This window comes from Vibrio sp. RM-41-2B (assembly GCF_024744415.1).
GTDB classification, from domain to species: Bacteria; Pseudomonadota; Gammaproteobacteria; order Enterobacterales; family Vibrionaceae; genus Vibrio; species Vibrio diabolicus.
Genome location: NZ_JAMQWD010000047.1, coordinates 1 through 57,671, shown reverse-complemented (window position 1 = coordinate 57,671; position 57,671 = coordinate 1). Strand labels below are relative to the sequence as shown.

Sequence of the window (57,671 nt, the reverse complement as noted above, 5' to 3'; positions counted from 1 at the left end):
GATAAAGGACAAATAATAGGGACATTCAAATGATCAAAATTGACAAGCTAACCAAAATTTTTGAAACGCCTAATGGCCCGGTGACTGCCGCAGATCACATTGAGATGGAAGTTCCCAGTGGTGAAATTTGTGTGTTACTTGGCCCATCCGGTTGTGGCAAAACTACCACGCTGAAAATGGTCAACCGAATTATTCCCGCGACATCTGGCAAGATCTATCTTGGCGGTGAAGATACTTCAGGGATGGATACAGTCACTCTGCGCCGAAATATCGGTTATGTTATTCAGCAAATTGGCTTATTTCCCAACATGACGATCGGCGAAAACATCGCGGTGGTTCCCAAGTTATTAGGGTGGGATAAGGCAAGATACATGACGCGTGCAAAAGAGCTATTGGAGATGGTGGCTCTTGATCCTAGTGTCTTCCTTAATCGTTATCCAAATGAGTTGTCTGGCGGACAGCAGCAACGAATTGGTGTTGCCCGAGCGCTAGCTGCGGATCCTCCCGTCATGCTGATGGATGAACCTTTTGGCGCGATTGACCCGATCAACCGTGAAGTAATCCAGGATGAGTTCCTTAAAATGCAGCAAGAGCTCAACAAGACCATCATGTTTGTCAGTCATGACATTGATGAAGCGGTCAAAATGGCCGATAGAATTGCGATTTTCCGTGATGGTCACCTGGTTCAGTACGATACGCCTGACGATTTGCTCGCACACCCGAAAGATGATTTCGTGAAAAACTTTGTCGGAGATGATCGCGCACTTAAACGTCTTCGCTTAGTTACAGCTGAATCCGTCATGCAGACCACTTTTGCGTACGTGAAACCTAACGATACGCTTGCCGACGCTCTAACCAAAATTGACGCGTATGGGTATCGCGACGCCGTGATATTAGTGAATGACCAACACCAACCTATCGGTTATGTGCCCAAAGCTACCGCAATCAATATGAAGGGGTACTGCGGCGAACATTATGTCGGCCTGAAAACAATCGCCCGAACCACGGATGATCTGCGTAAAGTCGCGTCGAAGATGTTCACGCACGACATTGTTTGGATGCCGTGTGTTGACGAGAATGGCCGCTTAGTGGGCGAAGTCACACAGCGCGGCATTACCCATTATCTAGGCGCAACTTATCAGCGCGATACCTCTCCTAGTCAGCCGCAGCCATTGCATCAGGCTAAGGAGGCATCGTGACCAATCAGCTTAAACAAACCTACTATTTCATTTTATTGGCGTGTGTCTTTGCGTCGGGTATTTATTTACAAGGCGCGGGTACGATCGATGATTTTCTTTACTACCAAGAAGACATTGTTTATTTGACGTTTCAGCACATTGAACTGGTGCTGCTGTCTGGTGGGTTGGCGATCCTAATCGCGATTCCCGTCGGCGTATTGCTCAGCCGCCCTCGTTTTCAGAAAGTCGCAGAATCGGCGATGCAGGTTTTGAATGTGGGGACCACGATTCCTACTTTAGCCATTCTCGCGCTGGCAATGAGCTTTCTTGGCATTGGCACCGTGCCTGCGGTATTTGGGCTGACGATTGCCTCGTTGTTGCCGATTGTCAGAAACACCTACATCGGGCTGAAAGAAGTGCCCGCTCATTTAAAAGAAGCGGCGTCAGGCATTGGTATGACCGAGTTACAAATGTTGTTTCAGGTTGAAATTCCTAATGCACTGTTCGTCATTTTTGCCGGTATCCGCACGGCGTTAGCTGTCAACGTGGGTACCGTTCCGCTGGCCTTCTTAATTGGTGGCGGTGGGTTAGGGGAGCTCATTTTTACCGGTATTGATCTGGATGAACCCATCATGATGCTGGCAGGCGCTATTCCTACAGCGATGTTGGCTATCGCTATCGACAGTGTGGTAGGAGCCGTTTCCTATGTCACTGTACCTAAAAGGCTGTAACCCTATTAGAGCTAGACAATAACAATCCTAAAAATTGAACACAGACAGGAGTCAAACATGTTGAAGCAAATTACTCGCCGCTTGCTGGCCGTTGGTGTACTGCTTTCAAGTTTTCACGCATCTGCAGAAATCGTCGTAGGTGGTAAAAACTTTACAGAACAACAGCTTTTAACGGAAATTACGTCTCAATATTTAACCAGAAAAGGCTACGACGTTGATAAACGTTCGGGCATGGGCAGTGCGGTTTTGCGTAAAGCGCAAGAAAACGGTCAGATTGATCTTTATTGGGAGTACACGGGCACATCACTGATTATTTACAACAAAGTCAAAGATAAGCTCCCAGCAGAGCAAGTGTATCAACGCGTTAAGGAACTGGATGCCAAGAAAGGCCTAGTTTGGCTTAACCCTTCAAAAGCGAACAACACCTATGCGCTCGCTATGCGCAGTGACGATGCGAAACAACGTGGCATCTCAACGCTATCCGACTTTGCCGAGCAAATGCGCCAAGACCCGCCAATGACCATTGCTTTGAATGCGGAATTCTATGCACGAAAAGATGGCTTCCGACCTTTACAGAAAACCTACAAATTCAAAGCGTCACGAGACCAAGTGAAACGCATGGATACGGGGTTAACTTATGATGCGCTGAAAGGGAAAGAAGTCGATGCTGCGCTTGTATTTGCAACAGATGGTCGTATCAAAGCATTTGGTTTTACCGTTTTAACGGATGACAAACAGTTCTTCCCTGATTACGCGATCACTCCTGTGGTTCGCCAAGAAACGCTAGATGCGAACCCTCAGCTTGCCGAGCAAATGAACGCGCTTTCAGCGGCGATCGATGGCGATACGATGTCGACATTGAATCAACAAGTTGATGTGGAGCGACGTTCGATCTCAGAAGTCGCAAGCCAGTTCCTATCTGAGCATAACTTGGGGTAATACCATGACTATCCTGCAAGTCAGTGTGGCCCAAATCAACGCCCAGTTAGGCGATGTGAATGCCAATCTGAATACTCATCAGGATTACATAAAGCAAGCTGCGGCCTTGGGGTCGCAGCTATTGCTATTTCCTGAACTCTCCTTGACCGGATACCAGCTCCAATCCTCAGTGCGTGAAGTCGCCATGAAGCGTGATGATGCTCGGCTTAAAGAGCTTGCGCAACTTGCGCCGCACATGTCCGTAATTGTCGGCTTTGTGGAACAGGCCGCGCCGGGAGAGTACTACAACGCGATGGCTTGGTTGCTCGGTGGTACGGTGGTTGCTGTGCATCGCAAAATCAATTTACCAACCTATGGTGGGCTTGAAGAGGGCAAGTGGTTTCATTCGGGAGATGCCACCACCAGCGTTTGTCTTGATGAAAATTGGCGAGGCTCGGTTTTAATTTGTGCCGATTTATGGAACCCACCTTTGGTTCATTGCGCGCTACTCGATAAGCCTGAAATCTTGCTCGCGCCGATCAACTCGGCCAGCAGTATTGTCAGTAAAGACTTTTCCAACGAAGACAACTGGTTAGTTAACGTTAAATTCTATGCGGTGCTCTACGGAACCCCAGTTTTGATGGCCAATCGTTACGGGCCAGAGGGCGAAGCGTGGTTTTGGGGAGGAAGCTGTATTTTGTCTGCAACGGGTGAGCTATTGGCGCAGGCAGAAGACGGTGAAACCTTGATAACTGCAACCTTGTCATTGGACGATATTGACAAAGCCAGATTCGAGCTGCCTACCGTGCGAGACAGCAATACACCATTGATCACAACGCTATTGTCGAAGGCAAAACGCTAAAACTGGAGCAGTAGACGATGCAATCTATTCATCGATTTATTCACGAATTAACCTTTGAACAGCTTCCTGCTGACGTTATTGAACAAGCGAAATATTGCGTCTTGGATTTGTTAGGTGTCGCGGCAGCTGGTAAAGCGACGCAGCTGCAAAACATGGTAGCCAAACTCGCGCAGAAGCAGTTTGCCGGTGATACGCCAATGCTGTTTTCTGATCACACGGCCAGTGGTTGTGGGGCGACTCTATATGGCAGCATGTTGATTGACAGTATGGACGCGCACGACGGCCAAGTCCTGACGAAAGGCCATGTTGGCGTCGCTGTTTTGCCGGCGCTGCTCGCCAGTACGTATGAGTCAGCAGTTACGGGAGAAGAGTTATTAACGTCCCTCGTCATTGGCTACGAAATAGCAACTCGCGCCGGAATCGCGCTGCATCAAACCGCTTGTGATTATCATACTTCTGGTGCTTGGAATGCGTTGGGCGTCGCTGCGGTGTCTGCAAGAAGAAAAGGCTTAACGGAGGCACAAACAGAGCATGCGCTCGGCATTGCCGAGTTCTATGGCCCGCGCAGCCAAATGATGCGTTGTATTGAACATCCAACCATGCTCAAAGACGGCTCTGGCTGGGGAGCGATGGCGGGCTTCGCCAGTACTGAGCTAGCAGAAGAGGGCTTTACTGGCGCGCCAGCCGTGACTCTGCTGGACCAACAAACTCACGCTTTGTGGGCAGATTTAGGGCAGCGCTGGTATATCCTGGAGCAATACTTTAAACCGTATCCGGTTTGTCGTTGGGCTCAACCCGCGGTTGAAGCAGTGAGAGCGCTGCAACAAGAAAATAAACTAGAACCTGATGAGATTGAACTTATCGAAGTTCACAGCTTTCACCAGGCGGTGTGCCTGCATACCAAGCGCCCAGAGACAACCGAGCAGGCTCAGTACAGTTTGCCATTTTCAGTCGCGAGTGCGGTTATTGATAATACGGTCACGGTAGAAGCCGTCACCAAAGGGCTGAAAGATCCTGCTCGCTTGGCACTTACGGAGCGGATGAGGTTAATTGAAGAGCCCGCTTACAATGATAAGTTTCCAGCCGAACGCTGGGCGCATGTCGTGGTGACGTTGAAAAATGGCGACAAACTGACTTCGCCTCCCTGTATTGCGCGAGGTAATCCTGAAAATCCGCTCAGTCGAGACGAGATGCGAGGTAAGTTTCGCACTTTGGCAGAGAAAGAATTGTCCGCTTCACGCGTGTCAGCGATAGAAGAGGGCTGTTTGCAACTTGATAAAGCCAGCAAAGAGCAGGTACTTGCTTGGCTATCACTGCTTTACCAAGGTACTTTGTCTGACAAGCCGTCTGACAAGCCGTCTGACACGTCGCCTGGCTCGTCACTATGAGATCGAAGAGATCGAAGAGATCGAACTTCTCTTCTCTTACTCAATCTTAAGCTAAACGTCGCTCTTCACGCGGCGTTTTTTCATAGCGTTTTTTGTAGCAGCGCGCAAAATACGATGTAGAACTGAACCCACAAGCGGTGCTGATTTGGGTGATGGACAGCATGGTTTGCAACAACAAATGTTGAGCGCGCTCTAGGCGCAGTTGAAGGTAGTAATTGCCTGGTTTGTCTTGTAAGTATTGTAAAAATAACCTTTCCATCTGCCTGACCGATAATCCTACTTGTTCGCCAATTTCATAGCATTTTAGCGGCTCTTCCATGTTGGCCTCCATGATCTCTACAGCGTCGAGCAGGCGCGGGTGGCGGATGTTGTGTTTACGGATTAACGACATCCGCTGTTTATCATGCGCGGGTCGAATCGCAGGGTGAATGCATTGCTCTGCCACTTGATTCGCCAAGTCGCTCCCATGTTGGTTTGTAATTAAATGAAGCATCATATCCAAACCAGCTAAGCCGCCCGAACAAGTTGGTGTGCGTGGGTCGAATTCGTACAACTCACTGGTCACGTTAATGTTTGGAAACTCCTCTGCCAGGCTGTTGGCGGACTCCCAATGCACGGTACACGTTTTGTTTTTTAACAGGCCAGCTTTTGCTAACAACACGCTGCCTGTCGAAGTCGAGCCCACGGCGATACCTTGACGAAGCGCTTGCTTTAACCACTGATTCACCGAGCCACTCGCAGCAGCAACGTGGGCACCAATACCTGCTACAACCAGCAGCAAGTCTAAATGGGCAATGTTGTTGACTGACTGTGTTGGCGAGAATGAAACGCCATTACTGGCCGATACTTCTTTATCTTCGAATCCATAAATATCCCACTGATACAAATCGCAACCAGCGAGGCGGTTGGCCATTCGAAGAGGTTCGATAACCGCCGAAAAAGAGAGCATCGAAAAATCAGGAATAAGGAAAAAACCAATGCGATACGTGTGTGTCGTTTTCATTCTCTGTGGTCACCAAGTGGGCAGTTCATCTATGTCGTATTTCTGGATAAGAATGTCGCAATTGTTAAATTATTGCTATCAAAATTCGAACATGATGTGACTTAAGACAAGGAGTTCTTTGTCGAGCATACACATTCATTTGGACGAGATAATTATGATTGAACAAAAAGCCCCAGTAATTAGTGATGGTCTACGCCTTGATGGCGCTTTCTTTACTGACGAGAACGTTAACAACCCAGACTTACCGATCGTTATTGTCTGCTCAGGCTTTACTGGGCAAAAAAATATTCACCCAGAGCGTTACGCGAGAGCCTTAACTGCAAAGGGCTTCACAGTATTCGGATTTGACTACCGTGGCTTTGGTGAATCTGAAGGCATTCGTGAGCGAGTTATTCTGGATGAACAAGTACGCGACATCGCTAATGCGGTTGCGGTTGTGAAACAGCGCGCTAACGAGGAAGGCCGCAAAGTCGTACTGGCTGGCTGGGGCATGGCGGGGGGATTAATTCTTGATGCTTACCGAGTTTGCCAAGATGCGATTGATGGCCTTATCTCCATGAACGGCTTTTATGATGCGGTACGTGTTCAGGTTGCTCAACGTGGCGAGCACGGTTGGAAAGCGTTCCGTCAATTTATGTTAGAAGAGCGTACACGCCTTGCTCTTGGTGGAGAAAAGCAGGGGATTGATCCATTTGAAATCTACCCGCTTGACCCAGTAAGCCGCGAATATGTATTCACTGAACTGGTCAAAGCGCCGGGTTACGGCGTGACATCTGATCTGGATTTTGCGGATTCTCTCATCAATTTCAAACCGGAAGCTCTACTGGACGAGCGATTTGCAGACGCGCCAATCTTGATTGCGCACGGTGCAGAAAACGACCTTCACCCAGTGACCGAAGCAAAGTCGCTGTACGCGAAATACCCTGGGCCGAAATCTCTTTTCCTACTGCCTGAAGGCGGTCACACCGAATGGATGTTGGACGAAGATCCTAAGTTTATTCAGTTCTCTGGCGTGATCGCGAACTGGTTGAGTGAGAACTTTAGTTAAGTCTTCAAGAGGTGCTTTCGTTTATGGCACCTCTACCTTTCTGACAGGATGATTTTCGATGAGCATAATTCCATTTTGTGAAGCGGCGGACCCATTGGTACATAAACCAACAATCGCGATTCCTGAAGGCGCGGTTGATTGTCACGCCCACGTTTTTTCTTCACGTTATCCGTACTGTGAAACGCGAACCTACACGCCACCTGATGCCAGCATCGGCGCGTACCTGCATTTGCACCAGCAATTAGGCATCCGTCATGGCGTGCTGGTTCAGCCGAGTGTGTATGGCAATGACAACCAGTTGCATCTTGATACATTACGGTATTTGCGCCAGCAAGGTTACGATTACAAAGGCGTTGCGGTCGTGGATGCGGATGTGTCCGAGCAAACGCTGGATGAGCTACAAGAAGCCGGTTTTTGTGGTGTACGGATGAATTTGCTGTTTAAAGGCGGTATTGAGTGGCGTGATGTTGAACGTTTAGCGGCTCGCCTTGCAGAGCGACACTGGCACCTTCAATGCTTAATTGATGTTTCGCAGTTTGATGACTTATATCAGCGATTAAGGGCTTTACCAGTACCCGTAGTGATTGATCATCTTGGACATATGCCAACAAGCAAGCTTGTTTCTCATCCTGGCTTTCAAACCTTATTGAAGCTTAAGGCCGAAGGGAAAGTGTGGACAAAACTGTCGGCGCCGTATCGTTTGTCACCTCAATTGCCGCCTTATGATGACGTTTCTCCGTTTGCTCAAGCTTTGTTAGAAGCGAATGAAGAGCAATGCGTCTGGGGCTCGGATTGGCCTCACCCATGTTTTGCTGCTGAGATGCCAAATGATGGCCAGTTGTTAGATACCTTGTGGTACTGGACGCAAGATACGACACTGTTTGGCAAGATTCTGGTCGATAACCCCAAGCGCCTCTACCGCTTTTAACTCCGCATTCATGTTACCAACCTAAAAAAGACAACCGTAAGGCACTGATTCAAATTATGCTTCCTGCACTTCCGCTACAGGGTTCCTCTGATCCTGTGGTTATCAAGTTCTTTAACACCCTTAAACAGCTTGGTTTCAAGGGGGATACTGATGCCCGCTATACCACTCGATTGAGCATGGCGACTGATAACAGCGTCTACCAGCAACTTCCTTTGTCGGTCGTCTTTCCTGCCAACCATCATGATGTGGTAATACTTGGCAAGGTCAGTGCACATGATGAATTTAAGCACCTGACCTTTTCGCCCAGAGGAGGCGGAACGGGCACCAACGGACAATCATTGAACTCGGGGATCGTGGTTGATCTGTCTCGCTACATGAATCGAGTGTTAGAGATTAACGAGCAGGAAGGCTGGGTGAGAGTGGAAACTGGGATAGTCAAAGATCAACTCAACGACATCGTTCGCCCTCATGGTTATTTCTTCTCTCCAGATCTATCGACCAGCAACCGCGCAACATTAGGTGGGATGATTAATACCGATGCATCAGGCCAAGGCTCTTTGCAATATGGTAAAACCTCGGATCATGTGTTGGCGCTCAAAGCGGTATTGGCGGATGGTTCGGTGCTCGATACCGAAGCTATTCAACAAAACAAATGGTTAAACAGCGATGTAGTATCGCGAGCGTTAAAAATTACAGAGAAAGTTTGTCGAGACAAGCGTCAACAGATTCTGGATAAGTTTCCTCCTCTGAATCGATTTCTTACTGGTTATGACCTAAAAAATGCCATCAACGACAAGAGTGAAGAGTTTGACGTCACGAGAATATTATGTGGCTCTGAAGGTACGTTAGCTTTTATCACTGAAGCCAAGCTCAATCTTACGCGAATACCTACCACGCGACGGTTAGTGAACGTTAAATACGATAGCTTTGATTCTGCATTGCGAAATGCTCCCTTGATGGTCGAAGCAGAGGCGCTATCGGTAGAGACGGTTGATGCAAAGGTGCTCAATCTTGCAAGAGAAGACATTGTCTGGCACTCGGTAAAACATGCGATCTCAGATGTGCGGGGCAAAGAGATGCAAGGGATTAACTTTGTCGAGTTCGCAGGCAGTCACGACGATGATATTGAGGATAAAGTTGAACGCTTACTTTCAATTCTCGATAAAGAAATGGCTCACCGACGCAGTGGTATCATAGGTTATCAAGTCTGTCGTGAACCCCAAGACATCCAAGCCATTTATGGTATGCGCAAGAAAGCGGTTGGGCTGCTTGGCGCGACCAAAGGTCAGGCAAAGCCGATTGCATTCGCGGAAGATACCTGTGTGCCGCCTGAAAATTTAGCGGACTTTATCGCGGAATTTCGTACGTTGCTAGACCGCAATAACCTGCATTATGGCATGTTTGGGCATGTAGATGCTGGCGTCCTTCACGTGCGTCCGGCGCTCGATATGTGTGACCCCGAACAAGAAGCGTTGATGCATCAACTGTCCGATGATGTGGTCGCGCTGGTGGCAAAATACAATGGTTTAATGTGGGGAGAGCACGGTAAAGGATATCGCTCAGAATATGGACCTGCCTTCTTTGGTGATGAGCTCTTTACTGAATTAAGGCGTATTAAAGCGGCGTTTGACCCCGACAATAAAATGAACCCGGGCAAGATTTGCACGCCACTGAATAGCGACGCTGAAATGGTAAAAGTCACAGCGACCAAGCGTGGCTACTATGATCGTCAGATCCCCGTAGAGGTCCGAGAGTCGCTTAAGCCCGTGCTGTCTTGCAATGGCAATGGGCTGTGTTTTAATTACGATGCTGATAGCCCAATGTGTCCATCATTTAAAGTAACAGCCGATCGTCGCCACTCTCCGAAAGGGAGGGCAGGGATAATGCGTGAATGGCTGCGTCGCCTTAATGATAGTGGCTTCGATTTGCTCGCTAACGAACAACAGCTTCTCAATCAAACATTATCGGTTAAGCTTTTGACTCAGAAGCTGAGTAAGTTGATATCTCGCCCCGCATTTGATGATTTATCGCATGAAGTTTATGAGGTGATGAACGGTTGTCTAGCGTGCAAAGCATGTGCGAGTCAGTGTCCTGTAAAAGTTGATGTGCCTGATTTTAGAGCACGTTTTTTACACCTCTATCACTCGCGTTATCGCAGACCTCTGCGCGACTATCTGGTGTCGAATATTGAGCAACTGCTGCCGATTATGGCAAAAGCTCCCAAGCTGGTTAATCAAATTGCATCTAGTAGGCCTGTTACGCAAGTATTAGAGACATCCATCGGTTTTGTTGATTCGCCAGTGCTATCTATCCCTACGTTGCAAAGTCGATGTCAGGCACTTGGCGTGAGCCCGTTCGACTTTGCGTATCTAGAATCGCTTTCCCCAGAAGTGAAGCAAAATTACGTCTTGATTGTTCAAGATCCATTTACCAGCTTTTATGAAGCCGAGTTGGTTTCGGACTTTATTCAGTTATTGCAGCGGTTAGGGAAACACCCTGTTGTTCTGCCTTTCAAACCTAATGGGAAAGCTCAACATGTAAAAGGTTTCTTTAAGGCATTCGCCAGAAATGCACAAAACACCTCGGATTTTCTCAACCAAGTTGCTGAGCTTGAAATTCCTATGATCGGTATCGATGCAGCCTTAGTACTCTGTTATCGCGATGAATACCGTCAGGCTCTAAAAGAAAAGCGGGGCGAGTTTACAGTTTATACGGCTCATGAGTGGCTGGTGGATACACTCAATGAATGGCTGCCAGTAAGTGTATCAGACGAAGAACCTTGGTATTTGATGGCGCATTGCACAGAAAAGACCAAAATACCGCAGACTGAGAAATCTTGGCAGTCTATTTTTCATCACTTTGGCTTAAAGCTGCAGGTGATACCTACGGGATGTTGCGGTATGGCGGGGACATTCGGCCATGAAGTGGATAAGAAAAGTACGTCTAAAGCTATTTATCAGCTGAGTTGGAAACCGAATATAAAGAACCTGCCCACTGAGCGTGTGTTAGCCACGGGGTACTCCTGCCGCAGTCAAGTTAAGCGTTTTGAAGGGGAGATCGTTCGACATCCGGTCCAAGTTTTAGCCAGTTTGTTTAGTGCATAAGATGCTTAGGCAATTTAGTATACGAAAACGCTTGCCTTAAGACTTTACCTGCCTTTAATGTATCCGACCGCAGAACTTCAATCTGCTTAACAACATAGGAGAGAGTCGGGCTTTCACTTCCGCTCGACAGAAACTCCTTTCAAATTGATACAACAGCGCAGCAAACTTCCCTTGCTGCGATACTGTGTTCCATATTTTGTGAGTACTTATGTTTAACTCAGAACGCAAAGCGACGGTTATTCTGGTTGCGACAACGATGATCGCGGCACTTGGTTGGATCTTTTCTAAGGAAACAATACAGGGTTTACCACCTTTCGGCTTTATCGGGGCGCGATTTACTATTGCATCGCTCTGTCTGCTGCCGTTGTGCTATCGACCTTTGTTGAAAGCGAATTTGAGAGATGTGCTTTCTGCTGGTGGTGTCGGGCTACTGTTAGGTAGTGCCGTTATGACATGGATTTACGCCATCTCCATCAGCGACACGCTTGGGGAAGGCGCATTTATCATGAGTCTCTCCATGCTATTTGTGCCTATTGTTGCGTGGGTTATGTTTCGTCAACGACCACAACGAATTTTCTGGCTTTCTTTGCCTATCGCGGTATTAGGGCTCGCCTGTCTCTCTTTAGTTGGTGGCTGGAAACAATCGGCCAGTCAATTTTGGTTTCTTGGTGCAGCACTGGTTTTGGCGCTTCATTTTAATGTGAACAGCAAATACTCTCAAAAACTACCTGTGTTGCTGCTTACTTGCGTGCAGCTTTTTTCTGCTGGTTGTTTAGGTTTGTTGGTTTCTTTCTTTATGGAGTCTTTTCCGGCAGAGGTTGACTCCTCCATTTGGTGGTGGTTCGCGTTGAGCACCTTGCTAGCGACGAGCTTGCGTTACGTAATGCAAACCATGGGGCAAAAATTTGTTCAGGCAGGTAATGCTGCCTTGATCATGATATTAGAGCCAGTTTGGACCGTCATTCTAAGCGTGCTGTGGTATGGCGAAGTGCTAACGGCAAATAAGCTAGTAGGCTGTGTGCTTATCTTATTCTCTCTTATTATTTATCGTACTGGCGGTCGATTTCGTTTGTCTATCCCTAGGTAGCTTCAAGAGGTTTGGGTAGGGAACAATTTAGGAGTGAAGCATGGCCAATACTGAGTATCAGGAATCACTAGACTTTTTAGATATTTTAAGTGTCTGTTTATACCGTTTAGGAATTAGCGTATTTGCCTTTGGACTTATCGCGATGACGATATCGGGTTTGCACCTTATTGAAGGTTCGGCATTTTATGATCGAAATGTGTTGCTGATCATCGCCATTGCAGGTGTATTAACTGCAGCAAATATCCATGTCTACAGTAAAACTGTGCGTACTGTCATCAGCTGGTCAACTTGGGTGGGACTGCTCTTCATGGTGAGCGATCCAGACTTATCCCGCGTGTGGCTTTCTCTTGGTTTTGTCTTTGTCACTTTTTCCGGTGTGGCGCTGAAAGAGTCCTTTTGTTTTAAAGTTCCAGGCTTGAAAGCGGTGCCAGTGCTACTTGCCATCGCAACCTTTGCGTTTTGTTTCGAAATACTGACGGTAGCGAATATTGCAACAGGGTTGTCTGGCTTAATTATGGGTTTCCTGTCTATATCAAAGTGGCGGATGCCACTTCATTTTGATATTGGTATTAAAGCAAACTACGAGGTTTAATAAACGTCTTATGTTAGAGATGTCATACGGTTACGCAAAGCTAGCGATACTTTTGACGTAGGTTCTCGATTAAGCTCTTCGCTGATCATCCAGCCAGCTTTTGCTAACAGCTCCAAGTCGATCCCCGTTTCGATCCCTAATCCTTGGCATAAATACAGTACATCCTCCGTCGCGACATTCCCCGAGGCCCCATGAGCGTATGGGCATCCACCTAGCCCAGCTACACTACTGTCGATGGTATTGATGCCCATACTTAATGCTTGATGAATATTGGCGAGCGCTTGTCCCCATGTATCGTGGAAATGGACAGCAAGTTGGGGGAGAGGTGTAACCAACATGACGGCTTCCAGCATGGCTGCAATTCGATTTGGCGTGCCTGTGCCGATGGTATCGCCTAGGGATACTTCATAGCACCCTAAATCGATGAGTGACTTGACCACGCTCGCTACCTGTTTAGGGTCTGTCGGACCGTCGTAAGGGCAATCGGCAACGCAGGATAGATAACCTCGAACAGGGATGCCGTGTTTGGTGGCTAATCGCATTACAGGCTCGAAGCGAGTTAAACTTTCTGCAATCGAGCAATTGATATTGTGTTGGCAGAATCCTTCTGATGATGAAGTGAAAATTGCGACCTGATTGGCACCAGCCTCCAAGGCTTGTTCGAAGCCTTTTAGGTTTGGTGTCAGGGCAGAATAAGTAACATGATTTCGCCTTGTTATTGCTTTCATGACCTCTGTTGAGTCCGCCATTTGTGGCACCCATTTGGGCGAAACAAAAGAGCCCGCCTCAATATGCGTTAGCCCAGTATCAGAGAGTAAGTTGATCAACCGGATTTTAGTCTGGGTCGCAACAGGAGACTCATTTTGCAACCCATCTCGTGGACCTACTTCGACAATATTTACTTTGGAAGGCAGCATTACTTGTCCTGTGATTTGGTTACCCAACTTGGGCTTCGTTTTTCAAGAAACGCTTGCAAGCCATCTTGGCCTTGTGGCGATACCCTAATGTCCGCAATGAGCTTGCTGGTATAGTGAATCAGTTGTTGATCGATCGGGTTTTGATGACATTGGTGACAGAGCGTTTTTGCTTTACGCATCGCATCTGGGCTATTAAGTAGTAACGTCTTGATCACGCTATCGACCGCACTTTCAAGTTGTTTGGCTTCTTTCACTTCATGCACAATACCAAACCGTTCGGCATCCTCGGCTGAAATGACTTCACCACTTAAGATATAGCGTCTAGCTTGTCGATTCCCCATCGCGCGCATGACGTAGGGTGCAATGGTTGCCGGAACTAAACCAAGCTTAACTTCACTTAAGCAAAAGTTGGCACATTGGCTCGCGATGGCGATATCACTGCAACAAATCAATCCCAGCGCGCCGCCATAAGCGGAGCCTTGTACAACCGCGATGGTGGGTTGAGGGAACGAATCTAGTGTTTCCATGAGTCTTGCCAAGTTTTGGGCATCAACGAAATTATCTTGCCTCGTGCTGTCGGCCATCGACTGCATCCAATTCAGGTCGGCCCCGGATGAAAAGTGCTTGCCGTTACTTTTTAATACCAAGCATCGCACATCCGTTCGTAAAGCGAGATAATCTAGGCGGTGGATCAGCAAGTCGATCGTACAAGCATCAAAAGCATTGTGCTTGGCTGTTCTGTTTAGAGTGATGGTCGCTACGCCATTGTCATCGACATGCCAAAGAACATCATCTTGTCTTTGGGCGTTGGGAATAATGCTTGGTTGCATTTCCTGCATACTTACTTCCTTAATTTATCTCTGGATATTTACATTCTGAAGACGCCAAACTCGCTATCAGGAATGGGGGCATTTAATGCTGCCGTTAGCGCTTGACTCAACACCTGACGCGTTTGTTTGGGGTCAATAATTCCGTCATCCCATAGCCGAGCGCTCGCAAAATAGGGATGTCCTTGTGTTTCATACAAGTCTATGATTGATTCTCTAAAAGTGTGTTCTTCTTGCTCTGACCACGCTTCTCCCTGGCGTTCCTTCGCGTCTTTTCGAACTTGTGTTAAGACGCCTGCCGCTTGTTCTCCGCCCATCACAGAAATACGAGCGTTCGGCCACATCCACATCATGGTTGGATCATAAGCTCGGCCGCACATGCCATAATTGCCAGCGCCGTACGACCCACCGATGATTACGGTAAACTTTGGTACGTCAGCACAAGCGACGGCCATCACCAGCTTGGCGCCATGTTTTGCGATGCCTTCTTCTTCCACCTTTTTCCCAACCATAAATCCGGTAATGTTTTGGAGAAAGAGAAGCGGTGTTTTCCGTTTGGCGCAAAGTTCAATAAAGTGCGCGCCTTTTTGTGCCGATTCAGAAAACAAGATGCCGTTGTTTGCCACAATGCCGATCAAGTGTCCGTGAACGCGAGCAAAGCCACACACTAACGTTCTGCCGTACAAGGCTTTGAATTCGTCGAAATCAGAATCATCGACGATGCGGGCGATGATTTCTCGGACGTCGAATGATAGTCGTAAGTTGGCATTCACGATTCCGTAGATTTCTTCAGCATCGTAGCGGGGAGGTAGCACGGTGTTTTCCGGCTTAATCGGTTTCGCTCTATTGGCATTGGCATTGGCAATGGCTTCTCGGGCAAGCATTAGGGCATGCTCATCATTTTCAGCGTAATAATCAGCAACACCAGATTTACGACAATGCACGTCTGCACCGCCGAGCTCTTCACCCGTCACGACTTCGCCAGTGGCCGCTTTCACCAGAGGCGGTCCCGCCAAAAATATGGTGCCTTGCTCTTTGACCATAATGGACACATCCGCCATGGCAGGAACATATGCGCCCCCAGCAGTGCAAAGCCCCATCACAACAGCAACCTGAGGGATGCCTTTTGCTGACATCCTCGCTTGGTTAAAGAAAATGCGACCAAAGTGTTCTTTGTCGGGGAAGACGTCGGACTGATGAGGGAGATTTGCGCCACCGGAGTCCACCAAGTATATGCAGGGGAGTTGGCAACGTTGGGCTATCTCTTGCGCTCTAAGGTGTTTTTTTACCGTGAGTGGGTAGTAGGTTCCGCCTTTTACCGAAGCATCGTTGGCGATGACCATACATTGAATCCCCGCTATGAAACCAATGCCGGCGATAACGCCAGCGCAGGGGATGGATTCGTCATACACTTGCCAGGCGGCAAACTGGCTAATTTCAAGAAAATCAGTGTTGTCATCAAGCAAGCGCGCGATGCGTTCTCGTGCGGGGAGTTTTCCTTTTTGCCTCTGGTGCTGAATGGCTTTTTCACCGCCTCCTTGTTTGATGGTCTCGATATGTTGATTCAGTTGAGTGACCAACGTTTCCATCGCAGCTTTATTGGAAAGAAATAACTCGTCAGTTGGCTTAGTTTTACTTTTGATAATGGCCATAATGACTTCCTTGTCGTATGTTCCTTTAGCGAGATTCTTCGAACAGTTCTCGGCCTATTAACATGCGGCGAATCTCTGAGGTACCCGCGCCGATTTCATAAAGCTTTGCATCACGTAGCAAACGACCGGCAGGGTATTCATTGATGTAGCCATTCCCACCGAGCAACTGTATTGCATCAAGTGCCATTTGTGTGGCGAGTTCTGCACTGTACAGAATCGCTCCTGCGGCATCTTTGCGTGTTGCGTTACCTCGATCACAAGCCGCTGCGACGGTATATACATACGCTTTTGCTGCACTCATTCGAGAGTACATATCGGCGATCTTGCCCTGAACTAACTGAAACTCGCCAATGGATTTTCCAAACTGCTCTCGTTCATGTACGTACGGGACCACAATGTCCATGCAAGCTTGCATTATCCCGAGTGGTCCGGCAGCGAGGACGACGCGCTCGTAATCTAGTCCACTCATTAACACCTCGACGCCTTGATTCAGCTCGCCAAGAATATTCTCTTTCGGCACTACGCAATTGTTAAATACAAGTTCGCAAGTGTTCGAGCCTCTCATACCTAGTTTGTCCAGCTTTTGAGCATGGCTGAAACCTTCGACGTTGCGTTCAACAATGAATGCGGTAATACCTCGCGAACCTGCGCTGACATCCGTTTTAGCGTAAAGCACCACTATGTCAGCGTCGGGACCGTTGGTGATCCACATTTTGTTGCCATTCAGTACAAAATGGTCACCCTTGTTCTCCGCTTTCAGTTGCATGCTTATCACGTCTGAACCGGCATTGGGCTCACTCATAGCTAGGGCGCCAACGTGCGTACCATCAATGAGTTTGGGAAGGTATTTCTTGCGTTGAGAAGGCGTGCCATTGCGAAAGATCTGATTGACGCACAGGTTAGAATGAGCGCCGTAGCTTAAAGCGACAGATGCAGAGGCACGGCTGATTTCTTCCATTGCAACAACGTGAGCGAGGTATCCCATGCCTGCACCACCAAATTCTTCATCGACGGTGACACCGAGCAACCCCATATCTCCAAACAAAGGCCACAAATGGTTTGGAAACTGGTTATCGCGGTCTATATCTGCGGCGATGGGAGCAATATGTTCCGTAGAAAAGGCATTAACGTGGTCTCGGAGCATATCGATGGTATCACCAAGTCCGAAATTGAGTGGGGCGTAGGTGCTTTTCATAACGTCTCCCGATATCAGAGGTAAGGTGGAAAAGCCGATTGCAGCGTCGCTATTTGAGTATAGCGGTTATGTCTCTTTGCTTTTGAGTGTTTGAATACAGCGTTCTTTAGCGGCATTCAACTCTGCCATTACGACGCTGATGTCATTGAGTTGCTGTTGTAGGACGGCTTGTTTCTCTTCAATGATATTGAGCATTTTCAATAACTGTCCTTCGGTTTGTTGCATGTCATAGAGCTCGAAAAGTTCACGAATTTCTGCCAGTGAAAAACCGAGCCGTTTCCCTCTTAAAATCAGTTTGAGACGAATTTTATCTCTGCGTTGATAAACGCGCATGTTGCCTTTTCGCTCTGGTTCAATCAGACCTACGTCCTCATAAAACCGGATACTGCGAGTGGTAATATCAAACTCCTTGGCGAGGTCACTGATCTTGTATTTTTCCATAACATACTTACCTCGAATAAAAATCCAGTTTCTGGAAATCGAACCTTCAACGGAAAGGCCGAACGCAAATTTTGAAAGATAAACGCCTACTTGGTGTGTTTTTTCATCTCATTGTAAAGGCTAGTGCTATGCTTACGTAAACGTCAAGAAATCGCAGTATGAAAGTTTGTCAGTGAGAAAGGGCGACAAAGACTGGCGTAGCACTTGGTGAGTAATGTCATGCAGGGGCGTCATCAGTCAGTCTAGTGTTCACATATACCTCAAGGGAATGCGAATCATGGAAAAAGACATCTGGATTGTCAGCGCGAAAAGAACGCCGATCGGGCGCTTTCAAGGAAAGTTGCAAACTTACTCCGCTCCCCAATTAGGTGCACTAGCGATAAAGGCTGCGACGCATGAAGTGAATGTGACGTCTGTAGATGAAGTTTTCATGGGATGTGTGCTCCCTGCTGGTTGTGGGCAAGCCCCGGCGAGACAAGCGGCAATTGGTGCGGATTTACCCATGAGTGTAGGGTGCACGACTATCAATAAAGTGTGTGGTTCCGGCATGAAGAGCGTCATGTTGGCGCACGATCTTATCAAAGCTGGAACGATTCGAACGGCCATTGCTGGTGGTATGGAGAGTATGACCAATGCGCCGTATTTATTGAAAGAGGCGAGAAAGGGAATGCGCATGGGCCACCAGTCGACGTATGACCACATGTTTCTCGATGGATTGCAAGATGCGTACGAAGGGCACTTAATGGGTGTTTATGCTCAGCACGTCGCAGACAGGCTTAAGTTCACCAGAGAGCAAATGGACGAATGGGCAGTGATGTCGGCAAAACGTGCGTTGGAAGCTCAAGAGCGAGGCTTATTTGCAGACGAGCTGTCACCGATTGAATTCAACACCAAGTCTGAACAAGGAACGCTGGATTACGATGAGCACCCGCGCTCGGTTGATCTGGATAAAATCCCTCAACTCAAACCTGCATTTGATAAAAAAGGCACGGTGACCGCTGCTAATTCGAGTGCGATTTCCGATGGCGCTGCAGCGCTTGTTCTAATGGATGAAGAGACTGCGCTCCACCAAGGTCTTGAGCCACTCGCCGTTATCAAGTCTCACGCCACACACGCCAGAAAACCTGCTGAATATACTTTGGCTCCCGTTTATGCGATTGAACAGTTGTTGTCCCAGTTGGATTGGTCAATTGACGAAGTGGATCTGTGGGAAATCAATGAAGCCTTTGCTGTCGTGACACAAATCGCGGTAGTAGAACTTGGGCTTGATATGAGCAAAGTCAATATTAAAGGCGGAGCGTGTGCACTCGGGCATCCGATAGGCGCAAGTGGCGCACGAATTCTGGTGACATTGATTCATAGTTTGCGTCAGCTACAAGCTTTAGGTACCGACGGTGATCTAGACGCCAAAAAAGTGATGCGAGGCGTTGCGTCACTTTGTATCGGTGGTGGAGAGGCAACGGCGATAGGCATTGAAATACCGCTTTAATTGAAATCAGAAAGGAGTAAATGATGACTCGTTTGGTTCCCTTGTTTATTGGTGGAGAGTTTCGTGAATCTCAAACTTCGGATTGGGTTGAGGTGACCAATCCCGCCACTAATGATGTCATTGCGTACGTTCCCTGCTCAACGGATCACGAGATGGAAACCGCCATTGATAATGCGAAAGAGACATTCCAATCCTGGAAGAAAGTGGCAGTATCCGAGCGTGCTAGAGTCATGCTTCGTTATCAGCACCTTCTCAAAGAACATCATGATGAGCTTGCCACACTGCTTTCTCATGAAACGGGTAAGATTTTAGCGGATGCTAAAGGCGATGTGTGGCGAGGCATAGAGGTTGTTGAGCAGGCTGCAAACATTGCCAGCAATATGATGGGCGAAACCGTCGAAAACGTTGCCACGGATATTGATAGTTACTCAATGATTCAGCCCCTAGGTGTGTGTTGCGGCATTACGCCGTTTAACTTTCCTGCCATGATTCCGTTGTGGATGTTCCCAATCGCCATCGCGGCGGGCAATACGTTTGTGCTTAAACCCTCCGAACAAGTGCCGTTGACCTCTATTCGTTTAGCCGAACTATTTGAGCAAGCTGGCGCGCCGAAAGGAGTGTTGCAAATTGTTCATGGTCGCAAAGACCAAGTCGACTTTCTGCTGGCTCATCCTGACATTCGAGCGGTGTCATTTGTTGGCTCGGTTCCTGTTGCCCGTTATATCTACACCACGGGTACGAAACACTTTAAACGCGTTCAAGCTTTTGCTGGTGCTAAAAATCACATGGTGATCATGCCTGATGCGAACAAGGAACAAGTGGTGAATAACCTAGTGGGGTCCTCCGTTGGGGCGGCGGGGCAGCGTTGTATGGCAATTTCTGTTGCGGTATTTGTCGGCGATTCAAAACAATGGATTACAGACCTCAAACAGGCAATGGCGAAAGTACACCCAGGGCCTTGGGACGATGAGCTGGCTGCTTATGGTCCACTCATCAGTGAACAAGCCAAACAACGCGTATTAGACCTAATTGAAGATGGCAAGCAGCAGGGCGCAGTGTGTGAACTGGATGGCAGTCAGTGTGAAGTGGAAGGCTTTCCCGATGGAAACTGGATTGGCCCAACCTTGTTTAGCGGTGTAACAGCGAATATGTCGATTTACACCCAAGAGATATTTGGCCCCGTTTTGGTTTGCATGGAAGTGGATACGTTACAAGAAGCCATTGAGTTAGTGAATCGCAACCCATACGGGAACGGCACTTCCATATTTACCGCTAATGGCGCTGCTGCAAGAAAATATCAGCATGACATTCAAGTCGGTCAAGTGGGGATCAATGTGCCAATTCCAGTCCCTTTACCATTTTTCTCCTTTACTGGTTGGAGAGGCAGTTTCTATGGTGATTTACATGCGTATGGTAAACAAGCGGTACGTTTTTATACCGAGACTAAAACGGTGACGGCGCGTTGGTTTGATGACGATATTCCAACGGGGCCTAATTTGACCATCCAACTGCGCTGAGTGAATAGAAGGAGTTTTTATGGACTTTGAACTTAATGAAGATCAGCGTGCATTTGTCGATACCGCTCAGCAATTTGCCGATGAGCGTTTAGCGCCGATGGCGGCGGATTGGGATGAAAAACAGGTCTTCCCCAAAGACGTATTGAGAGAGGCGGGGGAACTGGGGTTTCTCAGTCTCTACACTCCAGAAGCGCAAGGTGGCCTAGGGCTGAGTCGCTTAGATACTTCAATTATCTTTGAACAACTGGCCATGGGATGTACGTCCACTACGGCGTTTATGACGATTCACAACATGGTCAGTTGGATGATAGCCAGTTTTGCTACCGATGAAGCCAAAACGCAGTTCTGCCCGAAGTTAGTTACGGGGGAATGGTTAGGCTCCTATTGCTTAACCGAGCCCAACGCAGGATCAGACGCCGCTGCACTGACCACTTCCGCTACAAAAAAGGGGGATAAGTATGTGCTCAACGGTGGCAAAACCTTTATCTCTGGCGCAGGAGAGACAGATGTTTTGGTCGTGATGGCGAGAACTGGAGAAGCGGGTGCCAAAGGCGTGTCTGCATTTGTCGTTCCTGCTCAAGCAGATGGCATCAGCTATGGGCGCAAAGAACCCAAAATGGGTTGGAACAGTCAACCAACACGAGCGGTTACTTTTGAGAATGTCGTTATTCCAGCTAGCCATTTACTGGGCGAAGAAGGGCAAGGTTTTGTCTTTGCGATGAAAGGGCTTGATGGAGGGCGTATAAATATTGCGACCTGCTCCGTCGGTACGGCTCAACAGGCCCTTGAACAGGCGACACAGTACATTCAGGAGCGTAAGCAGTTCGGCAAACCGCTTGCGCAGTTTCAAGCCTTACAATTCAAATTAGCAGACATGGCGACAGAGCTAGCGGCTGCGCGGCAGTTAGTGCGCTATGCCGCCAGCAAGCTCGACCGAAATGACCCAGATGCCACTGCTTATTGCGCGATGGCAAAACGGTTCGCAACCGATGTGGGCTTTCAGGTTTGCGACCAAGCGCTGCAGCTTTATGGCGGCTATGGTTACATCAAAGAGTATCCAATGGAGCGTCATTTCAGAGATGTGCGTGTGCATCAAATTCTGGAGGGAACGAACGAAATTATGCGTTTAATCATCGCGCGCCGTTTGCTCTCTGAGGAGTCGACCTTGCTGTAGCGAAGTATTGGATTTGCTCATTGAGAAAGGATTCAGATATGCCATTAACCCAAGAAGCCATTCAACATACGATCACTAATCACGTTGCGGTGGTGACAATGAACAACCCGCCAGCCAATACGTGGACAGCAGAGAGCCTCAAGGTACTGAAATCGCTGATACTCACACTTAACAATGATAAGCAGGTCTACGCACTGGTTTTAACCGGCAGTGGAGAAAAGTTTTTCTCTGCTGGTGCGGATCTCAAGCTATTTTCTGATGGTGACAAAGCGGTTGCGTTAGACATGGCGCGATGCTTTGGTGAAGCTTTTGAAACACTCTCGGAATTCCGTGGTGTTTCCATTGCCGCTATTAATGGTTACGCCATGGGCGGAGGTTTAGAAGTGGCATTAGCTTGTGATATTCGAGTAGTTGAAGAGCAAGCGGTACTTGCTTTACCTGAAGCCAAAGTCGGACTTTTGCCCTGCGCTGGCGGTACCCAAAACCTCACAGCGTTAGTAGGAGAAGGCTGGGCAAAGCGCATCATTTTATGTGGAGAACAAGTTAGCGCTGACAAAGCAAAAGAACTAGGCTTGGCTGAGGAGTTGGTTCCCAAAGGCGAAGCTTTAAGTAAAGCGTTGGAGCTTGCTGAATCTGTTGCGAACCAGTCACCATCTTCTGTCGCCGCATGTAAGGCGCTCATTCAAAATATGCGCTCTGCGCCACTTAAGCACGGCTTAATGAAAGAGCGAGAGTTGTTTCTGAATCTTTTTGATACGGAAGATCAAGTTGAGGGTGTTCGCGCCTTTTTAGAAAAACGCCCACCGCAATGGAAAAACCGATAGGAGGCCACATGGCAGGGATGGTAACCATCAGTGAAATAGAGTGCTTAGATGGCGTGCACCGCATTGGTATCGCAACGTTAGACAACACCGCTTCATTGAATGCATTGACGTATGACATGTTAGTCCAACTTAACGATCAGCTTATCAAGTGGCAAGACGATCCGCATGTGACTTGTGTGGTACTCACTGGCGCTGGTGAAAAAGCATTCTGCGCTGGTGGCGATGTTCGAGCTATGTATCACGTCATGCATAACGAGAGTAAAGAAAAAATCGTAGAGTTCTGTACGGACTATTTCGCGTTGGAGTATGAGTGTGACTATCTAATTCACACTTACAACAAGCCTATTATCGGTTGGGGAGAAGGTATTGTCATGGGCGGTGGAATGGGACTTTTTATGGGAACCAGCCATAAAGTTGTGACAACAACATCACGCCTTGCTATGCCAGAAATTAATATTGGACTGTATCCCGATGTGGGAGGTACATGGTTTTTAAGCCATATAGATCCGCAAGTGGGTTTATTCCTCGGATTGACAGGTTCAATGGTGAATTCAAGTGACGCTGTCACTATTGGTTTGGCCGATTGGTTACTGTTGGAAGAGCAGTATCCCACCTTACTGGATGAGCTAAAGCGGCTCCAGTGGGGCAAAGAAGATGCGAAAGAGTTGGTAACTGCGCTACTACAATTAATGGAAGAACAGGTTATTGATAGCAAACCAACCACGCAAATTTGTCCATACTTAGATCAGATAGAGGAAGCGTGCAAAGGCTTTGATCTTAATGCGATAGCACAGCGAGTCATGGCTATCGAAGGGAACAGTCAGTGGATAGAAAACGCGAAACAAACGTTCGCCGCGGGCAGTCCGATCACCGCGCATATTTGCTTCAGACAAGTGAAAGAATGCCACAGCTTACCACTTGCAGATTGCTTCCGCTTGGAGCTGAGTTTATCGGTTCGCAGCGCCTTATTAGGTGAGTTTAAAGAGGGCGTCCGTTCTCGGCTTATTGACCGGGATGGCGAACCTAACTGGATGTTTAACAGTGTCAGTGAAGTCGATGAAGATGTCATCGATACCTTGTTTACCTCACTTTGGCCGGATGACGAACATCCGCTTGCTGATTTGGGTGAACAAACACTTGGTCAATAAGGAGAATGATCATGAGTACCATCGCATTTATCGGTTTAGGAAGAATGGGGCATCCGATGGCGCAAAACTTATTAGCGTCTGGATTTAACGTGCAAGTATTTGATGTCGATAGCGAAGCGGCAAAGCAACTTGCACCTTTTGGTGCGGTGGTGGCGAGCTCTATTGAGGAAGTCGTGGATGGTGCAAGCACAGTCATCACGATGCTACCAGCAGGTTCTCACGTTCGTTCCGTGTATCTTGGTGACTTACACGGCGGCGTAGGTGTCCTCAATCTTGTCTCGCCAAGTACCTTGATGATTGATTGTTCAACCATTGATCCGGACTCTGCGCGATTAGTCGCCAATGAAGCGGCAAATAAACGCGTGCTGTTTGTCGACGCGCCCGTTTCGGGTGGTGTTGCCGGCGCTAAAGCGGCGACATTAACCTTTATTGTTGGTGGCTCGGATGAAGCATTTTCTAAAGCCAATGCCATTTTGCAGTACATGGGCAAAAATGTTTTCCATGCCGGTAAAGCGGGCGATGGTCAAATGGCGAAAATCTGTAATAACCTGATGCTCGGCATTTTAATGTCTGGTACGTGCGAGGCGCTAAATCTAGGTATCGATCATGGGCTCGATCCCAAAGTGTTATCAAACATCATGTTGCAAAGCTCTGGCCGAAATTGGGCATTGGAGCTTTACAACCCTTGCCCAGGCGTGATGGACAGTGCACCAGCCAGCAACGATTACCAACCGGGCTTTATGAGCAAACTCATGCTAAAAGATCTCGGCTTGGGGTTAGATGCGGCGTTACAAACACACTCTTCGGTTCCGATGGGCTCACTGGCGCGTAATTTATATTCTTTCCACAACGCGAGCGGCCACGGCGAGCTCGACTTCTCAAGCTTGTTTGAGTTTTACAAGAGTAAGAAAGGCTAGACTGAGTTTTGCTACAAAGCCGTCTGAAATGGTGAAGTAAAACTCATCATTTCGGACCACCGAAACAGGCTTGAAATAGGGAACATTATTAGCGATGGAGTGCAGTAACTATGGATATTAAAAATAGTGTCATTGCCATTACAGGTGCAGGGCAAGGACTTGGGCAAATGATGGCAATTACGCTTGCTCAAGCCGGTGCAGATTTAGCATTATTGGATGTAAACGCTAGTGGCTTAATGGAAACACAAGAGCAGTGCCGAATGCTGAGTGCAAAAGCGTTGACTTATCAAGTGGATGTAACGAGCGAAATCGACGTTGAAAACACGTTTGACGCGGTTATCCAAGATTTTGGCCAACTCAATGGGCTAGTCAATAATGCTGGCGTGCTAAGAGATGGGTTACTTGTAAAATCAAAAGACGGCGTGATCAGTAAGATGTCTTTGGATCAATTCAACTTGGTCATGAACGTCAACGTTACGGGGACATTTTTGTGTGGGCGTGAAGCTGCCGTCAAGATGATTGAGAGCGGTTCACAAGGCGTTATCATCAATATTTCTAGTGTCGCGAGAGCAGGGAATATCGGTCAAACCAATTATTCTGCATCTAAAGCGGCGGTCGCAACCATGGCGACAACGTGGGCCCGTGAGTTAGCAAGATACGGTATCCGCGCGGCGGCGATTGCACCAGGTGTGGTACATACCGCGATGGCAGAGCAAATGAAACCAGAAGCCATAGAACGGCTAGAAAAGATGATCCCAATTGGAAGGATGGGTGAAACAAGTGAAATCGCGCATGCAGTAAAATACATTCTTGAGAGTGATTACTTTACTGGCAGAGTTTTAGAAGTGGATGGCGGCATTCGTATGTAAAAGCTCTAGGGTTAGGTCCCACAGACCGGAATGACAAGCTTCTTTCCCTTTCAACATTTCCTATTTTTCCGAGAGCCAGTTCTGGGCAACGTAAGTGTTTATTACTCATATTTGGATTCGCCCTGCGAATGGTTTGCCAAAAGTAAATAATGAGAAGTAAATACCACTCAAATACTAAGTGAAATCATTAATTTGATATTGATCACAATTTTCCGCTTTTAATTTCCCCTTCGTACTCAAGCTATCTATGTAAATGCAGTTGATAGTCAGTCTCATCAAAATGAATTTGCAACTGTCTGTTTCAAAAGACATTAACTGTGAAGCACGTGAAGTTCGTGTTGAGGTTAATGTCCTATTGAAAGAGTGTGAGTTTCATTAATGGAAGGTTAGTTTCCAGTTGTGGCTAATGAGCTTTAACTTTTTACTCCTCATAATGCGCCAAATGTAACATTGTGTTTCAAAGTGTAACAATAAACTCACACTAATAGTGTGGTTTTGATCTCCACTCAATTCCGTTTTGTTTCGCTCTGATCCCGACGTTACTCATGCTCAACACATAAACATTCTAATGACTATAACAACTGGTTCTTAGCTTGATACCAATCGTAGCAAGTAATTGTTCATTCTAGCTGGTTAAGATGCTTGATAACGGCGCTGAAAAATTTGTAAGTAGAATAACTACTTATCAAAATTTTTGCCTTTTTATCAAACATTTCCCCTGCGCTGTTTCTGAGCCCTTATTTACTGTGATTGGCATTTGTTTTGAAACCAGACAACCATCGAGAAAGTTAATGGAAGCCTCAAGATATAAACGCATCTTGTCGAGGGGAAGTTTGGCGTCCGTCATACTTATGCTCTCAGGATGTAATTCAGCTTTACTTGACCCCAAAGGTGCCATTGGTGTGCAGGAAAAAGAGCTAATTATTACTGCTCTTTTGCTGATGTTGATCGTTGTAATCCCTGTGATTCTAATGACGATTTACTTTGCTTACCGATACCGCGCCTCTAACACTGAAGAAGAGTACGCACCCGAGTGGTCACACTCGACCAAAATCGAAGTGGTGGTATGGACAATTCCAATCATCATCATTGCGATTCTTGCGACGATCACATGGCGTTCGACTCATGAACTAGAGCCCTCCAAACCATTGGAAAGTGATGTTAAGCCAATGACCATCGAAGTGGTGTCACTCGATTGGAAATGGTTGTTCATCTATCCAGAAGAAAACATTGCGACGGTGAACTATGTGGCGTTCCCGAAAGATGTGCCAGTGCAGTTCAAACTGACTTCGGACAACATCATGAACGCGTTTTTCATCCCTCGCTTAGGTACACAGATCTACGCGATGCCAGGCATGGTTACCAAGCTTAACCTGATAGCGAACCACGAAGGTGACTACAAGGGTTTTGCATCGAACTACAGCGGCGAAGGCTTTTCGCAAATGAAGTTCACAGCTTCAGCAATGTCTGATCGTGCTGCGTTCCTAAATTGGGTGCAGAAAGTGAAGGCGAGCCCTGATCGTATTGAAGATTGGGAGCAATACAGCTCACTGGCAGCGCCAAGTATCGCAGAGCCAGTCACTTTGTTCTCTAGCGTTCCTCCGTTCTTGTTCACCGACGTTGTGACTCAGCATCCTGGTTCAATGAACTGTTTGCCTGAAAACCAAGGATAATCGTAATGTTTGGAAGATTAACTCTTGATTCAGTTCCATTCCACGAACCTATTATCGTCATCACCTTAGCGTTTGTGGCGCTGGTTGGTTTAGCCGTAGTTTACGCGGTAACTAAAGCCGGAAAGTGGCAATATTTGTGGAATGAATGGTTTACTTCAGTAGACCATAAAAAACTTGGCTTCATGTACATCGCAGTAGCGATGGTGATGCTTGTTCGTGGTTTTGCTGACGCAGTCATGATGCGTAGTCAGCAACTCCTTTCTTCTGCGGGTGAAGCAGGTTACTTGCCACCGCATCACTACGATCAAATTTTTACTGCCCATGGCGTGATCATGATCTTCTTCGTAGCGATGCCATTGGTTATTGGTCTGATGAACATCATCGTGCCATTACAGATTGGTGCGCGTGACGTAGCTTTCCCGTATCTGAATAACTTGAGCTTTTGGCTGTTTGTTGTTGGTGTCATTCTAACAAACATGTCTCTCGGCTTAGGTGAATTTGGTCGCACCGGCTGGCTAGCGTATCCGCCGCTTTCAGGTATTGAGGCCAGCCCAGGAGTCGGGGTCGACTATTGGATTTGGGCGCTGCAGATATCAGGTGTCGGTACGACGTTAACAGGCGTGAACTTCTTCGCGACCATTTTGCGTATGCGTACACCGTCTATGCCAATGATGAAGATGCCAGTTTTCACTTGGGCGTCTCTGTGTGCAAACATTTTGATCATCATTTCATTCCCAATCCTAACGGTGACTATCGCTCTGCTAACGCTGGATAGATACCTAGGCATGCACTTCTTTACCAATGATCTTGGCGGCAACGTAATGATGTACGTCAACCTGATTTGGGCTTGGGGCCACCCAGAAGTGTACATTTTGATCTTGCCAATTTTTGGTGTGTTCTCAGAGGTCACCGCAACCTTCTCACGTAAAAAGTTGTTCGGTTACACATCGCTAGTTTGGGCTACCGTAGTTATCACGATTCTTGCGTTTGTCGTTTGGCTACACCACTTCTTTACGATGGGATCTGGCGCGAACGTAAATGCCTTCTTCGGTATTGCCACGATGATTATTTCTATCCCAACAGGGGTGAAGATCTTCAACTGGCTATTCACCATGTACAAAGGCCGCATCCGCTTTACGACGCCAATGATGTGGACGGTGGGCTTCCTGATCACCTTTACTGTTGGTGGTATGACAGGCGTACTAATGGCTGTTCCGGGCGCAGATTTCGTTCTGCATAACTCAGTATTCCTGATTGCTCACTTCCACAACGTTATCATCGGTGGTGTGGTGTTTGGATGTTTCGCTGCGATCACTTACTGGTTCCCGAAAGCGACAGGTTTCACCATGAATGAAACTTGGGGCAAACGTGCGTTCTATCTTTGGATTATTGGTTTCTTAATGGCGTTCCTACCGCTTTACGCGCTGGGCTTTATGGGTATGACTCGTCGTTTAAGCCAAGACATCAACCCTGAATACTTCCCACTGTTATCGATTGCCGCAGCAGGTACGGTTGTGATTGCGCTGGGCGTATTGTCTCAGTTCATCCAAATTTACGTGAGTATCCGTGACCGCGAGCAAAACCGTGACCTAACTGGTGATCCGTGGGGTGGTCGTACTCTTGAGTGGGCAACATCGTCTCCACCGCCGTTCTACAACTTTGCACACCTGCCAAAAGGTGATGTGCTGGATGCCTTCTGGTACCAGAAACAAAGTGGCGAGTTCGATCCAACTAAAGAAGTGGAATACGAACGTATTCATATGCCAAAAAACACGGCAACAGGCATCTACGTGTCGGCTTGGTCGCTCCTATTTGGCTTCGGCATGATTTGGTACATCTGGTGGCTAGCGGCAGCAAGTTTGGTCGGTATTATCGTGACGTGTATTCAGCACAGTTACAACGATGACGTGGATTACTACGTGGAAGTTGAAGAGATCAAAGCAATTGAGGCCGAGCGTCGAGCTCAGCTTGAAGAAGCGAAGAAAAACTCAGTGAAAGACAGCGAAAGTAAAGATGATCTGGAGGTGACGTATGCAAACTAATATCGCAGCACATCACGACCATGATCACCACCATGACGCGAATGGCAACAAGCTATTTGGTTTCTGGGTTTACCTGATGAGTGACTGCGTACTGTTTGCGACCTTGTTCGCGACATACGCTGTGTTGTCGAGCAATTCAATTGCGGGCCCAACAGGTAAAGACATTTTCGAACTCCCATTCGTGTTTGTCGAAACCATGCTGCTGCTGTTTAGCAGTATCACATTTGGTTTTGGCATTATCGCGATGAAGCGCAACAACGTTGCTGGTCTCAAACGTTGGATGTTAGTAACGTTCGCGCTTGGTCTTGGCTTTATCTGTATGGAGGTCTATGAGTTCCATCACCTGATTGAAGAAGGCTATGGTCCACAAACAAGTGCATTCCTATCGGCATTCTTTACGTTGGTTGGTACGCACGGCCTGCACGTAACCTTTGGTCTGATTTGGTTAGCGGTAGCATATCACCAACTGTCGATGAAAGGTCTGAACGACAATATGGCAATGCGCTTTAACTGCCTAAGTCTATTCTGGCACTTTCTAGATATCGTCTGGATTTGTGTCTTTACCATCGTTTACTTACTGGGGGTAATGTAATGGATCAACATGTAGAAACCAGTGCATCAGATTACGTGAAAGGCTTCATTGCCTCACTGATTCTGACGGTAATTCCGTTCTACTTTGTTTGGACGAAATCATTACCAGATACAACAACCTATGCGATTCTATTTGGATGTGCATTAGTGCAGATACTTGTTCACTTCAAATACTTCTTGCATATGGAAACAAAAACATCCGACGGACGTTGGAACCTTGTATCACTGATGTTTACCGCCATTGTTGTACTTATCCTTATCGCTGGCTCGGTATGGATCATCTACAACATGAACGTCAACATGAAGTTGTAGGCCAAGGTATGCTGAAAAGTTATTTGTCTATTACTAAACCGGGCATTATTTTCGGCAACCTGATTTCTGTTGCGGCGGGGTTCTTCCTCGCCGCAAAAACAGAACCAGCCAGTCTAATGTTGTTCGTTACAACGTTAGTTGGTGTGGGGTTAGTCATCGCTTCAGGTTGTGTGGTAAATAATATTTTTGATCGTGATATCGACCAAAAGATGGCACGTACACAAAATCGTGAAACCGTGAAAGGCAACATCAATATCGATATTGCGTTTGTTTATGCGCTTGCTTTATTGCTGGTAGGCACCGCACTGTTATTTATCCGAGTGAACCCGCTATCCGCTGTCGTCGTTTTGCTTGGCTACGTGTATTACGTGTTCTTTTACACGATGTGGTACAAACGTAACTCGGTGTATGGAACCTTAGTGGGAAGTATTTCAGGCGCAGTCCCGCCATTGGTGGGTTACTTGGCGGTAACAAACTTCATTAGCTTGGAAGCGATTTTACTCTTTACCATGTTCTGTCTTTGGCAAATGCCGCACTCGTACGCGATTGCCATGTTCCGCATGCAAGACTACCGAGAAGCCGGGATTCCCGTATTGCCAGTTAAAGAAGGCATTCATAAAGCGCATCGACACATGAAAGCGTATGTCGTGGCGTTTGGGGCAGTATCGCTGGGATTATTTTTACTTGGTGAAGCTGGGTATGAATATTTAGCGGTTGCAGCGGTTGTTTGCTTTATGTGGACGAAAGTGACCTTTCGCAGCATTGATGACAGCAACTACATCGCTTGGTCAAAGTCGGTGTTTAAAGTCTCACTGCTAGTGGTGATGGGGATCAGTGGTGTACTAGGATTAGAGCTTATTCCGTTGCCATTTATTTATTGAGTTTGAAATTCTTTAATATCACTTCTATGTAGCTCCCATTCTGAGAGCTACATGCTTTGCTAGACTCGAATTCATGCCTAAAAGAGATAATATGATTATCCCTTCTAACTATGGTCTTGGTTCATGTTTCGTCGTTTTACTCTTCTTTCAATTGTTGCAATTTCTTCATACGTATTAGCCCAAGTTCCGTCCTCGGTTAGCTCCGTGGAAACTTATCGTATTGGAGATATTCTTGTCAGGCTTATTATCCACAACATGGAGGTTAATCCAGTGATTGAAGTCGATACAATTAATCGTTCAGATTATGAAATAAATGATGTATTTCGAGTTGCCTCCATTTCTCTAGATAATGAAAAACTGGATTTCAACCAGAGTGCTGGCGTTTTTGTAGAAGAGTATGGAGAGCGTGATAATAAAGTATTTTTCGTGCTTGATTACTTTTACCTACATGGGGGAGGAAGCGTTCTTGTGGATTGTGAAGTCTCATTCGAAAAAGAGAAGATCTTACCCCCAGAATGTAGAGTGAAGGTAAACTGAGAAATCGGCTGAGTTGCTTTGCTTACAAGCTTATCTCACTAAACCTTAATCCAGATTAAAGTTTTGCCGCCCACGAGGCATTAAGGTGCGCCTGTAGTTTGCAGGTCTCACGGATTCAGAGAAGGAACAGCCATACGTTGTGTATCGCTGTTCCTTTTTTGTTCTTGGTTACTTGGGAAAAGATAGAACCATAAAGACAACATTAAGAGGACTGGTTTTGAGCATTTTGTTTTCCGAAGCCCGCATTGGCAACATGACCCTAAAGAACCGTTTTGTGCGCAGCGCAACGTGGGAGAACATGGCGACCGAAGATGGCCACATGACGGATAAGCTTTACGATATTTACGAAGAGTTGGCGAAAGGTGAAGTGGGTCTAATTGTTACCGGTTATGCCAATATCGTGGAAGAAGAGAAACCCAACGCTGGGATGATGGGGATCTACAACGACTCTTTTATTGAAGAATACAAAAAGCTAACAGAGCTAGTACATCAACACGATTCTAAAATCGTAATGCAAATTGCTTACGGTGGAACCAAAACCACCTACAACGTAGGTGAGCGTGTCATCTTCGCTCCGAGTGACGTGCCTGAGCGTGGCACGAATACGCAAGGCAAAGCGATGACAAAAGACGAAATTGACTACATCGTAAAGGCATTCGCATTGGCGAGTAAACGTGCTCAAGACACTGGTTTTGACGGCGTAGAGATACATGCGGCACATACTTACTTAATTAACCAGTTTTTAAGCCCGTACTATAATCGTCGCGAAGACGAATACGGTGGTAGCTTAGAAAATCGCATGCGTTTCCTTTTAGAAATTTTTTCTGAAACCAGAAAGCTGGTTGGGAATACTTTCCCAATCCTTGTGAAGCTTACCGCGACAGAATTCTTTGACGGCGGTTTAACGTTCGATGAAACTCGCGTCGTTTGTAAGAAACTCGAAGAAGTGGGTGTTGATGCGATCATCGTGTCTGGCAATATTCACGGCAAAGCAAACGAGCTTGTTGGTGAAACGTTCGATGGTTACACACTACAAGAAGAAGGCTATTTTCACGAATATGGGCACGTGATCAGTCAGGACGTTGACATACCGGTGATTACTGTCGGCGGATTGAGTGGCATTGATGCGATTGAGAAAATTGCAGAAAACACAGATATCCAATTTTTCGCTGTGTCACGTCCTTTATTGGCTGAGCCTCAGTTAATAAAGCGCTGGAAAGAGGGTAACCGAGCGCCAGTGGATTGCGAGCGTTGCTCAAAATGCCGAACCAAACGTGGTAACTTTTGCGTGGTGTATAAGAACCGAAATCGTCGTAAATAACCCATCTTAAGTGGCGGTATGTCACTGATAAATAGCGCAATAGCCTTCTAAAACACTAAGAAGGCTATTCAATTTAATTCAATATCACTGCCTCTAACGGCTATTCACTATTCGCAGTCCGAAATATTTTTATAATCCTATTTAATTGATAAATAAAGGTAATATAATTAATTATTAAAAATGTTAATTATAAGACAAAGTTTCATATCTGAAACTAAATTGCATTCTAAACTTACAATGAACTTATTAATAATTAGGTGCGAGTGTCACACAGGGTAAAGAATACAGAAGGTGTTTTGAGGTGCGGTATCATTGCGATAACTATCTGATTTTTATAACTGTGTTTCAGCTTTATCGAACCCAAGAGAGTAAGGGAATTTGTGACCCTACGGTATCGTTACTGTGGGGCCTTGTTTATTTTCTGAAAATAGCTACTCAAACGTCACGTTTAATTGTGAGGGACTTGTATTAGCTTGTCGTTGCATTGTGCTTTGCAAGCCTCATGTAAAACGTGAGAGGCAACTAATATGAATAGTCTAGAAAATGCAACCATTGAACACTTTAAAAATCAATTTCAGGGTGATGTTGTTTTGCCCGGAGATCCTACGTACGACGAAGTTCGTCAAATCTGGAATGGCATGATAGATCGCAGTCCCGGTGTTATCGCTCGCTGCCAGTCTGCCGATGATGTCGTGATGGCGGTTAACTTTGCTCGGGATAACAATCAGCTACTTTCGGTCCGAGGTGGTGGGCATAATATTGCGGGCAATGCGGTTTGCGATCATGGTGTGATGATCGACTTGTCGCTTTTGAATCATGTTCAAGTGGATGAAAGCGAAAGAAGGGCTTTCGTTGAACCTGGCTGTACGTTGGCAGATGTCGATGAGGCCACACAAAAATATGGATTAGCAACGCCTGTCGGCATTAATTCAACCACGGGAATTGCGGGGTTAACGCTTGGTGGTGGTTTTGGTTGGTTGAGCCGAAAATATGGTATGACGATAGACAACTTGGTCTCTGCAAATGTCGTAACTGCAGATGGTCGTCAACTGCTCGCGAATGAGACAGAAAATGCCGATTTGTTCTGGGCGTTACGTGGGGGCGGCGGTAACTTTGGTATCGTTACGCGTTTTGAATTCCAGCTACATCCTGTCGGTCCAGAGGTGTTAAGTGGTCTCATTGTCTTTCCATTTGAGCAAGCGAAATCCATTATCACCCAGTTTGCGAAATTCACTGAGTCGGCCCCTGATGATCTAAGTGTCTGGATGGTGAGTCGGAAAGCGCCGCCACTCCCTTTCTTACCTGAAAGCGTTCACGGAAAAGAAGTGGTTGTACTCGCGATATGTTATGCGGGTGACCCGGCTGAAGGTGAGAAGTTAATTGCACCGTTGAGAGAGTTTGGTGATGCACATGGTGAGCATGTTGGTGTACAGCCATTTGTGGCGTGGCAGCAAGCGTTTGATCCATTGCTTACTCCGGGCGCACGTAACTATTGGAAATCGCACAATTTTAACTCGCTAAGCGAAGGTGTGATTGATGCAGCGATAGAATACGCAGGTAAGTTACCATCGCCTCAGTGTGAGATTTTTATCGCCTCTCTTGCCTGCGCTGCCTCTAGACCTGAGCCTGAGTCTATGGCTTATTCTAGCCGTGATGCAAACTATGTATTAAATGTGCATGGAAGATGGGATTTAGCAGAAGATGATGAAGCTTGCATCAGCTGGGCAAGGGAATTTTTTGCCAAGACTAAGCCCTATGCAAGTGGCGGAGCGTATATCAATTTCCTTACACAAGACGAAGCTGAACGTACAGAGTCGGCCTACGGTCCAACCTTTGCGCGTTTACAAGCAGTGAAGAAGAAGTTTGATCCAAATAACTTGTTCAGAATGAATCAGAATATCAAGCCAGAATAAGTGCAATAAGAGCGTCGTCATTTCATATGACCGGATCTGTCACTTAATATCAAATAACAGTGGCTCTAAAATCTAATGGAGCCACTGTTAGCTAAAACCTTCGAACTACGTTTCTTCATCTTGATAGTTTAGATAACGTACACACAAATCATGAAACGCTTTTGCTTGAGGCGAGATCGTGCGGTCGGTCAACGTAAAGATACCAATTTGCCTTTCAAGCGGTGGATCGATAAGTGGGATCCAAACCAAGCGTGTTTCATTGGTTGGGAAAGCAAGCTTCGGTAGGGTCGTGACACCAATCCCAAGTTCTAAGACAGAAAACAGCGAAGTGATATTCTCGACCGAATAGAGCGCTTGCTCACTCAGTGCTCTGGCTGGGGTTGGATCGAGAAGCGTACAGGTGCCGTTACGAATAAAAGGTTGTTCGAGCAAAGTTTGCCACTCGATTCCCTCTGTTTTATTGGCAATCGGGTTATCTTTTAAACACACCACGCCAATGGGGTCGGACAACAGCGGTGTAAAGTCAATGCCGCCCTCATCAAGGTGAGAGGGGTTACCGAGCGCCAAGTCGACTTCACCGGAGAGTAAGCGAGCCTCGACGCCCGCCGCGTTGTCATCGATCAAGCTTACTTCTACATTTGGATACTGCTCGCAAAAGGCACCCAACACGCTCGGGATGAGTTTCGCTGCAACAGAAGGAACGCTCGCAATTCGCACTCTCCCTTGCTGTCCGGCCGCGGCAGCTTTGAGATCGTTGTCCAGCGCACTGTAGATATTGAGAAACTGAACCACCTTGGGCAAACAAATTTCACCAAAAGGCGTTAATTTGGTTTTGTTGCCGGGTTCAAACAGAGTTTGCCCTAGCATTTTCTCAAGCTCTTTTATCGATGTGGAGAGTGCAGCCTGAGATCGATTTGCACGATGTGAAGCGGCTCGAAACCCACCTTCCTCGACTACCATCACAAAATGCATTAATTGTTGAAGCTTAATACTCATCCCTAATGCCTCTTAATCCCTTTATTTACGTTATTCTCAATGAGGTGATAAGTTTTATTTATCAAATGTAAAAAATTTACCGTTAGATTTATCGCCTGTCAATGTGCATCATTTAACCATATTGAAACAAAGCTGTTACAAAGGTTGAAAGGCACGTGAATACTCCTACTAAAAAACACCCAGTTAAAACCAGTCTATTTGCTTCTAAAGCGCCGCTTGAATGGGCGATTGTTAACAATGGAACTCTGTATACGGCTCAAATTCCTATTGATGACACAGGTGCGGTTGTGGAAGGCGGCATCGAAGCACAAACACGTCAAACCTTTAACAATCTCATTCACACCCTGGAGTGTGCAGGGGAGTCTTTGGACTCTGTATTGCAGGTCCTGATTTACGTGACCGACAGAGAATACTTAAAAACCGTTAACCAAGTGTACGCGGAATATTTTGAAGCGCCGTACCCAAATCGCGCCGCCATGGTGGTTGCAGGGTTAGCACGAGAAGAAATGTTGGTGGAGTTTGTCGTCTACGCGTCGGCAAGCCAACCAGAATAAATCCAACAAGAATAATTGAGATCAGTGAGTGGGTGGCTTGCCATCACAAATCGGAAGAACAAGGAAAGAACCATGACTTTTATTAACAATGTTCAAGCAGAAAAATCCCTCTATATAGCAGGTGAATGGCAATCGGGCATGGACACCATCGCCAATATTAACCCTTCTGATATCAGCGAAAACATTGGCGATTTCGCACAAGCGAGTGTGTCGCAAGTAGAGCAAGCGATTCAAGCGGCTAAATCAGCGCAGCCAGAGTGGGAAAAAACACCAATCGAGCGCAAACAAGCAGTGTTGCAAGCGATTGGTGATGAGCTCATTGCACGATGTGACGAATTGGGCACTTTGCTGTCGCGTGAAGAAGGTAAGCCATTTGCTGAAGGTCGAGGTGAGATTTACCGTGCTGGCCAATTCTTCCAATACTTTGCTGCTGAGGTACTGCGTCAAATTGGCGATAACGCTGCTTCCGTCCGTCCAGGTGTCTCCGTTGAAGTTACTCGCGAAGCCGTCGGCGTTATCGCCATTATCTCTCCTTGGAACTTCCCAACAGCAACAGCGGCTTGGAAAATCGCGCCAGCACTTGCGTTTGGCAACAGCGTCGTCTGGAAGCCTGCCAACCTAACCCCAGCAAGTGCCGTCGCGCTGACTGAGATTATCCATCGCCAAGGTTTACCTGCTGGCACGTTTAACCTCGTTTTGGGTAGCGGTTCGCAAGTAGGTAATACCCTTATCAATTCGAAAGATGTGAACGGCGTGAGCTTCACTGGGTCTGTGGACACTGGCCGTAAAGTTGCAGCGGCTACGGCACCAAACTTTGTGCGTTGTCAGCTAGAGATGGGCAGCAAAAACGCGCTCGTAGTGGCAGATGATGCAGACATTCAAATTGCCGTTGAAGCCACAATCGCAGGCTCATTCTCGGGTGCAGGTCAAAAATGTACCGCGTCTTCTCGTCTTGTGGTTATGGACGGAATTCACGACGCGTATGTTGAAGCGCTAATCAAACGCATGAGCGAATTAAAAGTGGGTCACGCACTAGAAGAGGGCGTATTTATGGGCCCTGTTGTTGATGGTAACCAGCTGAATGCGAACTTTGAGTGGATTGAAAACGCACGCCAAGCAGGCGCGGAGCTGGCTTTCGGTGGTGAGCGTCTGAGCCTAGAGCATGACGGTTACTACATGTCACCAACCCTGTTCTTGAACACACAAAACAACTGGGAAGTGAATCAAGAAGAAGTCTTTGCACCAATGGCAAGCGTGATTCGCGTGTCTGATCTGGATGAGGCGATTGCAGTCGCGAACGATACGCGCTTTGGCCTGACAGGCGGCATTATTACGCAAAGCCTGCGCAATAGCGCGATCTTCAAACAGCAAGTCCAAACGGGCTGCGTCATGGTTAACTTGCCAACTGCGGGTACAGATTATCACGTCCCATTTGGTGGCCGTAAAGAATCTAGCTTTGGTCCTCGTGAGCAAGGTCAGTACGCCAAAGAGTTCTACACCGTGGTGAAAACCGCTTATCAGCGCCCTTACTAAGAACAGCAGGGTAGCTGATGGTGTCAGCTACCCGCACTGAAAGGCTAAGAAATTGTTTAAGGAGTGGTTATGTACCAACAACGGATTGTGATTGACGGATTGCAGTACTGCAATTGGGATCGAGAGTACTTCCAAACACTCAAGGCGAGTGGCATTACCGCCGTTCATGCCACCATCGTCTACCACGAAACTGCGCGCGAAACCTTAACGCGTTTTGCTGAATGGAACTTGCGCTTCGAGCAAAATGCGGACCTCATCATGCCTATTTATTCAATGGCAGATGTAGAAAAAGCCAAAGCAGAAGGCAAAGTCGGCATCTTCTTCGGCGCGCAGAATTGCTCACCGATTGATGATGAAATTGGTCTGATTGAAGTGATGCGCCGCCAAGGTCTGCTGATCATGCAACTGACCTACAACAACCAAAGCTTACTGGCGACAGGTTGTTACGAACAAAACGATTCCGGCGTAACTCGCTTTGGTAAACAAGCGATTGAAGAGATGAACCGAGTCGGGATGATCATTGATATGTCCCACAGCGCAGAGCGTTCAACGTTGGAAGCTATCGAGCTCTCTTCGCGTCCAATTTGTATCAGCCATGCTAACCCGACATTTGCGCATGACGCACTGCGCAACAAGTCCAACACCGTGATCAAAGCATTGACGGAGCGCGGCGGTTTGATCGGATTCAGTTTATATCCGTTCCATTTACCAAATGGCAGCCAGTGCACGCTGGATGATTTCTGCCAGATGGTTGCGAAAACCGCAGACATGTTTGGCGTTGACCATTTAGGTATCGGTAGCGATCTGTGCCTAAACCAGCCGCAACAAGTGTTGGAGTGGATGCGCAACGGTCGTTGGTCAAAAGCGATGGATTACGGCGAAGGTTCAGCAAGTAACTCGGGATGGCCAGATGCGCTGCCATGGTTCTGCGGCAGTGCAGGGATGGAGAACATCTACAACGGATTAATGCGTCACGGATTCAGTGAATCTGAGGCAGGAAAAGTATTGGGTGAAAACTGGTTCAACTTCCTCAAAGAAGGATTAGAGCCTATTTCATAGTACTCCCAAAATTAGGAACCGCCTGCCTACATAACAACAATACGGCAGGCGTAAAACTCACATTTGTAGCCAGTCTTTGGCAGCTGCAAAGAACCTCTGGAGCCAGAGTATGTCTGATTTAACCAATAGCATGAAAGCTTCCACGATGAGCGTGTCATCGGGCAAGTCAAAAGCAACACACAACACATCAACAACAGAAAACACGACGGACAAATTAGGACTGAATAACCCGGCCTTTTGGTATAGCGGTGGTTTTATCGCGTTGTTCGTTGCTATTGCACTTTATGACGGCGAGTTGTTATCTACGATCGTTAACGCCGGCTTTGGCTGGGCAGTTCAGGTGTTTGGTCCTTACTGGCAGTTACTGCTGCTTCTCACTTTTCTTATTGGTCTTGGTTTAGCTGCAGGGCGAACAGGCAAGGTGATGTTGGGCGGGATTGCAAAACCAGAAATGGATTCTTTCCGCTGGATGGCGATTATTTTCTGTACCTTATTGGCTGGTGGTGGTGTTTTCTGGGCCGCGGCTGAGCCTATCGCGCATTATGTTAGCCCACCTCCTCTATACGGCGCGCAAGATAACCCGCAGCAAGGTGCGGTGAATGCGTTGTCGCAATCCTTTATGCACTGGGGCTTTCTAGCTTGGGCGATTGTAGGTAGCTTAACTTCCATCGTGGTGATGCACCTACATTACGACAAAGGTTTACCACTAAAACCCCGTATTTTGCTTTACCCAGTCTTGGGCGAACGAGCACTTAAAGGCCAACTCGGTGCATTGATTGACGCGTGCTGCATTATCGCGGTAGCCGCGGGCACCATCGGGCCAATTGGGTTTCTAGGCTTGCAGGTTAGCTACGCGTTAAATGCGCTTTTTGATATTCCTGATGGCTTTACGACTCAGCTTATCATCATTTTGTTTGCGATTGCGCTTTACACCTTGTCAGCACTCAGTGGATTAAGCCGAGGCATGCAACTGCTTAGTCGTTACAACGTGATTCTGGCAATGGCATTGATGGTTTACATCCTGTTTTTTGGCCCTACGAATTTTATCTTTAACGGATACATTCAAGGTGTAGGGAGCATGCTGGATAACTTTATCCCAATGGCGACCTATCGCGGTGACGAAGGTTGGCTAAGCTGGTGGACAGTATTTTTCTGGGGCTGGTTCCTTGGTTATGGTCCGATGATGGCAATCTTTATTGCGCGTATTTCTCGTGGTCGCACTATTCGCCAAGTTATTTCCACCATCAGCATTGTTGCTCCGCTCACCACCTGTTTTTGGTTCACGATTGTAGGCGGCTCTGGCCTTGCGTTTGAAATTGCTGAACCGGGTAGTGTGAGTGCGGCGTTTGAAGGCTTTAACTTGCCAGGTGCTTTGCTTGCGGTGACTCAGCAACTACCAATGCCAATGCTGACTTCAATTCTATTTCTGATTTTAACCACGATCTTCATCGTCACGACGGGCGACTCAATGACCTACACAATCAGTGTCGTGATCAGTGGTGAAACGGAGCCGAATGCGATCATCCGTACCTTCTGGGGCGTAATGATGGGTGTCACGGCACTGATCCTGATTTCGCTTGGCTCTGGCGGTATATCCGCTCTGCAATCTTTCATTGTGATTACCGCGGTTCCGGTTTCGCTGATTCTGTTGCCGTCACTTTGGAATGCACCGCAAATCGCAATCAAAATGGCGAAAGAGCAAGGGCTATAACAATTATCTAATTCAAACAACGTGGAGCTTGTGCGGGTGTTTTCCTCCTACATCCGCACAAACCCTAGTATTCTTACAATAACAAATAGGTGGTGAGCAAAATGGATGCACATCGTTCTACTTATACGGAAGCAACTATGCGCGACGCAGCGATTGTCATGGCAGCCGAAAGGCTTGGCGCAATGCACCAAAACCGAATCAGCTTTGTTCGTAGTCTGATTCGTAATATGGCAAGCCAAAACTGGCAAGTAACCAAGCATGAGTGGCAACTTTGTCCGCGTGGTTATGGTCACGTTATTTACAAGTTGACCACGCCAGAGCACGTTTATCATTTGGTGGTGTTCTGTGATGAAATTGCTGATGACGAGCGTAATGACCGCGTCATTGCTGAAAAGTGGGACGTCACATTCGCACTGGTTCAAGGCGATGTTGATGTTACTTTGTTGGAAAGATTGCGAGCAAATGTACCGCTGCAAGAAGCGGGACGCAATCCGAATAACGTGCTTGTTCTGGCTCGCGCAAACAAAAGCGTGCGTGTGTTTGAACATATTGTTAGCGCCCTTTCTCAAGGCAAGCAGCCCGAGCCAAAAGAGCTGGCGGAAGTGGGTTATATCCTGCGTACCACAGCTGTTTATGGGAACGGCAAGTTTGGCATCGCCGATTTCAAACTGCTAGAGAACAACTCAGATTTCAGCCTGTCTTTTAGTGCGCAAATGTGCGCAGTATATATGTTGCGTGAATTCAGCTTGGATTGGGTGCACTACCTAGCACTTCAGCAAGGTCACGACAACGCGGTGGCATTGCACCGTGGCTTGCAGCGCTACCTTGGTGTCGGAAATGCTACTGGTTTAGGCATGGCTCCATACTTGATTAATCACCCGTGCATCGTTGACCAATGGATGACCTCTCGCGAGCGTGCAGTAGCGCGAGTCTTTGCGATGCCGTGTGAAGCCTCACTCCATGCTCCTTTGCAAGGATTGCTGCAAAAAGCACAGCGTCATCTAGAGCAAGTCATAACCATCAATGAAAATCAAGACAGGCTCAATCATCAAGCGACAGCAGACATCAAACAACTGCTATCGGAGCTACCAACATTAATGGCATCACATCCGAACTGGGCGAGTTTGGTCGAGCAAAAGAAAACAATGAGAGTGGAAGCCCAAGAGATCCTCACCTCTTGCTTGATTGAACTCTACCCATCTTTAGTGGATGAATTTGCTAGCCAAATGAATACGGATGAAACGTTATCTATTCCGGGCGGGAAAAAGATCCAAGATTTACTGGAAGTGTTGCAAAGCAAATACCGCTGGGCGATTGATACGGATTACTCACTAGCCGAGAACAACTACTGGTTCTGGTATCGCTCACAAGACAAAGAAGAGCCAAGGCTTGGTGTTCGTGGCGAGGAAGCAGGAGAAGAAAAAGAGCTGCCGCTTGATATCGGCAGACAAGTGAATCGCTTGTACCACGCTTTGCTTGGTTGTGATGAAGAAATGTCCGTAGCAGAGTTTCTGTTGCAAAATCCGACTTACCGTTCGATCACACGTCGCGTATGGACGTTAGGCAACCGAGCAATGGGTGATATTCAAATGAACGTGCTACGCCAAGATGCACTGCCAATGCACTTATTGCGCTGTAAGTTGGCTATCTTTGGTGCGACTAAATTTGATCCACGCTCGGATCGTTGGGTTCGAGTAACTTTCTTCCAGGGCGCGCCGCTGTTAGATGAAATTCACGATCCTAAACTGGCAGACACATGGATTTTCCCAAGCATGCCGGAACGTGACGAAATTGCGCAAAGTGACAATCAAAAAATCAACGGAGGATTTGCATTATGATCGTCTCTCACAACGAATTGGTGGCCGCCGTTAATAAGGCATTTCTTGGCATGCGCCGTCACTGTGGTGAGGCGGATGTCATTGCGAACATGGTGGCGGACTTGCAAATGGTTGGCTTGCACGGGGTGCGTCACTTTAATAACGCCAGCCTGTTTCTTGGGTTAGATTCGGACTGCGCCGTATCGGTGACCAACAGCACGTCAGCGAGTATCGAGATGGATTTGCACAATGGCAGTGTGGCGTGCCACTTACCCGCCGTGTTGGATTTCGCACTTGAGAAAATGATTAACAGAAAGTCGATTACTATCACGTTGAAGCGGTGCCACAACCGTTGGCTAGGTTTTAGTGAGTTGTTGAAGCTCTCTGCAAAAGGCATTGCGTGCCGTGCACAATGGGTCAATGGCTCTAGTCCCAAGCGAACGCTTTATGTGTTAAACCGTGGACGAATCGCGCCAGAAGTCTTTTTCTCGGATCAGTTTAATGGGCATGATACGGATTTGCATAGTATGGTTATCGAACTCTCTGTGAACGATTTCGATATCGAGAAAAGCGCACAAGGATACACCATTCACATTGAAGGCGATGAGTTAAGCAACACGCAACAAGCCTCTTGGCAAAATGGTATTTTTGTCGAAGACCAAGAGTGGGAAACACTGAAACAAACCGCAACCGCGTTGCTAGTGGAGAACAGTGAGCGTTCCATGCAGGGCGCTGGTGGTGTGGTTTAAGCTCTGAAGGGACAGCGATTCCAAGTTTCAAGTGATGAAGGCTGCGGTTTAGCGGCCTTTTTTGTGCGCGATGTTCGGTCACTTCTTAGGTTCTAAGGCTATGATTATCGTTAAATACTAAGTAGAGCGGCATAGGGAAGAAAATGGACCTGCAAGAGAACAAAAGAAATGCCATTGCGTTTTACGAAACCGCCTATCGAGGTAACCCAAGAAAGGCGGTTGAAGACTACGTTGGCGATGAGTACATCCAGCACAATCCATTAGTTGGAAATGGCCCCGAGGCTTTTATCGAGTATTTTGAGCGGATGCAAAACGAGTATCCCAATAAAGACATTACGTTTGTGCGAGCCATTGCTGAGGGGAATTTGGTGGCACTACACACTCACCAAACATGGCCTAATGATATTGAATACGTGACGATGGATTTCTTTCGTTTTGATCATAATGGGAAAATAGTCGAACATTGGGACGCTCTGCAAGAGATTCCTAAAGAAACATTGAATGGTCACACCATGTATTAACGAATCGTTGATTAGCCTCCAATACTATTTATTCAAACGGTATGGGAGGCTAAAATATTTGGTACGAGTTAGACGTCAATCACTAGAGCGCTTTTTCGATCTTCATCGCTACGTCTTCAGATACCCAACCTTTCCATAAGTCAGGGTAGGTATTAAAGAAGTAAAACATCGCTTCTTCACCATCTGCGTAGTTATCTTCCATCCAGGCCAGCATTTCACTCATTTGCTCGTTGGTAAATCCGCGTTTCTGCAAGTACGCGAATGCTTGGGGTTCTTTGTTCGCAAATGCCTCAGTTGTTACTGTGCGAACTGGAGAAGGTGGGTACATTGTTACTTTGGGAGAAGTACAATCAGGCTGGGTGGTACAGTTGCGATACTCTTCCAAATCTGTTCCGCTACCAAAATCCACTTTGACCATATCATACTTGCCCAATACGGGTGTTGGTGACCAGTAGTAACCAAACCAAGGCATTTTGCGATCATAGGCTTTGGCGATGGTGCCAGCTAATGCTGCGCCAGAGCCTGGGTCAACCATCTCAAAGCCGTGCTCACTTAACCCTAATGCATTAAACAAGTGACCGGAGGTGATTTGGCATGTCCAACCAGCAGGGCAGCTATAAAAGGCGAACTTGTCATCATCCTCAGGGTGTTCAAACAACTTGGCGTGTTTAATGACGCCTTCTATCGTCGCGAGCTCTGGATACTGTTTTACCAGATAGGCGGGAACCCAAAAGCCTTCTTCACCGCCATTGACAAGCGACGCACCAGCGATGCGCAAGCGTTTATCAGCAATGCCTTTATCAAGCGCTTCTTTAATGCCGTTTGTCCATAACTCTGGCGCAACGTCAGGTTGTCCCTTTTCAATCATAGAGGTGCCCGTAGGAACGCTATCACCAGGGATCAATTCCGCATCGCACTGGTAGCCTTCATTTAAGACAAATTGGTCGATGTGCGCCATTAAGCTGGCCGAATTCCAATTCATATCCGCGATGGTTATTTTTCCACATTCATCCGCATTTGCATGAGTTGATAATGCTGATAGCAGCAGAACAGGGAGCATTGAAGGTGTCGTCTTCATGTGACTGAATTTCCTTGTCGTTGTCATTTACTTCAGTATATACATCGGTTTATAAAGATTCAGTGAACAAGGTTTTTTCAGTGACGTTAAGCATAAAAACGGCTATTTATGAAGCGTTTAGTGAGAGTGGTTGAAAGGGAGTTAATACAGCAAGAACACCCCTTCGTAGCCGCCGATCTCAATGTGAGAAACATAGTCGCCGATGTTACCGTCTTGATCTACAGGTCGCATAGGCTCTGGAAGTGCGATAGTTATCTTCGGTGAGGAGAAATAATCGATATTCTTGCCAAAGAAATCAGTCCGATACAGCACTCGGCCTTTGGTGAATTCGCGGGCTAACACCATCTCCGTAGGGCCATGCATCACTACCGTATCGTCTGAGCGATACGCAAAGTACGTATGGGTTGGTAACAAATCGATAGCGCCATTAGACAAGTCAGGATGAGCCACTTTGCTCATAGAAGCATCTCCAATCATCGTGTAATCGGCGGAATAGGGCGTGCTGGTGGACATCATTAGCGGAGTCGCCTGATACCCATCTGGGATTTGATTGGCAGGCGTACCTAAATCGATGGCAAGCAAGGTGCTAGGTTGATAAGCAATATTCTTTGGTACGCCTGCCTTCCAGAAGTTGTTAACGGTGGTGTTATTGCTTCCATATACGTAACCATTATTCCACTGACTAAAGTAACTGCGCTCAGGGTGATAGTTTAAGTAGAACACCGCTAGTGCAGAATATTGGTCCTGCTTCCAACTGTTTTCTGTGTTACCAAAGTATTGGACGCGACCATAACGCGTTGTTGCTTGATAAATCACGTTCTGGCCAACTTTGGCGAGAGCAGAGTTATCCCAAAACTTAGCCAAGCCAGCATAGCCACTAAAGCCAGTGGAAGGGAAAAGGTAGTGCTCGCGCAAATACAAGGAGCCAGCATCAACCAAGTGGTTTTGGCCGTTACGACCGAATAAGTTGGCCGTGCCTATGTTGAGGCCAATTAACGCATCCGCATCCAGCGTCGCCAATTTGTTTAAGAACGCCGAGAATTGCGCTTTGTATGCATCATCAGCGGCTTGGCTTCCCGCCACCAAACCAAGCTCATCCACCGTACCACCAGAATAAACGTAGAACTGATTTTCTCCGAGTAACTTATTCGTATCATCGTTGTACGCACCGTTTAAACCTTGTTTCGCCCATTCAGCTTGATAATAGTGGCGCATTGTATTGGCAAAATCGGGATTGCCGAGATTAGTCAATGCCCAAGAAGAGGTTTGATTCCACATGCGACCAAATGGAATAACGCGTGACTCCCAACGAAATCGTGCCGTTGCATTCTTATTTGAGCGGCTCTTGAACTCTTGCCAAGAAAGATAATTATCTTGGTTTCGATCAGCTGATTCGTCAAAACCTCGAATTTGTCGCCAGCGCTGAATGGTTTGACCTTCAGGTGTCTCCGTTGGTGCTCCTGAGACATTGACGACAGGGAAGCTATCTTTGAGTTGAATGTTTTCGAGGTGTGGGCGGTTTTCTATGTTGTCTTCATGCCAAGTAATTTTCGCAACGTAAAGGCGGCCGCCGTCGCGTAAAAAAGTGGACCCAAAATACTGACCGCCACCATAGGTTTGTCCGCTACCATCGTGTGTCGTAGCGCGAACCCAATCCGAAGGAACAGACCAGTTTACCGTTTGGTTTTTAGTCATGTTCTAAGTCTTGTCTTTTTTAATTGAGAAGTTTTTCCATTCTGTTACCAGACCGAATGAATCGATGGCAGAAGGGTATTCAATTATGAAGTTGCCACCTTGAGCAAACTGGGAAAACGTAAGGGTTAAGCGGTCGAACTTCTCTGAGTGATAAACATAGAGGGCACCACCATTATTCGCCTGACCGAATACATCAGCATCCCATGGCGGTGGTTGATATAGCCAAAAACCGGCGTGGTCAGCACTAGCCGTATAACCAACAATCATCGGTTTTCGATTGAGCAGAGTATTCTCGCCATGGCTTGAGTCAACCTCTGCGATGATAGTGTCTTCAGAAAAGTGGAGAAAGAAATCTTCGTAGTCAACTCCATTCAGTTCTGCTTGGTTACGTATATCGTTTTCCAGCCAACCTGAGTTAAGTTCCAGCTTTTGGTTGTACATGTAACCAAGCGCTTTTACACGCTCGTTATCACTCTTATTTTCGTAAGCTCCAAACACGATATCGGCATTATCCAACTCCCATTCAAGTGCAGCGGCAGCAGAGATAGGCTTATCTTGAAGATCAATACCCTGTTCATGCAACCCAGGTAACACGATTGCTGTTCTACTCCAAACGTTGGGTACAGAAAGCAAGCTCAAAGAAATGAGTGTAACGAGAGAAAAACAATGCGACTTCAACATGGAGTTATCCCATTAATACTTAGATGACTCAAATTAAGAGTCAGATACAAAAAGAAATTATAGTCCATTCGCGAAGTCGTAATCAGGACCCTGCCATAGAGGACTTTACAGGAAAACTAACAGGGGATGCTGTGCAAAAATGAGCGGCTGTACTTGGAATAGATCATCCTCATAGACTCAAAACTTCCTCTACACGTCAGCACAAAAATAACCACCATTTTAACCTTGTTTCGGTCGTCACCATGTTGTTGGATTTTTCTTCAACAAATTCAGTTAAAACTAACTCTTCAAACCAGTCAGATACTCTGTCTTGGTGGTTGCAGATCATACAAAAAATTAACAAATTAAATTTTTATACATTTTTATTGCATAAAAAGTCCAGTTTAGTAATATAAATACCAAGTGACAATTAATGCGGTATGTCAGCATGACTATTCAGGTAAGCGGAATCAATAAATCCTACGGTGAGACACAAGTGCTTCACGATGTCAGCTTTAAGTGTGAAAGCGGGGAAACACTGGTGTTACTTGGTCCAAGTGGCGCAGGTAAGAGCTCTCTACTGCGTGTTCTTAACCTTCTTGAAGGGGCGGATAACGGCAAGCTAAACATCGCAAATGATGTTTTTGATTTCTCTACTGAAATCAAAGAGAAACAAGGTTTAGCACTTCGTCGTAAAGTAGGCATGGTGTTCCAGCAGTACAACTTATGGCCGCATATGACAGTAATGGAGAACCTGATTGAGGCTCCGGTAAAAGTATCTGGCATGGATAAAGAAGAAGCGAAGAACCAAGCAATGCAAATTCTCGCAACACTGCATTTGGCAGACAAAGCGGATGCATGGCCGATGCAGCTTTCTGGTGGTCAGCAACAACGTGTGGCGATTGCTCGTGCATTGATGATGAAACCGGAAGTCTTGCTTTTTGATGAACCGACCGCAGCGCTTGATCCGGAAATTACTAACCAAGTCGTTAAGATTATTAAAGATTTAAGCGAAACTGGCATCACCCAAGTCGTAGTAACGCATGAGGTCGATTTTGCTAAGAAAATCGCTAGCCACGTACTGTATCTAGAAAAAGGACACATCGTCGAGCACGGCACAAATGATTCGTTTTCTAACCCGCAAACCGCCCAGTTTGCTGACTACCTAAATCACTAAATTACGTTTTTAAAGTTCAGTCTATTTAACAGATAAGCTCGGCTGTCATTGCGAGTGTCAGCCCACTAAGTACACACGGAGTATTGCAATGAAAAAGATTCTACTAGCTTCACTAATCGGCCTTTCTTCTGCAACTATGGCAGCAAACGCAGCAGCACAAGAAGAGATCAAATTCGCGATGGAAGCGACGTACGCACCATTCGAATACATGGATGAAAACAACCAAATCCAAGGTTTTGATGTGGATCTGGCGAACGCTCTATGTAAAGAAATCGAAGCAAAATGTACCTTCCATAACCAATCTTTTGACAGCCTGATCCCTGCATTAAAATTCAAACGTTACGATGCGGCGATCTCTGCAATGGATATTACTGAGGCGCGTTTGGAGCAAGTGAATTTCACGAATGCATACTATGAAAACTCAGCAGCGTTTGTTTCTATCAAAGAAAAAGTTGCTGATCAAAAAGCACTAGAAGGTAAGCGCGTTGGTGTTCAAAACGGTTCAACACACCAAAGTTACCTGATTGAGCAAATGCCGGGCGTAACAGCGGTTCCTTACTCTAGCTACCAAGACGCATTCATCGATATGAAGAACGGTCGTATTGATTCTGTATTCGGCGATACAGCTGTCGTAGCTGAATGGTTCAAGAAAGAAGACAATCTAGCATACGTGGGCGAGCACGTAACCAACCCTAAATATTTCGGTAACGGTTTCGGTATCGCAGTAAACAAAGGTAACGATGAGCTAGTGAACAAGCTGAACACGGCACTGAAAACAGTGAAAGCGAACGGCGAATACGACGTAATCTACAACAAGTACTTCGGTAAGTAATATGGCACTAACGGGTTACTCTTTATCGCTTGTTCAAGCTAGTTGGATGACTGTCCAGCTTGCCTTCACAAGCCTTTTAGTCGGTTTGATTCTGGCAGTGGTATTCGCCAGTGGTGAAATGTCTCGCCGCGTTTTCGTTAAATGGCCAATGACGGCATTTGTGACGATTGTGCGTGGCTTGCCAGAAATCCTTGTCGTGTTGTTCATCTATTTTGGTTCGACGCAGGTTCTGTTTTTAATCACCGGCAACTTTATTGAAGTTAGCCCGTTCTTGTCTGGGGTGGTGGCGTTGTCATTGATCTTCGCTTCTTATGCTTCTCAAACTCTACGTGGCGCGTTAAAAGCCGTTGGAAGAGGGCAGAGAGAAGCAGCAAGTGCACTCGGCATCAGTCAGGCACATGCTTTTGTTCGCATTGTTTTGCCACAAGCAGTAAGACACGCGCTACCAGGTTTAACTAACCAATGGTTGGTTCTGTTGAAAGATACCGCGCTTGTATCACTGATTGGCGTAACGGATTTGTTGAAGCAAGCGCAGCTAACGTCGGCAGCAACTCATGAAGCCTTTACATGGTACGCAACCGCTGCGGCGATTTATTTAGGCATTACTTTGATTACGCAACGTGCCGTCAAACTGATTGATAAGAAGTTCTCAATTCAAGGCATGAGCATGGGACAGGAGGCAACCGCATGAACGAACAACACGTTTGGCAAATGCTGAATGGCTTGGGCACTAGCCTTCAATTAACCGCCGCTTCCTTGGTTGTCGGCTGCCTCTTAGCTTTGATGATGACGCTGACTCTGATCCTACGTACTCCGGGTTTGCATTGGGTAAGCCGTGGCATCATCACCTTGTTTACTGGTACGCCTTTGTTGGTACAGATCTTCTTGGTTTACTACGGTCCGGGTCAGTTTGATGCAGTTAGAGAAAGTGTTTTTTGGACATGGTTCAGCCAACCTTGGTTCTGTGCGATGTTAGCGTTAGCGCTTAATACCGCGGCGTACAGCACTCAGCTGTTTAAAGGGGCGTTTAACGCGATTCCTTCTGGTCAATGGCAAGCGTGTCGTACTCTGGGGATGAACAAAACCGCAACGCTAAAAGTGCTGCTGCCATACGCCATTCGTCGTGCCGTTCCTGCTTACTCAAACGAAGTGATTTTGGTCTTCAAAGGGACGTCACTAGCAAGCACGATTACGATCATGGATCTGATGGGTTACGCGCAGCGCATTAACGCACAAACTTACGATACGTTGACGGTATTTGGTATTGCGGGCGCATTTTATTTAACGGTAAATGGTGTGCTCACTCTTATTTTTCGTCAGGTAGAGAAGAAAGCACTAGCCTTTGAAGCCGTTTAATTATTAGTAGCTAATTTGTAAATGCCTCTGTTCAAGCGTTGCCCTGAACAGAGGCATATTTGTTTTAGTGTGCTGCTATGCTGGAAAAATCATCAAGAATCACCAAACTTAAGTAAGGTAAACAATCACTGGTGATGATATGGAACGTCGACACTTCTTAGCTTTATGGTCGCTAATATTTGTGCCTTCGCTAAAATCCGCTAGCCCAATGAAGCCGACACCGCCTCAAACGGAAGGGCCATTTTATCCCGTGGTTCCAGTGCCACTTCGTCAAAATTTGATTTTGCAGTCGAAAGGTCTTATTGGTGAGCCCATTTTTCTTCAGGGTAAGGTAATGGATACAGCAGGAAACCCATTGTCTGGAATGAAAATAGAAATATGGCAATGTGATGGACAAGGCATCTATGAACACCCGAATCAACCTAACAATAATAAGTTTGATCCTCACTTTGCAGGCTTTGGTGCAGTTTTAACTGACGAAGATGGGAATTACCTTTTTCAAACGTTATTTCCGGTTCCATATAGCTCTCGACCTCCCCACATCCACGTCAAACTATGGCGTGGAGAGAAAGAGCTGTTAACGACTCAGCTTTATTTGAAAGGGCGAACTGGTAACGAGTGGTGGGGCGGAAAAGCCCGTAATTATTTGCAGTTTGAGCCTGTCAACATTGATGGTCGAGTCGTCGGTGAGTTCAATTTTGTGCTCGCTTAGTGTGATTAAGCATTATTTTGAAAACTCACATCGTAGATTACCAAAGTAATTAGCAAACAGAAGCTTCTAATAGATTAGTCTTGTCCGGCTCTGACTCTTAGTTTGTAGAAATCACTGTACCCAGATTTACGGAGTTGAACACCGCTTACACCTTTCGCTCTGGTGATTTTTTCTTGCCCCCAGAACAATGGTAAGATTGTTGTATCAGCTCTGAGCTCCGAGAGTATTCCCTCCAAACGTTTTTCAGGCGTGGGATCTGAGACTGCATCGTGTACGTGATTAACATGCTGTTCAAATTCATCAGAGTGAAGAGCAAATCGAATACCTGTACCTGTTAATAGCCACTCATAAATTCCATAGGTTAAAGGTGGCTCAATGACATCTTCGACAAAGAGCAAGTCGGCTTGTTCTTTTACAAGTTGAGGATTACTAGCGTCAGTTAGCTCCACAAATTCTACATGCAACCCAGTTTGACGGATTAAATCTACGATCCATTGGTTCGCTTTACTTAAATAATCAATCGTCCACTTTGGATGGGTTATGACCAACGTTCCCTCAAGCTGAGGAATATTCTCATTGTGAGAGCTGTCATCGAGAATTTGCATCGTTTCCAAGCTATTCGCTTTGGCAAATTCAAATCTACGACTCTCGATAAAAGAAAATAGGCGCTGCCAAGTTTGCTCGCTTAGTGAGCACTCGGCGCGACGATTACGTGCTAGAAAAGAAAATGCCTGAATCATATAACATTCGGTATCGTCAGTTTCCTGATTATAACTGATGTATTGAGCCAGCTCAGTCCCTTGATGAGAGAGCGTGATTTGCTCCAATAATGCCTTTTTTGCGAAATAGTTATGATGTTTCTTCAGTACTATTTTGTCGGTATCCCAATGCCTAAGTACAAATGGGCCAGTACCTATTGTGATACTGCGACCTTTAAAGCTCTTCTGACGTCGAGTAGTGATAGACGCATTTGCGGTTGCTAAGCAGTAAATGAATAAGTTATTAGGCTGCTTTAAGTCAATACGTATAGCTTGTTTGGCATTATCGAAGCTGATACGAGTGACTTGCTGAAGTAATTTTTGGACGGGGCCATCTGTTGTAACGAGCTTATTTAAAGAGTGTACGACATCTTCTGCTTGTAATGTTAGCCCATCGTGACAGTAGATATCAGGGCGGAGCCAAATATATATACAACTGCCTTCATTTTTGTACTCACAAGCGAGGTGATTTTTTAATTGACCGTAGTGATCAACGGTAAATAGGGTGTCATACAAGCTGCGTATTACCTGCAGTTCTGAAAAGCGATAAGTCAGTGAAGGGGTTAGCTCATCTACCCAAGGATACTGGCTGACGATGAGTGTATTTGAATCTTTGTTTTCTTCTGAAACTTCTGCGAGTGCTTGGCTAAGTGCGCTTACAGCAGTGCTACGGTAATGCTCAAGTAACCTCGAGATGACGTCAAAGCTACCATTGTTGATTTCATTACGAATCGTAAAGTAGAGGGCTTGATGTATTGTTACCGTCACTTTTAGTGTGCTGGCTTTCCCACGGCCACGACCTGGCTCCCAATGGATCCAATTGTAGCTGTCAAGTATTCTCAGTATATTAGATATGTTGCGTCTAGAAGTTGAAAAAACCAGTTCTAAATCGTCGAGGTTTACCTGATACGTTTGAGAGTGTTTGTAATGTTTTAATAACTGGCTCAATCTACGAAGACATGTTTCTGTCATGTTTTATTATGTTTCCTCAATAGATGATTGATTTATTAAAGCTATATAATAAATTGATTTCATATTGTGGTGAAGAAAGGTGATTGCTTAAACCCCTCAGTGTTATTGATTGGCTTATCTTCTTCCCATTTAAAAGTATTGGTGGTTTTCATTTTGACTCTAATATATTACTACTAATATAGAGTAAAGGCTCACTTTTTAATTTTTGCCATAATATTAGTGAGTTATGATTAATGTTAGTGTTTGTTTTATTAGTTGTGTCTAATTAGTTAGGCGTAATGACATGAAAATACCCCCACTCATCTATGCAAATAAGCAGGGGTATAAGTTTATTTTACTTCTGGGAAGGTAGTGAATATCGTCCACTCATCTTTAACCATTCCTTGCTGGCCGACAACAGTGGCAGTAACGCGGCGGTTTAATGCGTGGCTGACACGATCCATACCCGGCTCTGCTAACTGTGTGTCGCCAAAAGCAATAATGGCGAGGCGGTCACCCGGGATTCCCTTTTCTATCAATAGATTGCGTACATTCTCTGCACGATGGCGAGATAGGTTTAAATTATAGTCTGCGCGTCCTACCTTACTTGCGTATCCTTGTATCTCTATAGAAGTGGTTGGATACTTTTTAAGAAATGCAGCCAACTCATCTATCTTGTTTTTAAAAATTTGGTTAATAAGAGCAGAGTCATTATCAAACAAAATCTTAAGTTGGTATTGCTCTTCTTTATGCAAATAGGTTTCACAACCATCATTGTCCACTTCTGCCCCTATTGGAGTGCCTGCGCAAAGATCACGAGCGTTTATCACACCATCTTTGTCCAAGTCGTTTAGGTCAGCAATCTGATTCGCCTTTGGTATAGGAATGTACGTCAGCTCATCTTGTGCGTATGCACTATGATGACTCATTATGATTAAAGCCAGAGTGATTAGAAGGTTCTTTTTCATTGTATTTAGTACTCCACCGATTGAGTCCACGCTTCCGGTATGTCGACGCGCAATGCGTCTAAAAGCTGCCCGGTTGAAGTCAGGGTCCGATATTGTGCGTATTGCTGTGCAAATTGTGTTTCTAAGTAGTTTTTGCGTGATTCAAACAACTCGTTTTCAGTGTTCAGCAGATCAAGTAAGGTGCGCTTTCCAATACGATATTGTTTTTGGTATGCAATAACGGTGTTTGACATGGAATCAACGTGTTGTATTAAAAAAGACTTTTGTTGTTTAGTCAGTTCAAGAGCGCTCCACGAAAGGCGGAGCTCTTGCTCCACACTTCGGTATGCTCGTTCTCTGAGGTCTTTCGCTTTATTGAGTTGATAGGCCATACTGTCACTGTTTGCAGAGTCTCGGCCACCGTTGTAAAGGTTGTATCGGACACGAAGCATTGCTTGTGTTTCAGAGTTGAGACCATTTACTCCTCCTACATCATCGTTCCAGCTTTGTTTCGCTTCAAATGAGATGACTGGGAAATAGTTTGCATCCGCTTGTTTATATTGGAACCTTGCAGAATCGACATCTGCGAGTGCTATTTTTATGACAGGATGATTGTCAAAAGCCTGCGATTGGGCCTCGCCTAGAGAATTGGGGATAAAGTTCTGGTCTGCGTGCGGAAAAATAAGGTTAGTTGGTGCCTCACCAACTAAGCGAAAGAATGCTGTTTGAGCGTCTTTATGGTTATTTTGTGCAGCTAAAACATTACTTTGAGCTTTTGCTAAACGAGCTTTAACCTGGTTAAGGTCGGCAACTGAGCCAATTCCTGACTCTGTACGCTTTTTAATATCAGTATAAATTCGCTTATGTGTGTTTAGGTTGCTAGTGGAAAGCGCAGTCAGCTTTTGTGTTTTTACTACATCCAAATAAGCTTTGATGACTTCTAACGCAACATTTTGGGCATCTGCAAGCAACTGATAACGCACAGACTCTGCATCTGCAGAGGTACGATCAATGTCATATAGGGTTTTTGAACCATCCCAGATCAACTGGGTAAGAGTAATTGCCATATCTTTGCGGGTCATCTCGGTATCACTCTTACCAGTAGAGTCGGAAGGGTGAATGCTCTCGTAACCGATACCCGCGTCAATATCGAGACTAGGTTTATATGCGCCACGTGATTTATCGATAATATAACGACTACTCATATACTCGTTAAACGCACTTTTGATATCAGGGTTCGTTGCAAATGTTGTCGCTATTGCTTGTTCTAAAGTTTGTGCGCTAGAAACCAGTGGTATTAGCAAACCAAAACACGCGATACTAATATTACTTAGCTTCACTAAAATCTCCCCAAATAATTTAACGCCAGTTATTTTTCAAAAATAAATATTAAAGATTACTAATATTACCCAAGGCAAACGTTTTCTTTTGCTTGCTTTTTTGGAATGTAAGCTGCTATTTCAATGAAAATTTAATGGCAAGTTTAAAGAATATTAAAAATAGGTCGCATAACATATGTTTTTACGGTGCAAAATAAAACAAATTTAAAACATGAAAATTATTGATAGGATAATTGCGTGTTTTAGATGGGTTAATTGATGCTAGCTTACGCTCAATTGTGTATATCGCTTCTTGAAAATAAGTCTTATTACTTTCTTAGTTTTATGGACTTTGAGATTTTTGTATTTACTAAATGAGGTATAAGCTCTTGGTTGGACCATCAAAATTAACCGCACAAACCTATGTTGTAATCGGCCTAGATGGTCAAATTAAAGCTTTTGCGTCTAAAGAAAACTTGTTACCGGGAGAAGTGGTCGTTGAATTGGTAGAGGGGAAGATCCAACCTCAGCATGTATATATTGCTGACACAGGAGGTGAAGCTCAAACTGATTCTACCGACAAGTTAGCGAAAATATTAGAGGCCATCGAAAAAGGACAAGACCCGAGTGAACTAGGTGATGAATATGCTACTGAAGCTGGTGAAGTTACGGGTTCAAGTTTGACAGCCTCTGGTACTGTTGAACGAACGGGGGCAGAAGTACTAGCAAGTACTTTTTTTGAAACCGCCGGCGTGACGACAGAGCAAAGTACAACGCTATTCAATATTTCTCGATTCACAACCTCAGAGCTTGGTGAAACTGAAGCGGTGATTGATGGTGAAGATAGAGGTGCCGTTCAAGAAGACGTGACGCTTGGAACTTCTGGCAACCTCAGTGTTACTGATCCAAATACAGGTGAAGCGTTATTCCAATCACAGAGTGAGGTTCAAGATAGTTATTGGGGCGTCTTCTCAATTGATGCTTTCGGTAACTGGAATTATCAGCTGAATAATGAGCACGAAGAAGTGCAGGCTTTGGATCATGACAGTGACCCAGTCATCAGAAGTATTACCGTTTTATCTGTAGATGGCACTGAGCATGAAGTTGTGATCTCTATTACGGGCACTGAAGATGCGCCAGTCGTGACGGGCACGTTCACGGGCAAGGTGACTGAAGGCAATCTCGGTGATGTTGCGACCGCAACAGGCACCATTGCTATTACTGATGTCGATAATGGTGACGATCCGATTTTTGCAAACACCAACGTTACGGGCACCTACGGTGAGTTGGTATTGGTGGATGGTCAGTGGACGTATACGCTGGACCAAAGCCAGGTTCAACAGCTGGACGAGGGTGATCAGGTAAAAGACACCATCACTCTCACGGCAACCGATGGCACCCAACAAAACATCGTGATTGATATTACGGGCACCGAAGACGCGCCTATTGTTGACGGTACGTTCACCGGCAAGGTGACTGAAGGTAATCTCGGTGATGTTGCGACCGCAACAGGCACCATTGCTATTACTGATGTCGATAATGGCGATGAGCCAGTGTTTAGCAACACTACCGTTACGGGCACCTATGGTGAGCTAGCATTGGTGGACGGGCAGTGGACGTATACGCTGGACCAAAGCCAGGTTCAACAGCTAGACGAGGGTGATCAGGTACAAGACACCATCACCCTCACGGCGACCGATGGCACACAACAAAACATCGTCATTGATATTACGGGCACCGAAGACACGCCAGTCGTGACGGGTACGTTCACCGGCAAGGTGACCGAAGGCAATCTCGGTGATGTTGCGACCGCAACAGGCACCATTGCTATTACTGATGTTGATAATGGCGACGATCCGATTTTTGCAAACACCACCGTTACGGGCACCTATGGTGAGCTAGCATTGGTGGACGGGCAGTGGACGTATACGCTGGACCAAAGCCAGGTTCAACAGCTGGACGAGGGTGACCAGGTGCAAGACACCATCACTCTCACGGCAACCGATGGCACCCAACAGAACATCGTGATTGATATTACGGGCACCGAAGACACGCCAGTCGTGACGGGTACGTTCACCGGCAAGGTGAGCGAAGGCAATCTCGGTGATGTCGCGACCGCAACAGGTACCATTACTATTTCTGATGTTGATAATGGCGATGAGCCAGA

At 46.4% G+C, this 57,671-nt stretch carries 50 protein-coding genes and 1 pseudogene (1 of these 51 running past the window's edge); 39 read left to right on the top strand and 12 right to left on the bottom strand.

Annotated features, from left to right (window positions below):
- The 6 genes in view from NB463_RS19170 to NB463_RS19145 are tightly spaced (at most 57 nt apart) and all read left to right on the top strand, a layout consistent with a single transcriptional unit that may run on beyond the window.
- Positions 1-5, top strand: partial view of an ABC transporter permease gene (locus NB463_RS19170; RefSeq protein WP_005391019.1) — the end only. The gene continues 598 nt to the left of window position 1, outside the view; the window shows 5 of its 603 coding nt (coding positions 599-603); the start codon falls outside the window, past its left edge; its stop codon occupies positions 3-5.
- Between the two features lie 24 nt (positions 6-29).
- Positions 30-1,199 (top strand): ABC transporter ATP-binding protein, encoded by a 1,170-nt coding sequence (locus NB463_RS19165; RefSeq protein ID WP_046873661.1) that lies wholly within the window; start codon positions 30-32, stop codon positions 1,197-1,199.
- Positions 1,196-1,909 (top strand): ABC transporter permease, encoded by a 714-nt coding sequence (locus tag NB463_RS19160; protein WP_258430810.1) that lies wholly within the window; start codon positions 1,196-1,198, stop codon positions 1,907-1,909. The genes NB463_RS19165 and NB463_RS19160 overlap by 4 nt, the downstream gene beginning before the upstream one ends.
- A gap of 57 nt (positions 1,910-1,966) precedes the next feature.
- Positions 1,967-2,848, top strand: a complete 882-nt coding sequence (locus tag NB463_RS19155) for a glycine betaine ABC transporter substrate-binding protein (protein WP_258430809.1) — start codon at positions 1,967-1,969, stop codon at positions 2,846-2,848.
- Positions 2,849-2,852: 4 nt separating this feature from the next.
- Positions 2,853-3,689, top strand: a complete 837-nt coding sequence (locus NB463_RS19150; protein WP_258430808.1) for a nitrilase-related carbon-nitrogen hydrolase — start codon at positions 2,853-2,855, stop codon at positions 3,687-3,689.
- Between the two features lie 17 nt (positions 3,690-3,706).
- On the top strand, positions 3,707-5,077 hold the full coding sequence (locus tag NB463_RS19145) for an MmgE/PrpD family protein (protein ID WP_258430807.1): 1,371 nt from the start codon (positions 3,707-3,709) through the stop codon (positions 5,075-5,077).
- A 46-nt stretch (positions 5,078-5,123) separates the two neighbouring features.
- Here NB463_RS19145 and NB463_RS19140 read toward each other — a convergent pair whose 3' ends face one another.
- Positions 5,124-6,080 (bottom strand): GlxA family transcriptional regulator, encoded by a 957-nt coding sequence (locus NB463_RS19140; RefSeq protein ID WP_005375751.1) that lies wholly within the window; start codon positions 6,078-6,080, stop codon positions 5,124-5,126.
- A gap of 154 nt (positions 6,081-6,234) precedes the next feature.
- Here NB463_RS19140 and NB463_RS19135 point away from each other — a divergent pair, with 154 nt between their 5' ends.
- The 5 genes from NB463_RS19135 (at position 6,235) to NB463_RS19115 (ending at position 12,839) form a co-directional block, all read left to right on the top strand.
- On the top strand, positions 6,235-7,128 hold the full coding sequence (locus NB463_RS19135; RefSeq protein WP_258430806.1) for an alpha/beta hydrolase: 894 nt from the start codon (positions 6,235-6,237) through the stop codon (positions 7,126-7,128).
- Positions 7,129-7,186: 58 nt separating this feature from the next.
- Positions 7,187-8,056, top strand: a complete 870-nt coding sequence (locus tag NB463_RS19130; protein WP_258430805.1) for an amidohydrolase family protein — start codon at positions 7,187-7,189, stop codon at positions 8,054-8,056.
- A gap of 56 nt (positions 8,057-8,112) precedes the next feature.
- Positions 8,113-11,160: a D-2-hydroxyglutarate dehydrogenase YdiJ gene (gene ydiJ / locus NB463_RS19125; protein ID WP_258430804.1), complete on the top strand. Its 3,048-nt coding sequence runs from the start codon at positions 8,113-8,115 to the stop codon at positions 11,158-11,160.
- Between the two features lie 208 nt (positions 11,161-11,368).
- Entirely contained in the window at positions 11,369-12,247 is an 879-nt protein-coding gene (locus NB463_RS19120; protein ID WP_048625206.1) for a DMT family transporter, read from the top strand.
- Positions 12,248-12,287: 40 nt separating this feature from the next.
- Positions 12,288-12,839, top strand: coding sequence for a DUF2301 domain-containing membrane protein (locus NB463_RS19115; protein ID WP_258430803.1), 552 nt, complete (start codon positions 12,288-12,290; stop codon positions 12,837-12,839).
- 8 nt (positions 12,840-12,847) lie between these two features.
- On the opposite strand, the gene NB463_RS19110 is transcribed toward NB463_RS19115, so the two are convergent.
- The 5 genes from NB463_RS19110 to NB463_RS19090 form a co-directional block, all read right to left on the bottom strand.
- The gene (locus NB463_RS19110) at positions 12,848-13,756 is read right to left on the bottom strand and encodes a hydroxymethylglutaryl-CoA lyase (RefSeq protein WP_258430820.1); all 909 of its coding nucleotides are present in this window, start codon (positions 13,754-13,756) and stop codon (positions 12,848-12,850) included.
- Positions 13,756-14,595 carry an enoyl-CoA hydratase-related protein gene (locus NB463_RS19105; RefSeq protein ID WP_005390997.1) on the bottom strand — a complete coding sequence of 280 codons (840 nt, stop codon included), beginning with the start codon at positions 14,593-14,595 and terminating at the stop codon, positions 13,756-13,758. The genes NB463_RS19110 and NB463_RS19105 overlap by 1 nt, the downstream gene beginning before the upstream one ends.
- A gap of 29 nt (positions 14,596-14,624) precedes the next feature.
- Positions 14,625-16,235 (bottom strand): carboxyl transferase domain-containing protein, encoded by a 1,611-nt coding sequence (locus NB463_RS19100; protein WP_258430802.1) that lies wholly within the window; start codon positions 16,233-16,235, stop codon positions 14,625-14,627.
- Positions 16,236-16,260: 25 nt separating this feature from the next.
- Positions 16,261-17,430 (bottom strand): isovaleryl-CoA dehydrogenase, encoded by a 1,170-nt coding sequence (locus NB463_RS19095; RefSeq protein WP_053808035.1) that lies wholly within the window; start codon positions 17,428-17,430, stop codon positions 16,261-16,263.
- Positions 17,431-17,496: 66 nt separating this feature from the next.
- Positions 17,497-17,871, bottom strand: a complete 375-nt coding sequence (locus NB463_RS19090; protein WP_012842485.1) for a MerR family transcriptional regulator — start codon at positions 17,869-17,871, stop codon at positions 17,497-17,499.
- 277 nt (positions 17,872-18,148) lie between these two features.
- Here NB463_RS19090 and NB463_RS19085 point away from each other — a divergent pair, with 277 nt between their 5' ends.
- The 15 genes from NB463_RS19085 (at position 18,149) to NB463_RS19015 (ending at position 35,079) form a co-directional block, all read left to right on the top strand.
- The gene (locus tag NB463_RS19085) at positions 18,149-19,360 is read left to right on the top strand and encodes a thiolase family protein (protein WP_258430801.1); all 1,212 of its coding nucleotides are present in this window, start codon (positions 18,149-18,151) and stop codon (positions 19,358-19,360) included.
- A gap of 23 nt (positions 19,361-19,383) precedes the next feature.
- Positions 19,384-20,877 (top strand): CoA-acylating methylmalonate-semialdehyde dehydrogenase, encoded by a 1,494-nt coding sequence (locus tag NB463_RS19080; RefSeq protein ID WP_258430819.1) that lies wholly within the window; start codon positions 19,384-19,386, stop codon positions 20,875-20,877.
- A gap of 19 nt (positions 20,878-20,896) precedes the next feature.
- Entirely contained in the window at positions 20,897-22,051 is a 1,155-nt protein-coding gene (locus tag NB463_RS19075) for an acyl-CoA dehydrogenase family protein (protein ID WP_258430800.1), read from the top strand.
- A 38-nt stretch (positions 22,052-22,089) separates the two neighbouring features.
- Positions 22,090-22,875: an enoyl-CoA hydratase gene (locus NB463_RS19070; protein ID WP_005390981.1), complete on the top strand. Its 786-nt coding sequence runs from the start codon at positions 22,090-22,092 to the stop codon at positions 22,873-22,875.
- 8 nt (positions 22,876-22,883) lie between these two features.
- Entirely contained in the window at positions 22,884-24,023 is a 1,140-nt protein-coding gene (locus NB463_RS19065; RefSeq protein WP_170891838.1) for an enoyl-CoA hydratase/isomerase family protein, read from the top strand.
- Between the two features lie 11 nt (positions 24,024-24,034).
- The gene (mmsB, locus tag NB463_RS19060) at positions 24,035-24,940 is read left to right on the top strand and encodes a 3-hydroxyisobutyrate dehydrogenase (RefSeq protein WP_005390978.1); all 906 of its coding nucleotides are present in this window, start codon (positions 24,035-24,037) and stop codon (positions 24,938-24,940) included.
- A gap of 110 nt (positions 24,941-25,050) precedes the next feature.
- On the top strand, positions 25,051-25,809 hold the full coding sequence (locus tag NB463_RS19055) for an SDR family oxidoreductase (protein WP_074190874.1): 759 nt from the start codon (positions 25,051-25,053) through the stop codon (positions 25,807-25,809).
- Between the two features lie 791 nt (positions 25,810-26,600).
- Positions 26,601-27,482, top strand: coding sequence for a ubiquinol oxidase subunit II (gene cyoA / locus NB463_RS19050; protein ID WP_005388604.1), 882 nt, complete (start codon positions 26,601-26,603; stop codon positions 27,480-27,482).
- 5 nt (positions 27,483-27,487) lie between these two features.
- Positions 27,488-29,524: a cytochrome o ubiquinol oxidase subunit I gene (cyoB, locus tag NB463_RS19045; protein ID WP_170891836.1), complete on the top strand. Its 2,037-nt coding sequence runs from the start codon at positions 27,488-27,490 to the stop codon at positions 29,522-29,524.
- A complete protein-coding gene (gene cyoC, locus NB463_RS19040; RefSeq protein ID WP_170891834.1) occupies positions 29,514-30,116 on the top strand; it encodes a cytochrome o ubiquinol oxidase subunit III in 603 nt (200 codons plus the stop codon). Before cyoB ends, cyoC begins: the two co-directional genes overlap by 11 nt.
- Positions 30,116-30,427, top strand: a complete 312-nt coding sequence (gene cyoD / locus NB463_RS19035) for a cytochrome o ubiquinol oxidase subunit IV (protein WP_170891832.1) — start codon at positions 30,116-30,118, stop codon at positions 30,425-30,427. Before cyoC ends, cyoD begins: the two co-directional genes overlap by 1 nt.
- Positions 30,388-31,308, top strand: a complete 921-nt coding sequence (gene cyoE, locus NB463_RS19030) for a heme o synthase (RefSeq protein WP_085343639.1) — start codon at positions 30,388-30,390, stop codon at positions 31,306-31,308. Before cyoD ends, cyoE begins: the two co-directional genes overlap by 40 nt.
- Before the next feature lie 123 nt (positions 31,309-31,431).
- The gene (locus NB463_RS19025) at positions 31,432-31,845 is read left to right on the top strand and encodes a hypothetical protein (protein WP_249373393.1); all 414 of its coding nucleotides are present in this window, start codon (positions 31,432-31,434) and stop codon (positions 31,843-31,845) included.
- Positions 31,846-32,062: 217 nt separating this feature from the next.
- Positions 32,063-33,166, top strand: coding sequence for an NADH:flavin oxidoreductase (locus NB463_RS19020; RefSeq protein WP_170891830.1), 1,104 nt, complete (start codon positions 32,063-32,065; stop codon positions 33,164-33,166).
- A gap of 527 nt (positions 33,167-33,693) precedes the next feature.
- Positions 33,694-35,079, top strand: a complete 1,386-nt coding sequence (locus NB463_RS19015; RefSeq protein WP_170891828.1) for an FAD-binding oxidoreductase — start codon at positions 33,694-33,696, stop codon at positions 35,077-35,079.
- A gap of 105 nt (positions 35,080-35,184) precedes the next feature.
- Here NB463_RS19015 and NB463_RS19010 read toward each other — a convergent pair whose 3' ends face one another.
- A complete protein-coding gene (locus NB463_RS19010) occupies positions 35,185-36,075 on the bottom strand; it encodes a LysR family transcriptional regulator (protein ID WP_005390962.1) in 891 nt (296 codons plus the stop codon).
- Positions 36,076-36,230: 155 nt separating this feature from the next.
- On the opposite strand from NB463_RS19010, the gene NB463_RS19005 reads away from it, so the two are divergent.
- The 7 genes from NB463_RS19005 to NB463_RS18975 all read left to right on the top strand — a co-directional run bounded on the left by NB463_RS19005 (position 36,231) and on the right by NB463_RS18975 (position 44,019).
- Positions 36,231-36,629 (top strand): RidA family protein, encoded by a 399-nt coding sequence (locus tag NB463_RS19005; protein ID WP_005375789.1) that lies wholly within the window; start codon positions 36,231-36,233, stop codon positions 36,627-36,629.
- A gap of 72 nt (positions 36,630-36,701) precedes the next feature.
- On the top strand, positions 36,702-38,162 hold the full coding sequence (locus NB463_RS19000; protein WP_012842493.1) for an aldehyde dehydrogenase family protein: 1,461 nt from the start codon (positions 36,702-36,704) through the stop codon (positions 38,160-38,162).
- A 69-nt stretch (positions 38,163-38,231) separates the two neighbouring features.
- Positions 38,232-39,221: a membrane dipeptidase gene (locus tag NB463_RS18995; protein WP_170891825.1), complete on the top strand. Its 990-nt coding sequence runs from the start codon at positions 38,232-38,234 to the stop codon at positions 39,219-39,221.
- Positions 39,222-39,330: 109 nt separating this feature from the next.
- Positions 39,331-40,932 (top strand): BCCT family transporter, encoded by a 1,602-nt coding sequence (locus tag NB463_RS18990; protein WP_005390956.1) that lies wholly within the window; start codon positions 39,331-39,333, stop codon positions 40,930-40,932.
- Between the two features lie 101 nt (positions 40,933-41,033).
- Positions 41,034-42,770 (top strand): hypothetical protein, encoded by a 1,737-nt coding sequence (locus tag NB463_RS18985; protein ID WP_170891823.1) that lies wholly within the window; start codon positions 41,034-41,036, stop codon positions 42,768-42,770.
- A complete protein-coding gene (locus tag NB463_RS18980) occupies positions 42,767-43,498 on the top strand; it encodes a DUF3726 domain-containing protein (protein WP_170891821.1) in 732 nt (243 codons plus the stop codon). Before NB463_RS18985 ends, NB463_RS18980 begins: the two co-directional genes overlap by 4 nt.
- Positions 43,499-43,641: 143 nt before the next feature.
- Positions 43,642-44,019: a nuclear transport factor 2 family protein gene (locus NB463_RS18975; RefSeq protein WP_005390944.1), complete on the top strand. Its 378-nt coding sequence runs from the start codon at positions 43,642-43,644 to the stop codon at positions 44,017-44,019.
- Positions 44,020-44,101: 82 nt separating this feature from the next.
- Here the strand turns inward: NB463_RS18975 and NB463_RS18970 are convergent, their stop codons facing one another.
- The gene (locus NB463_RS18970) at positions 44,102-45,097 is read right to left on the bottom strand and encodes an ABC transporter substrate-binding protein (protein WP_170891819.1); all 996 of its coding nucleotides are present in this window, start codon (positions 45,095-45,097) and stop codon (positions 44,102-44,104) included.
- A 141-nt stretch (positions 45,098-45,238) separates the two neighbouring features.
- Positions 45,239-47,473: pseudogene (locus tag NB463_RS18965) on the bottom strand (hypothetical protein).
- Between the two features lie 427 nt (positions 47,474-47,900).
- Between NB463_RS18965 and artP the strand changes: the two are divergent.
- The 5 genes from artP (at position 47,901) to NB463_RS18940 (ending at position 51,529) form a co-directional block, all read left to right on the top strand.
- A complete protein-coding gene (gene artP, locus NB463_RS18960; protein WP_104970792.1) occupies positions 47,901-48,629 on the top strand; it encodes an arginine ABC transporter ATP-binding protein ArtP in 729 nt (242 codons plus the stop codon).
- 88 nt (positions 48,630-48,717) lie between these two features.
- A complete protein-coding gene (locus NB463_RS18955) occupies positions 48,718-49,461 on the top strand; it encodes an arginine ABC transporter substrate-binding protein (RefSeq protein WP_170891816.1) in 744 nt (247 codons plus the stop codon).
- A gap of 1 nt (position 49,462) precedes the next feature.
- Positions 49,463-50,152 (top strand): arginine ABC transporter permease ArtQ, encoded by a 690-nt coding sequence (gene artQ / locus NB463_RS18950; RefSeq protein ID WP_170891814.1) that lies wholly within the window; start codon positions 49,463-49,465, stop codon positions 50,150-50,152.
- Entirely contained in the window at positions 50,149-50,817 is a 669-nt protein-coding gene (gene artM / locus NB463_RS18945; protein ID WP_170891812.1) for an arginine ABC transporter permease ArtM, read from the top strand. The genes artQ and artM overlap by 4 nt, the downstream gene beginning before the upstream one ends.
- 139 nt (positions 50,818-50,956) lie before the next feature.
- A complete protein-coding gene (locus NB463_RS18940) occupies positions 50,957-51,529 on the top strand; it encodes a protocatechuate 3,4-dioxygenase (protein WP_124008021.1) in 573 nt (190 codons plus the stop codon).
- A 74-nt stretch (positions 51,530-51,603) separates the two neighbouring features.
- Here the strand turns inward: NB463_RS18940 and NB463_RS18935 are convergent, their stop codons facing one another.
- From NB463_RS18935 to NB463_RS18925, 3 genes are all read right to left on the bottom strand, one after another.
- Entirely contained in the window at positions 51,604-53,259 is a 1,656-nt protein-coding gene (locus NB463_RS18935; protein ID WP_170891811.1) for an ABC transporter substrate-binding protein, read from the bottom strand.
- A gap of 329 nt (positions 53,260-53,588) precedes the next feature.
- Entirely contained in the window at positions 53,589-54,206 is a 618-nt protein-coding gene (locus tag NB463_RS18930; RefSeq protein WP_171058412.1) for an OmpA family protein, read from the bottom strand.
- A gap of 5 nt (positions 54,207-54,211) precedes the next feature.
- Entirely contained in the window at positions 54,212-55,525 is a 1,314-nt protein-coding gene (locus NB463_RS18925) for a TolC family outer membrane protein (protein ID WP_258430818.1), read from the bottom strand.
- A gap of 368 nt (positions 55,526-55,893) precedes the next feature.
- Between NB463_RS18925 and NB463_RS18920 the strand changes: the two genes are divergently transcribed.
- Positions 55,894-57,671: VCBS domain-containing protein (locus tag NB463_RS18920; protein ID WP_258516029.1), on the top strand; the 1,778-nt coding region annotated here is incomplete at its 3' end.

Coding starts and splice junctions, on each gene's coding strand:
- NB463_RS19165 (WP_046873661.1), top strand. CDS start 30: ATGATCAAAATTGACAAGCTAACCAAAATTTTTGAAACGCCTAATGGC.
- NB463_RS19155 (WP_258430809.1), top strand. CDS start 1,967: ATGTTGAAGCAAATTACTCGCCGCTTGCTGGCCGTTGGTGTACTGCTT.
- NB463_RS19150 (WP_258430808.1), top strand. CDS start 2,853: ATGACTATCCTGCAAGTCAGTGTGGCCCAAATCAACGCCCAGTTAGGC.
- NB463_RS19145 (WP_258430807.1), top strand. CDS start 3,707: ATGCAATCTATTCATCGATTTATTCACGAATTAACCTTTGAACAGCTT.
- NB463_RS19140 (WP_005375751.1), bottom strand. CDS start 6,080: ATGAAAACGACACACACGTATCGCATTGGTTTTTTCCTTATTCCTGAT.
- NB463_RS19135 (WP_258430806.1), top strand. CDS start 6,235: ATGATTGAACAAAAAGCCCCAGTAATTAGTGATGGTCTACGCCTTGAT.
- NB463_RS19130 (WP_258430805.1), top strand. CDS start 7,187: ATGAGCATAATTCCATTTTGTGAAGCGGCGGACCCATTGGTACATAAA.
- ydiJ (WP_258430804.1), top strand. CDS start 8,113: ATGCTTCCTGCACTTCCGCTACAGGGTTCCTCTGATCCTGTGGTTATC.
- NB463_RS19120 (WP_048625206.1), top strand. CDS start 11,369: ATGTTTAACTCAGAACGCAAAGCGACGGTTATTCTGGTTGCGACAACG.
- NB463_RS19115 (WP_258430803.1), top strand. CDS start 12,288: ATGGCCAATACTGAGTATCAGGAATCACTAGACTTTTTAGATATTTTA.
- NB463_RS19110 (WP_258430820.1), bottom strand. CDS start 13,756: ATGCTGCCTTCCAAAGTAAATATTGTCGAAGTAGGTCCACGAGATGGG.
- NB463_RS19105 (WP_005390997.1), bottom strand. CDS start 14,595: ATGCAGGAAATGCAACCAAGCATTATTCCCAACGCCCAAAGACAAGAT.
- NB463_RS19100 (WP_258430802.1), bottom strand. CDS start 16,235: ATGGCCATTATCAAAAGTAAAACTAAGCCAACTGACGAGTTATTTCTT.
- NB463_RS19095 (WP_053808035.1), bottom strand. CDS start 17,430: ATGAAAAGCACCTACGCCCCACTCAATTTCGGACTTGGTGATACCATC.
- NB463_RS19090 (WP_012842485.1), bottom strand. CDS start 17,871: ATGGAAAAATACAAGATCAGTGACCTCGCCAAGGAGTTTGATATTACC.
- NB463_RS19085 (WP_258430801.1), top strand. CDS start 18,149: ATGGAAAAAGACATCTGGATTGTCAGCGCGAAAAGAACGCCGATCGGG.
- NB463_RS19080 (WP_258430819.1), top strand. CDS start 19,384: ATGACTCGTTTGGTTCCCTTGTTTATTGGTGGAGAGTTTCGTGAATCT.
- NB463_RS19075 (WP_258430800.1), top strand. CDS start 20,897: ATGGACTTTGAACTTAATGAAGATCAGCGTGCATTTGTCGATACCGCT.
- NB463_RS19070 (WP_005390981.1), top strand. CDS start 22,090: ATGCCATTAACCCAAGAAGCCATTCAACATACGATCACTAATCACGTT.
- NB463_RS19065 (WP_170891838.1), top strand. CDS start 22,884: ATGGCAGGGATGGTAACCATCAGTGAAATAGAGTGCTTAGATGGCGTG.
- mmsB (WP_005390978.1), top strand. CDS start 24,035: ATGAGTACCATCGCATTTATCGGTTTAGGAAGAATGGGGCATCCGATG.
- NB463_RS19055 (WP_074190874.1), top strand. CDS start 25,051: ATGGATATTAAAAATAGTGTCATTGCCATTACAGGTGCAGGGCAAGGA.
- cyoA (WP_005388604.1), top strand. CDS start 26,601: ATGGAAGCCTCAAGATATAAACGCATCTTGTCGAGGGGAAGTTTGGCG.
- cyoB (WP_170891836.1), top strand. CDS start 27,488: ATGTTTGGAAGATTAACTCTTGATTCAGTTCCATTCCACGAACCTATT.
- cyoC (WP_170891834.1), top strand. CDS start 29,514: ATGCAAACTAATATCGCAGCACATCACGACCATGATCACCACCATGAC.
- cyoD (WP_170891832.1), top strand. CDS start 30,116: ATGGATCAACATGTAGAAACCAGTGCATCAGATTACGTGAAAGGCTTC.
- cyoE (WP_085343639.1), top strand. CDS start 30,388: ATGGATCATCTACAACATGAACGTCAACATGAAGTTGTAGGCCAAGGT.
- NB463_RS19025 (WP_249373393.1), top strand. CDS start 31,432: ATGTTTCGTCGTTTTACTCTTCTTTCAATTGTTGCAATTTCTTCATAC.
- NB463_RS19015 (WP_170891828.1), top strand. CDS start 33,694: ATGAATAGTCTAGAAAATGCAACCATTGAACACTTTAAAAATCAATTT.
- NB463_RS19010 (WP_005390962.1), bottom strand. CDS start 36,075: ATGAGTATTAAGCTTCAACAATTAATGCATTTTGTGATGGTAGTCGAG.
- NB463_RS19000 (WP_012842493.1), top strand. CDS start 36,702: ATGACTTTTATTAACAATGTTCAAGCAGAAAAATCCCTCTATATAGCA.
- NB463_RS18995 (WP_170891825.1), top strand. CDS start 38,232: ATGTACCAACAACGGATTGTGATTGACGGATTGCAGTACTGCAATTGG.
- NB463_RS18990 (WP_005390956.1), top strand. CDS start 39,331: ATGTCTGATTTAACCAATAGCATGAAAGCTTCCACGATGAGCGTGTCA.
- NB463_RS18985 (WP_170891823.1), top strand. CDS start 41,034: ATGGATGCACATCGTTCTACTTATACGGAAGCAACTATGCGCGACGCA.
- NB463_RS18980 (WP_170891821.1), top strand. CDS start 42,767: ATGATCGTCTCTCACAACGAATTGGTGGCCGCCGTTAATAAGGCATTT.
- NB463_RS18975 (WP_005390944.1), top strand. CDS start 43,642: ATGGACCTGCAAGAGAACAAAAGAAATGCCATTGCGTTTTACGAAACC.
- NB463_RS18970 (WP_170891819.1), bottom strand. CDS start 45,097: ATGAAGACGACACCTTCAATGCTCCCTGTTCTGCTGCTATCAGCATTA.
- artP (WP_104970792.1), top strand. CDS start 47,901: ATGACTATTCAGGTAAGCGGAATCAATAAATCCTACGGTGAGACACAA.
- NB463_RS18955 (WP_170891816.1), top strand. CDS start 48,718: ATGAAAAAGATTCTACTAGCTTCACTAATCGGCCTTTCTTCTGCAACT.
- artQ (WP_170891814.1), top strand. CDS start 49,463: ATGGCACTAACGGGTTACTCTTTATCGCTTGTTCAAGCTAGTTGGATG.
- artM (WP_170891812.1), top strand. CDS start 50,149: ATGAACGAACAACACGTTTGGCAAATGCTGAATGGCTTGGGCACTAGC.
- NB463_RS18940 (WP_124008021.1), top strand. CDS start 50,957: ATGGAACGTCGACACTTCTTAGCTTTATGGTCGCTAATATTTGTGCCT.
- NB463_RS18935 (WP_170891811.1), bottom strand. CDS start 53,259: ATGACAGAAACATGTCTTCGTAGATTGAGCCAGTTATTAAAACATTAC.
- NB463_RS18930 (WP_171058412.1), bottom strand. CDS start 54,206: ATGAAAAAGAACCTTCTAATCACTCTGGCTTTAATCATAATGAGTCAT.